The 56920-nt window shown below is 73.4% G+C and carries 49 protein-coding genes and 1 pseudogene (1 of these 50 cut by a window edge); 33 read left to right on the top strand and 17 right to left on the bottom strand.

Going from position 1 to position 56920, the window contains the following annotated elements:
- Nucleotides 1–282, bottom strand: the 5' portion of a protein-coding gene (locus tag ABUW04_RS30535; RefSeq protein ID WP_084714522.1) for an O-antigen ligase family protein. The gene continues 792 nt to the left of window position 1, outside the view; the window shows 282 of its 1074 coding nt (coding positions 1–282); its start codon is at nt 280–282; the stop codon falls past the left edge of the window.
- A gap of 124 nt (nt 283–406) precedes the next feature.
- Between ABUW04_RS30535 and ABUW04_RS30530 the strand changes: the two genes are divergently transcribed.
- Entirely contained in the window at nt 407–934 is a 528-nt protein-coding gene (locus ABUW04_RS30530; RefSeq protein WP_380567699.1) for an NUDIX hydrolase, read from the top strand.
- Here ABUW04_RS30530 and ABUW04_RS30525 read toward each other — a convergent pair.
- Entirely contained in the window at nt 913–1428 is a 516-nt protein-coding gene (locus tag ABUW04_RS30525) for a PTS sugar transporter subunit IIA domain-containing protein (protein ID WP_380567697.1), read from the bottom strand. The genes ABUW04_RS30530 and ABUW04_RS30525 overlap by 22 nt on opposite strands.
- 151 nt (nt 1429–1579) lie before the next feature.
- On the opposite strand from ABUW04_RS30525, the gene ABUW04_RS30520 reads away from it, so the two are divergent.
- Both ABUW04_RS30520 and ABUW04_RS30515 read left to right on the top strand, forming a co-directional pair.
- A complete protein-coding gene (locus ABUW04_RS30520) occupies nt 1580–2581 on the top strand; it encodes a ketopantoate reductase family protein (RefSeq protein WP_380567696.1) in 1002 nt (333 codons plus the stop codon).
- Between the two features lie 132 nt (nt 2582–2713).
- Nucleotides 2714–3892: an acyl-CoA dehydrogenase family protein gene (locus tag ABUW04_RS30515; protein ID WP_380567891.1), complete on the top strand. Its 1179-nt coding sequence runs from the start codon at nt 2714–2716 to the stop codon at nt 3890–3892.
- A 13-nt stretch (nt 3893–3905) separates the two neighbouring features.
- On the opposite strand, the gene ABUW04_RS30510 is transcribed toward ABUW04_RS30515, so the two are convergent.
- Both ABUW04_RS30510 and ABUW04_RS30505 read right to left on the bottom strand, forming a co-directional pair.
- Nucleotides 3906–6119, bottom strand: coding sequence for an MMPL family transporter (locus ABUW04_RS30510; RefSeq protein WP_380567693.1), 2214 nt, complete (start codon nt 6117–6119; stop codon nt 3906–3908).
- Nucleotides 6120–6167: 48 nt separating this feature from the next.
- Nucleotides 6168–6332: a hypothetical protein gene (locus ABUW04_RS30505; RefSeq protein WP_380567691.1), complete on the bottom strand. Its 165-nt coding sequence runs from the start codon at nt 6330–6332 to the stop codon at nt 6168–6170.
- Between ABUW04_RS30505 and ABUW04_RS30500 the strand changes: the two genes are divergently transcribed.
- Both ABUW04_RS30500 and ABUW04_RS30495 read left to right on the top strand, forming a co-directional pair.
- On the top strand, nt 6304–6867 hold the full coding sequence (locus tag ABUW04_RS30500; RefSeq protein WP_380567689.1) for a TetR/AcrR family transcriptional regulator: 564 nt from the start codon (nt 6304–6306) through the stop codon (nt 6865–6867). The two genes, ABUW04_RS30505 and ABUW04_RS30500, sit on opposite strands and share 29 nt — an antisense overlap.
- Nucleotides 6868–6880: 13 nt before the next feature.
- The gene (locus tag ABUW04_RS30495; RefSeq protein ID WP_380567687.1) at nt 6881–7684 is read left to right on the top strand and encodes an SDR family NAD(P)-dependent oxidoreductase; all 804 of its coding nucleotides are present in this window, start codon (nt 6881–6883) and stop codon (nt 7682–7684) included.
- 41 nt (nt 7685–7725) lie between these two features.
- On the opposite strand, the gene ABUW04_RS30490 is transcribed toward ABUW04_RS30495, so the two are convergent.
- Entirely contained in the window at nt 7726–9189 is a 1464-nt protein-coding gene (locus ABUW04_RS30490) for a PucR family transcriptional regulator (protein WP_030256192.1), read from the bottom strand.
- A 98-nt stretch (nt 9190–9287) separates the two neighbouring features.
- Between ABUW04_RS30490 and speB the strand changes: the two genes are divergently transcribed.
- The 6 genes from speB (at nt 9288) to ABUW04_RS30460 (ending at nt 16093) form a co-directional block, all read left to right on the top strand.
- Nucleotides 9288–10247 carry an agmatinase gene (gene speB, locus ABUW04_RS30485; RefSeq protein ID WP_030256193.1) on the top strand — a complete coding sequence of 320 codons (960 nt, stop codon included), beginning with the start codon at nt 9288–9290 and terminating at the stop codon, nt 10245–10247.
- Nucleotides 10244–10678 (top strand): nuclear transport factor 2 family protein, encoded by a 435-nt coding sequence (locus tag ABUW04_RS30480; RefSeq protein WP_380567685.1) that lies wholly within the window; start codon nt 10244–10246, stop codon nt 10676–10678. Before speB ends, ABUW04_RS30480 begins: the two co-directional genes overlap by 4 nt.
- A gap of 47 nt (nt 10679–10725) precedes the next feature.
- Nucleotides 10726–12195: a purine-cytosine permease family protein gene (locus tag ABUW04_RS30475; protein WP_380567684.1), complete on the top strand. Its 1470-nt coding sequence runs from the start codon at nt 10726–10728 to the stop codon at nt 12193–12195.
- Nucleotides 12196–12332: 137 nt separating this feature from the next.
- Entirely contained in the window at nt 12333–13346 is a 1014-nt protein-coding gene (locus ABUW04_RS30470; protein WP_063757535.1) for a serine/threonine-protein kinase, read from the top strand.
- A 54-nt stretch (nt 13347–13400) separates the two neighbouring features.
- Entirely contained in the window at nt 13401–14537 is a 1137-nt protein-coding gene (locus ABUW04_RS30465) for a nitronate monooxygenase (protein WP_380567683.1), read from the top strand.
- Nucleotides 14534–16093, top strand: a complete 1560-nt coding sequence (locus tag ABUW04_RS30460) for an acyl-CoA synthetase (RefSeq protein ID WP_380567682.1) — start codon at nt 14534–14536, stop codon at nt 16091–16093. Before ABUW04_RS30465 ends, ABUW04_RS30460 begins: the two co-directional genes overlap by 4 nt.
- A gap of 43 nt (nt 16094–16136) precedes the next feature.
- Here ABUW04_RS30460 and ABUW04_RS30455 read toward each other — a convergent pair whose 3' ends face one another.
- Entirely contained in the window at nt 16137–16676 is a 540-nt protein-coding gene (locus ABUW04_RS30455) for a DUF2087 domain-containing protein (protein ID WP_380567681.1), read from the bottom strand.
- Between the two features lie 189 nt (nt 16677–16865).
- On the opposite strand from ABUW04_RS30455, the gene ABUW04_RS30450 reads away from it, so the two are divergent.
- Nucleotides 16866–17342 carry a DUF3592 domain-containing protein gene (locus ABUW04_RS30450; RefSeq protein ID WP_380567680.1) on the top strand — a complete coding sequence of 159 codons (477 nt, stop codon included), beginning with the start codon at nt 16866–16868 and terminating at the stop codon, nt 17340–17342.
- 93 nt (nt 17343–17435) lie between these two features.
- Here the strand turns inward: ABUW04_RS30450 and ABUW04_RS30445 are convergent, their stop codons facing one another.
- On the bottom strand, nt 17436–19052 hold the full coding sequence (locus ABUW04_RS30445; protein ID WP_380567679.1) for an acyl-CoA synthetase: 1617 nt from the start codon (nt 19050–19052) through the stop codon (nt 17436–17438).
- Nucleotides 19053–19198: 146 nt separating this feature from the next.
- On the opposite strand from ABUW04_RS30445, the gene ABUW04_RS30440 reads away from it, so the two are divergent.
- From ABUW04_RS30440 to ABUW04_RS30405, 8 genes and pseudogenes are all read left to right on the top strand, one after another.
- Nucleotides 19199–20005 (top strand): crotonase/enoyl-CoA hydratase family protein, encoded by an 807-nt coding sequence (locus tag ABUW04_RS30440; RefSeq protein ID WP_380567678.1) that lies wholly within the window; start codon nt 19199–19201, stop codon nt 20003–20005.
- A 68-nt stretch (nt 20006–20073) separates the two neighbouring features.
- Nucleotides 20074–21092 (top strand): annotated as a pseudogene (locus ABUW04_RS30435) (Zn-ribbon domain-containing OB-fold protein).
- Complete coding sequence (locus tag ABUW04_RS30430) at nt 21092–22204, top strand: thiolase domain-containing protein (protein ID WP_380567677.1); 1113 nt, start codon at nt 21092–21094, stop codon at nt 22202–22204. The pseudogene ABUW04_RS30435 and the gene ABUW04_RS30430 overlap by 1 nt, the downstream one beginning before the upstream one ends.
- A complete protein-coding gene (locus tag ABUW04_RS30425; protein ID WP_380567676.1) occupies nt 22201–23379 on the top strand; it encodes a thiolase domain-containing protein in 1179 nt (392 codons plus the stop codon). The genes ABUW04_RS30430 and ABUW04_RS30425 overlap by 4 nt, the downstream gene beginning before the upstream one ends.
- A 165-nt stretch (nt 23380–23544) precedes the next feature.
- Entirely contained in the window at nt 23545–23787 is a 243-nt protein-coding gene (locus ABUW04_RS30420) for a DUF397 domain-containing protein (RefSeq protein ID WP_030256223.1), read from the top strand.
- Between the two features lie 480 nt (nt 23788–24267).
- Entirely contained in the window at nt 24268–24762 is a 495-nt protein-coding gene (locus ABUW04_RS30415) for a hypothetical protein (protein ID WP_030256225.1), read from the top strand.
- On the top strand, nt 24759–24839 hold the full coding sequence (locus ABUW04_RS30410; RefSeq protein WP_380523336.1) for a putative leader peptide: 81 nt from the start codon (nt 24759–24761) through the stop codon (nt 24837–24839). The genes ABUW04_RS30415 and ABUW04_RS30410 overlap by 4 nt, the downstream gene beginning before the upstream one ends.
- 86 nt (nt 24840–24925) lie before the next feature.
- On the top strand, nt 24926–26152 hold the full coding sequence (locus tag ABUW04_RS30405; protein WP_380567675.1) for an acyl-CoA dehydrogenase family protein: 1227 nt from the start codon (nt 24926–24928) through the stop codon (nt 26150–26152).
- Nucleotides 26153–26210: 58 nt separating this feature from the next.
- Here the strand turns inward: ABUW04_RS30405 and ABUW04_RS30400 are convergent, their stop codons facing one another.
- Nucleotides 26211–27311, bottom strand: a complete 1101-nt coding sequence (locus ABUW04_RS30400) for an aminoglycoside phosphotransferase family protein (RefSeq protein ID WP_380567673.1) — start codon at nt 27309–27311, stop codon at nt 26211–26213.
- A gap of 429 nt (nt 27312–27740) precedes the next feature.
- Between ABUW04_RS30400 and ABUW04_RS30395 the strand changes: the two genes are divergently transcribed.
- From ABUW04_RS30395 to ABUW04_RS30375, 5 genes are all read left to right on the top strand, one after another.
- Nucleotides 27741–29240, top strand: a complete 1500-nt coding sequence (locus ABUW04_RS30395; RefSeq protein WP_030256234.1) for a DNA-binding protein NsdB — start codon at nt 27741–27743, stop codon at nt 29238–29240.
- A gap of 263 nt (nt 29241–29503) precedes the next feature.
- Nucleotides 29504–30928, top strand: coding sequence for a HEAT repeat domain-containing protein (locus ABUW04_RS30390; protein ID WP_380567671.1), 1425 nt, complete (start codon nt 29504–29506; stop codon nt 30926–30928).
- Between the two features lie 100 nt (nt 30929–31028).
- Nucleotides 31029–32246, top strand: coding sequence for a glycosyltransferase family 4 protein (locus tag ABUW04_RS30385; RefSeq protein ID WP_380567669.1), 1218 nt, complete (start codon nt 31029–31031; stop codon nt 32244–32246).
- Complete coding sequence (locus ABUW04_RS30380) at nt 32243–33385, top strand: glycosyltransferase (RefSeq protein ID WP_380567668.1); 1143 nt, start codon at nt 32243–32245, stop codon at nt 33383–33385. The genes ABUW04_RS30385 and ABUW04_RS30380 overlap by 4 nt, the downstream gene beginning before the upstream one ends.
- Nucleotides 33382–34263 (top strand): SGNH/GDSL hydrolase family protein, encoded by an 882-nt coding sequence (locus tag ABUW04_RS30375; RefSeq protein WP_380567666.1) that lies wholly within the window; start codon nt 33382–33384, stop codon nt 34261–34263. Before ABUW04_RS30380 ends, ABUW04_RS30375 begins: the two co-directional genes overlap by 4 nt.
- A gap of 65 nt (nt 34264–34328) precedes the next feature.
- On the opposite strand, the gene ABUW04_RS30370 is transcribed toward ABUW04_RS30375, so the two are convergent.
- The 4 genes from ABUW04_RS30370 to ABUW04_RS30355 all read right to left on the bottom strand — a co-directional run bounded on the left by ABUW04_RS30370 (nt 34329) and on the right by ABUW04_RS30355 (nt 37785).
- Entirely contained in the window at nt 34329–35423 is a 1095-nt protein-coding gene (locus ABUW04_RS30370) for a WD40/YVTN/BNR-like repeat-containing protein (RefSeq protein WP_380567664.1), read from the bottom strand.
- 114 nt (nt 35424–35537) lie between these two features.
- A complete protein-coding gene (locus ABUW04_RS30365) occupies nt 35538–36392 on the bottom strand; it encodes a 5-oxoprolinase subunit C family protein (protein ID WP_380567890.1) in 855 nt (284 codons plus the stop codon).
- A gap of 5 nt (nt 36393–36397) precedes the next feature.
- Nucleotides 36398–37018, bottom strand: coding sequence for a 5-oxoprolinase subunit PxpB (gene pxpB, locus ABUW04_RS30360; RefSeq protein WP_380567662.1), 621 nt, complete (start codon nt 37016–37018; stop codon nt 36398–36400).
- Nucleotides 37015–37785, bottom strand: coding sequence for a LamB/YcsF family protein (locus ABUW04_RS30355; protein ID WP_380567660.1), 771 nt, complete (start codon nt 37783–37785; stop codon nt 37015–37017). The genes pxpB and ABUW04_RS30355 overlap by 4 nt, the downstream gene beginning before the upstream one ends.
- 102 nt (nt 37786–37887) lie before the next feature.
- On the opposite strand from ABUW04_RS30355, the gene ABUW04_RS30350 reads away from it, so the two are divergent.
- Genes ABUW04_RS30350 through ABUW04_RS30340 form a run of 3 tightly spaced genes read left to right on the top strand, consistent with a single transcriptional unit; the run spans nt 37888 to nt 45025 of the window.
- Nucleotides 37888–39459 (top strand): hypothetical protein, encoded by a 1572-nt coding sequence (locus tag ABUW04_RS30350; RefSeq protein ID WP_380567658.1) that lies wholly within the window; start codon nt 37888–37890, stop codon nt 39457–39459.
- Complete coding sequence (locus tag ABUW04_RS30345) at nt 39456–40328, top strand: hypothetical protein (RefSeq protein WP_030256258.1); 873 nt, start codon at nt 39456–39458, stop codon at nt 40326–40328. Before ABUW04_RS30350 ends, ABUW04_RS30345 begins: the two co-directional genes overlap by 4 nt.
- A gap of 44 nt (nt 40329–40372) precedes the next feature.
- Nucleotides 40373–45025, top strand: coding sequence for a hypothetical protein (locus tag ABUW04_RS30340; RefSeq protein WP_380567656.1), 4653 nt, complete (start codon nt 40373–40375; stop codon nt 45023–45025).
- A 29-nt stretch (nt 45026–45054) separates the two neighbouring features.
- Here the strand turns inward: ABUW04_RS30340 and ABUW04_RS30335 are convergent, their stop codons facing one another.
- The 3 genes from ABUW04_RS30335 to ABUW04_RS30325 form a co-directional block, all read right to left on the bottom strand.
- Nucleotides 45055–45285, bottom strand: a complete 231-nt coding sequence (locus ABUW04_RS30335; RefSeq protein ID WP_380567654.1) for a hypothetical protein — start codon at nt 45283–45285, stop codon at nt 45055–45057.
- A gap of 95 nt (nt 45286–45380) precedes the next feature.
- The gene (gene glpK / locus ABUW04_RS30330) at nt 45381–46958 is read right to left on the bottom strand and encodes a glycerol kinase GlpK (protein ID WP_380567653.1); all 1578 of its coding nucleotides are present in this window, start codon (nt 46956–46958) and stop codon (nt 45381–45383) included.
- A gap of 65 nt (nt 46959–47023) precedes the next feature.
- A complete protein-coding gene (locus ABUW04_RS30325; RefSeq protein WP_380567651.1) occupies nt 47024–47737 on the bottom strand; it encodes an SDR family oxidoreductase in 714 nt (237 codons plus the stop codon).
- A gap of 93 nt (nt 47738–47830) precedes the next feature.
- Here ABUW04_RS30325 and ABUW04_RS30320 point away from each other — a divergent pair, with 93 nt between their 5' ends.
- The 5 genes from ABUW04_RS30320 (at nt 47831) to ABUW04_RS30300 (ending at nt 53965) form a co-directional block, all read left to right on the top strand.
- Nucleotides 47831–48403 carry a TetR/AcrR family transcriptional regulator gene (locus tag ABUW04_RS30320; RefSeq protein WP_380567649.1) on the top strand — a complete coding sequence of 191 codons (573 nt, stop codon included), beginning with the start codon at nt 47831–47833 and terminating at the stop codon, nt 48401–48403.
- A 117-nt stretch (nt 48404–48520) separates the two neighbouring features.
- Nucleotides 48521–49366 (top strand): NUDIX hydrolase, encoded by an 846-nt coding sequence (locus ABUW04_RS30315; RefSeq protein WP_051725505.1) that lies wholly within the window; start codon nt 48521–48523, stop codon nt 49364–49366.
- A 107-nt stretch (nt 49367–49473) separates the two neighbouring features.
- Nucleotides 49474–50475 (top strand): hypothetical protein, encoded by a 1002-nt coding sequence (locus ABUW04_RS30310; protein WP_380567647.1) that lies wholly within the window; start codon nt 49474–49476, stop codon nt 50473–50475.
- Nucleotides 50472–51875 carry an adenylosuccinate synthetase gene (locus ABUW04_RS30305; RefSeq protein WP_380567646.1) on the top strand — a complete coding sequence of 468 codons (1404 nt, stop codon included), beginning with the start codon at nt 50472–50474 and terminating at the stop codon, nt 51873–51875. The genes ABUW04_RS30310 and ABUW04_RS30305 overlap by 4 nt, the downstream gene beginning before the upstream one ends.
- Nucleotides 51876–51934: 59 nt before the next feature.
- On the top strand, nt 51935–53965 hold the full coding sequence (locus tag ABUW04_RS30300) for an acetoacetate--CoA ligase (protein WP_380567644.1): 2031 nt from the start codon (nt 51935–51937) through the stop codon (nt 53963–53965).
- A gap of 34 nt (nt 53966–53999) precedes the next feature.
- Here ABUW04_RS30300 and ptsP read toward each other — a convergent pair whose 3' ends face one another.
- Together ptsP and ABUW04_RS30290 are read right to left on the bottom strand one after the other, a co-directional pair.
- Nucleotides 54000–55670 (bottom strand): phosphoenolpyruvate--protein phosphotransferase, encoded by a 1671-nt coding sequence (gene ptsP / locus ABUW04_RS30295; protein ID WP_380567642.1) that lies wholly within the window; start codon nt 55668–55670, stop codon nt 54000–54002.
- A gap of 78 nt (nt 55671–55748) precedes the next feature.
- The gene (locus ABUW04_RS30290) at nt 55749–56198 is read right to left on the bottom strand and encodes a PTS sugar transporter subunit IIA (RefSeq protein WP_030256286.1); all 450 of its coding nucleotides are present in this window, start codon (nt 56196–56198) and stop codon (nt 55749–55751) included.
- Between the last annotated feature and the right edge of the window lie 722 nt (nt 56199–56920).

Below are 56920 nucleotides of genomic sequence, written 5' to 3'. Positions count from 1 at the left end.
GATCAGCGCCAGGACGCCCACCGCCAGCGCGATCACCGCGGGCGAGCCGACCGGCGCGACGGCTCCGGCGATGCGTCCGGCCGCGTAGCCGGCGGCGACGGCGAGCAGTCCCAGCAGGACTCCCTCGGGATGGGCGTCGCGTCCGCTGGAGGTGTAGAGCGACCAGCTGGCGCAGCCGGCCAGCAGCAGCGCGCCGATCACGTCCACGGCCGTGTCCGAGGCGGCTCCTGAGGGACCGTCGAGGTCGGGGGAGCCGATCGTCGATGTTCGCGCAGCCCCCATGCCGGCCCCCGTTTCCCGTCGGTCCACGGTAGACCGGAGCTGGCCGAATGACGCCCCTTCGCACAAATATTCGCTGGTCATGACAAGGGTGGGTGATGATCGGGCGGCCGGATAGGGTCGGGCCATGGCTATTCCAGAGTTCGTGCGCGAGCTGCGCAGCAAGGTCGGACAGCAGCCGCTGTGGATGTCCGGGGTCACCGCCGTGGTCCTGGACGGGCAGGGCAGGGTGCTGCTGGGCCGCCGTTCGGACACCGGCCGCTGGGCGCTGATCACCGGCATCATGGACCCGGGCGAGCAGCCCGCCGACGCGGTGGCGCGCGAGTGCCTGGAGGAGACCGGCGTGCACGCCGTGCCCGAGCGCCTGACCAGCGTGACGGTCTCGCCGCTGATCGTCCACGACAACGGCGACCAGGCGCAGTACCTGGAGCTGACCTTCCTCTGCCGCGCAGTGGGCGGCGAGGCCAGGGTGAATGACGACGAGTCACTGGAGGTCGGCTGGTTCGAGCCGGACGCCCTGCCGGAGGGGTTCGACGAGCGGGCGCGGAAGCGGCTGCGGATCGCCCTGAGCGGGGCGGCGGAGGCGTACTTCAGCTTCGACCCGACGGCGGCCGGTGACCCGACGGCGGCCGGTCAGAGCTTGCGCACCACGTAGCAGTCCTCGGCCGCCTCGATCACCGCGGACAGGTCGCCGCCCGCCGAGGCGGTGGCCACCGCGGCGACCGCGCCCTCCACGAACGGGGCGTCAGCGAGCCGCACCGGGAAGGGCAGTCCGTGCGCCTCCGCCGCCGCGAGCACCCCCCGGACGGTGCCGACGGATCCGTCCAGGTCGACGATCACGGCGACGCCCATGCCCTGGTCGACCTCCCTGGCCGCGGCCGCCACCAGGGCCGGGCCGGTGCCCAGGCCGTCCTCGGGCACGCTGCCGGCGGTGGCCACCGGCGCCGGGTCGCCGGTGCCCAGCAGGTCGGCCGCCATCGCCGCAACGGCCTCGGCCACCGCCCGGCTGTGGGACACCAGCACCACCCCGACCCGGTCCAGCCCGGCCAGCGGCAGCACCCGCAGCGGTCTCGGCACGGTCTCCAGCACGGCCGTGTCCTCCGGCTCGTCCTCCGGCCGCAGCGTCACTACCTGTGCCTCGCCACCCATGTCGCCGCTCCTCGGCTTGTGCTGATCCCGCCAGGCTAGGACGTCCGGGCCGCCGAACCGGTACGGCGCGCGGCGCTACGGCGGCCCGGGATGCGGGGGCGGCGACCATGCGGCCTTGATCGCCGCAGGGTTGAGCTGAAAGGGTCGGCCCATGCGCTACATCATCATCGGAGCGGGTGCGGTCGGCGGAGCCATCGGTGGACGGCTGTTCGAGGGCGGGCGCGAGGTCGTACTGGTCGCGCGGGGCGCGCACCACCGCGCCCTCGCCGAGAAGGGGCTGACCCTGCTGACCCCGGACGGCACCGCGGTGCTGCCGGTCCCGGCGGCCGACGGCCCCGACGGAGTCGACCTGCAGCCGGACGACGTGCTGCTGCTGGCCGTCAAGAGCCAGGACACCCGGGCCGCGCTGGACGCCTGGGCGGACCGCCCGGTGGCCGGCAGCGGGACGGCAGCGGAACTGCTGCCGCTGGTCTGCGCCCAGAACGCGGTCGAGAACGAGCGGGAGGCGCTGCGCCGCTTCCGCCGGGTCTACGGGATGTGCGTCTGGCTGCCGGCCACCCACCTGGAGCCCGGCGTGATCGGTGCCGAGGGCTCCCCGCTCACCGGCATCCTGCACATCGGCCGCTACCCGCACGGCGCCGACGACACGGCCCGCCGGATCGCCGCCGACCTGGAGGCCTGCAAGCTGCTGGCGCCGGTCTCCGAGGACGTGATGCGCTGGAAGTACGGAAAGCTGATCACCAATCTGTCCAACGCCCTGGAGGCGCTCACCGGACCGATCGAGAGCGCCCAGGCACTGGAACTGCACCAGGCCGCCATGGCCGAGGGCACCCGGGTGCTGGACGCCGCCGGGATCGGCTACGCCACCGACCAGGAGCGGGCCGAGGTGGCCGGCGACCGGATGCGCTACCGTCCGGTCCCCGGGGTGAACCGCGGCGGCGGCTCCTCCTGGCAGAGCCTGGCCCGGGGCACCGGCAGCATCGAGGCCGACTACCTCAACGGCGAGATCGTGCTGCTCGGACGGGTGCACGGACTGGCCACGCCGGTGAACGGGGTGCTGCAGCGGCTGGCCGACCGGGCCGCCCGCGCCGGGCGGGGCCCCGGCTCGACCACCCCGGCCGAGCTGGCCGCGCTGATCGCCAAGGAGAGCTGACGGGTCGTCAATCCAGGTCGGCGGCACGCCTTCCCTTCTTCTAGAACGTGTTCTAGCGTGGCGCCCGGCGGGCGCGACCGCCGCTTCCACGGCGCTGCCGCCGTGCCGACCCGAGCACCCGAGGGGATCGCCATGCACCTCGCCCACACCCCGGAGCAGCAGCGGCTGCGCACCGAACTGCGCGCTTACTTCGCCGAGTTGATGCCGCCGGAGGCGCACGGGAGGCTGAACGACCCGAAGGCGCAGAAGCGCTTCTACCGCGAGGTCAACCGCCGTCTGGGCGCGGACCGCTGGCTCGGTGTCGGCTGGCCGGTGGAGTACGGCGGGCGCGGGATGAGCCCGGTGGACCAGTTCGTCTTCTTCGACGAGGCGGCCCAGGCGGGCATCCCGCTGCCGATCATGGCGCTGAACACGGTCGGACCCTCGATCATGAAGTTCGGCACCGACGCGCAGAAGGAGTACTTCCTGCCGCGCATCCTGGCCGGCGAACTGGACATCGCCATCGGCTACTCCGAGCCGGACGCGGGCACCGACCTGGCCGCGCTGAAGACCCGGGCGGTGCGCGACGGCGACCACTACGTCGTCAACGGCCAGAAGATCTGGACCACCAACGGCGACACCGCCGACTGGGTCTGGCTGGCCGTCCGCACCGACCCGGACGCCCCGGCGCACCAGGGCATCAGCATCCTGCTGGTCGACACCACCGACCCCGGCTACTCCACCACCGTCATCCGCACCCTGGCCGGCCACGACACCACCGCCAGCTACTACCAGGACATCAGGGTCCCGGTCGGCAACCGGGTCGGCGCCGAGAACCAGGGCTGGCGGCTGATCACCAATCAGCTCAACCACGAGCGGGTCACCCTTGCGGCCCACGCCACCATGGCCAACCGCGCCCTGGCCGAGGTCCAGCAGTGGGCCATGGAGACCGAGCTCGACCAGGGCAAGCGGGTCATCGACCTCCCCTGGGTGCGCCAGCGGCTGGCCCGCACGCACACCCGCCTGGACGCCGTGAAGCTGCTCAACTGGCAGATGGTGGACGCCCTCCAGCGCAACGCACTGACCCCGCAGGACGCCTCGGCGGTCAAGGTCTACGGCAGCGAGGCCCGCCGCGACGCCTACTCCTGGCTGATGGAGGTGGTCGGCGCGGCCGGCCCGCTGAAGGAGGGCTCGGCCGGCTCGGTCCTCCAGGGCAACCTGGAGCGCGGCTACCGCAGCGCCGTCATCTTCACCTTCGGCGGCGGCAACAACGAGATCCAGCGCGAGATCATCTCCTGGATCGGCCTGGGCATGCCCCGCGTCCGCCGCTGAGCCGGCCCGCCGGTCAGGTCCGTTCGGTGGTCAGCGCGTGGGCGGTGCTGCCTGCGCCGGCGTCGGTGAGCCGGTGCTCCAGCCGCTGTCCCTCGATGTCCGGGTCGGGGACGTGGCGGGCGAACCACCGCGGGTGGTACCAGACCCTCGATCCGACGATCGCCATCACCGCGGGGACCAGGGTGAGCCGCACCACGAAGGCGTCCAGGAAGACGCCGACGGCGAAGCTGAAGCCGACCGCCTTGATGGTGGGGTCCTTGGTGGCCATGAAGGCGACGAAGATGGAGAACATGATCAGCGCCGCCGCGGTGACGACCCGTGCGGAGAGCGCCGTGCCGCGCTGGACCGCGCGGCGGGCGTCGCCGTGCCTGCTGAACTCCTCCTTGATCCGCGACACGACGAACACCTCGTAGTCGCTGGACAGTCCGAAGACGATCGCCAGCATGATGATCGGCAGGAAGCTGATCGTCTCGGACGGGGTGATGCCGAACAGCTGCCTGCCCCAGCCCCACTGGAACGTGGCGACCTGTGCGCCGAGCGCCGCGGCCATGGAGAGCAGGAAGCCGAGGATCGACTTGAGCGGCACCAGCACGGTGCGGAACGCGAAGGTCAGCAGGACGAAGGCCAGGCCCACCACCACGACCAGGAAGATCGGCAGGGCGCCGGAGAGTTTTGACGAGACGTCGATGTTGGAGGCGGTGGTGCCGCCGACCAGGATGTGCGTGCCGGTGCTGCCCTCGATGGCGGCCCGGTCGTCGCGCAGGGTGTGCACCAGGTGCGCGGTGGCCGCGTCGTTCGGGCCGGACCCGGGCACCAGCCGGATCAGCGAGGTGCGGTTCTGCGCCGCCAGCGGGGTCACCTGGGCGACGTCGGGCATCCTGGCGAGCGTGGCCGCGATCTGCTGGGTGTCCGCGGGGCTGTCGACGTCCTGGGCCACCACCAGCAGCGCGCCGTTGAAGCCGGCCCCGAAGCCCTCGGTGGTCAGGTCGTAGGCCTTGCGCTGGGTGCTGTCGGCCGCCTGCGAGGCGCCGCTGGGCAGGCCCAGCTGGATCTTGGCCGCGGGGAGCGCGAGGACTCCGAGCAGGGCGACCCCGCCGACGACCACCAGCACCCGGTGTCTGACCACGAAACGCGCCCAGCCGGCGCCGGCCGTGGTGTCCGGGTCGGCGGCGGCGCGGCGGGCCACCCGGGCGGCGCGGGCGCCGAACCGCGGGATCCGGGTGAATCTGGCGACCCTGGTCCCGGCGAAGCCCAGCACCGCGGGCAGCAGGGTCAGCGCGATCAGCAGCGCGATGGCCACCGACGCGGCGGCGGACAGGCCCATCGCGGTCAGGAACGGGATGCCGACCACGCTCAGCCCGCTCAGCGCGATGATCACGGTGAGGCCGGCGAAGACCACGGAACTGCCGGCGGTGCCCATGGCCAGCGGCACCGACTCCTCCGGTGTCATGCCGTTGAGCAGGTTGGCCCGGTGCCTGGAGAGGATGAACAGGCCGTAGTCGATACCGCAGGACAGGCCGAGCATCAGCGCCACCGTGGTCGACGCCGAGGCGATGGTGATGACCGAGGCGACGGCGGTGATGCCCATCAGGGTGGTGATGACGCCGATGATCGCGCCCAGGATGGGCATGCCCGCGGCCGCGAAGGATCCGAAGGTGATCATCAGGATGAAGAAGGCGATGACCAGGCCGACCAGTTCGGGCGTCTCGGAGACCTTCTGCTGCCAGCCGGGATAGACGCTGCCGTTGTACTCGACCTGGATGCCGTCGGCCTGCACCGGCCGCATCGCCGCCTTGACGGCGTCGAGGTTGGCGTCCTTGACGTCGGTGGCCTGCGCGGACCACTGCACCTGTCCGAGCGCCACCCTGCCGTCGGCCGAGACCAGGTGCCCCAGGTAGGGGTCGACGGCGTTGGAGACCTGCGGCACGGCCTTGAGCTTCGTCATCGCCGTCTCGACCGTGGCCTTCTCGGCCGGGTCGGTGAGCCTGCCGTCGGCGGTCGCGAACACGATGGTGCTCTGGCCGCCGCTGAACGCCGGCAGCTTGGCGGACAGCACATTGGAGGCGTTCTGCGCCTCGGTGCCCGGGATGGTGAAGGCGTCGTTGGTCTTTCCGCCGCTGGCCTGGGCGATCACGATCGCCGCGATCGCGGCCGCCAGCCACACCCCCAGCACCAGCCATCGGCGCCGGAAGGAGAAATGGGCGAGGCGGTGCAAATAGGTCGACATGGTCGGGTCTCCACTGCTCGGTGCGGGTCTCGCAGTCCGCCGCTGACGCTACGCCGCTCGCTTGACGACCGTCAAGCGAATGACTTGACGGCCGTCAGGTGATTGACTAGCCCAATGGCTAGCCGGGTTTCGGCGCTGTCTTGATAAGATGCGAGGTGGTCCGCAGACGACGAGGAGCACATCGATGGCGACGCCCATCAGGGGAATGTCCAACCGGGCGCTGCAGGCCGAGCGGACCCGGCAGCAGATCCTGGAGACCGCACAGCGGCTGTTCGCCGAGCACGGCTACGACGCCACCTCGATCCAGATGATCGCCGACGAGATGGGGCTGACGAAGGCCGCGGTCTACTACCACTTCCGGGCCAAGAGCGACATGCTGCTCGCGGTCATGAAGCCCGGGGTCCAGCGCATCGCCACCCTGCTGGACGAGGCGGACACGATGCGGGGGCGGCGCGCCCGGATCGAGCACGTGGTGACCGGTGTCGTCGACTTCCTGGTGCAGAACCGCCGCTACGCGGTGATGGCGTCCAGCGACCCGGCCGCCAAGCGGCACGACAAGGACGAGCAGACCACGCTGCTGGCCCGGCGCGCCCTCACCCTGATCTACGGCGAACAGCCCACCCCCGCCGAGCGGATCTCCTTCGCCGCGGCCTTCGCCATCGCCGAACACCTGCCGGACCTGGTCGACCTGACCGACGAACAGCTGCGCGAAGCCCTGCGCACCACCATGCTCCGCATCCTGCGCTAGGAAGGCCGTCCTCATGGATCTGCAACTCGCCGGGAAGCGCGCCGTGGTGACCGGCGCGAGCCGGGGCATCGGGTTCGCCGTGGCCCGGGCGCTGGCCGCCGAGGGTGCGGACGTGGTGCTGGCCGCCAGGGGCAAGGACGCGCTGGACCAAGCGGTCGAACGGCTCGCGTCGGCGGGCGGCGGCCGGGTGCTGCCGGTGGTCACCGACACCACCGACGACGCATCGGTACGGGAGCTGGTGCGCCGGACGCAGCAGGCGTTCGGCGGGGTGGACATCCTGGTCAACGCGGCGGCGACGCCGGCCAGTGCGGCGGGCGCCCCGCCGGCGCTGGCGGACCTGGAGGACGAGGGTCTGCGCCGGGAGGTGGAGACCAAGGTGCTGGGCTATCTGCGCTGCGCGCGGGCCGCGGCGCCGCTGATGGTGGCGCAGGGGTGGGGCCGCATCGTCAATGTCAGCGGGCTCAACGCGCGGCAGGCCGGGAACCTGGTCGGCTCGGTCCGCAATGTCGCGGTGGCGGCCATGACCAAGAACCTGGCCGACGAACTGGGCCCGCACGGCGTCAATGTGACGGTGGTTCACCCCGGTACGACGATCACCGAGGCCAGTCCGGCGAAGTTCGCCGCGATGGCCGCGGCGGCCGGCGTCGAGCAGGCGGAGATCGTCCGGCGCCTGGAGTCGTCGGTGAGCATCGGCCGCCTGGTCACCGCTGCCGAGGTGGCCGACACCGTCGCCTTCCTGTGCTCGCCGCTGAGCGTGGCGATCAACGGGGACGCCATCGCGGTGGGCGGCGGCACCAGGGGAGCCATCCACTACTGAACCCCGCAGCTCCTGCGACGGTTCGTCAGTCCGTCAGTCCGTCAGTCCGTCAGCCCCAGCTGGCCGGCGGCTCTGATGGCCAGCCAGACCTCGGCGAAGGCCTCGGTGGAGCCCAGGTCACGTCCGGTCAGGGCGCCGAAGCGGCGCAGCCGGTAGGCCAGTGTGTTGGGGTGGACGTGCAGGGCCTCGGCCGCGGCGTCGGTGCGCCGGTCGCGCTCCATCCAGGTGCGCACCGAGATCAGCAGTTGGCCCGCGTGCGCGGCGTCGTAGCGCAGCACCTCGCCCAGGACGTGCTCGACCAGGGCGTTCAGCACCGCCGGGTCGTCCGGCAGCCAGCGTCCGGTGGTGTCGTTGCCGTAGCGGACCAGCGGGCGGCCCGACTCGACGGCCTTGGACACCGCCCACAGTGCCTCCCGCTCGGCCACCCGCAGCGACTCCCCGGGCGGGAAGGGCCGGCTCATGCCCGCGGAGACGCCCGGGATCCCGGCCACCGCCGCCCCCAGCGCGGCGGAGCCCAGCAGATAGCGCTCCTCGCCCCGGTTGAGCAGCAGGTACGGCAGCTCGTCCAGGGCCCGCAGCAGGTCGTCCTCGCGGACCGAGTCGGCCGAACGGACCACCAGCAGGACGGTGTCCTCGCCGTCCAGCGACAGCCGCTGCAGCCGTCGTCGGGCCGAGGCCGGGTCCAGCACGTCCTGGAGCAGTTCGGCCAGTGTCTCGGCGCCCTCGCGGCGCAGCGTCTCCCGTTCCTGACGGACCATCGCCAGCTGCAGGGCGGCCACCGTGGCGATGTGCTGGACCACGGCGAGGCCGGCCGGGCGGGCCCCCTTGCGCTCGAAGGCGACCAGGAAGCCCGCCGTGCCGCCGGGTGCGAGCACCGGCAGCGCGAAGCCGCCCGGGATGGTCGGCGGGGCGTCCACCGAGTCGGGCAGCACCTCGGGGTCGGGCACCGGCACGCCGGGCAGCAGCGGACGGCCCTGCGGGGTGCAGAGGAACACCTGGTAGCCGGAGAGCTGCTCCAGCCGGCGGAACAGCTCGGCCGTCTCCAGGCGCTCGGTCGCCAGCCAGCGCAGCGCCCCGAACACCTGCAGCTGCGCCCCCAGCCGCTGCCCGGCGCCCTCCTGCACGGCGGCGGCGACCTCCTGCGCCACGGCGATGAAGGGGACCGCGAGCGGCACCTCCAGCACCGGGAAGCCGCGCTCCTCCGCCGCGTCGAGGAAGGCCCGGTGCAGCGGCGGTACGTGCAGCTGCGCGGAGAGCGCCAGCGCGGACACCCCGGCGTCGTCCAGGCGCTCCAGATAGGCCCGCTGACGTGCGGCGGGCCGCGGGACGGCCAGTCCGGTGGTCATGATCACCTCGGCCCCCAGCAGCCAGGGCGTGGGGTCCTCGATGTCGCTCACATGGGCCCAGGAGACCGACCGCCGCAGCCCGGCCGCGCCGGCCAGTACCCGCAGCTGCAGTGCGGGGAAGGAGAGCAGGTCCTCGACGGTCAGTTTGTGGTCAGCCACAAGGACGACCCTACTACTTCATGCCAGCGCCAATTGCTCGTCGCATTCCGGCCACCACACACTGAGGGCCACCCCGAACCGGAACGGAGGCCGGCCCCATGACCGACCACCCCCTCCACCCCCTTGGACCCGTCGACGCCTCGCGCGTCCCGCGCTTCGCCGGTCCCGCCACCTTCGCCCGGCTGCCGCGGCTCGACCAGGTCGACCACTGCGACGTCGCGGTGGTGGGGGTGCCGTTCGACAGCGGGGTCTCCTACCGGCCCGGCGCCCGTTTCGGCCCCAGCGCGGTCCGGGAGGGCAGCCGGCTGCTTCGTCCCTACCACCCGGGTCTGGACGTGTCGCCGTTCGCCAGCCAGCAGGTGGCCGACGCCGGCGACATCGCCTGCAACCCGTTCAGCATCGGCGAGGCCGTCGAGACCATCGAGCACGCCGCCGGGGAGCTGCAGGACGCCGGCTCCCGGCTGGTCACCATCGGCGGCGACCACACCATCGCGCTGCCGCTGCTGCGCAGCGCGGCCCGTCGGCACGGCCCGGTGGCGCTGCTGCACTTCGACGCGCACCTGGACACCTGGGACACCTACTTCGGCGCCGAGTACACCCACGGCACGCCGTTCCGCCGCGCGGTGGAGGAGGGGATCCTGGACACCGAGGCGCTCAGCCACGTCGGCACCCGGGGCCCGCTCTACGGCAAGCGCGACCTGGAGGACGACCGCCGCCTCGGCTTCGGCATCGTCACCTCGGCGGACGTGATGCGCCGTGGCGTGGACGAGACCGTGGACGCGCTGCGGCAGCGGATCGGCGACCGGCCGCTCTACGTCTCCGTCGACATCGACGTGCTGGACCCGGCCCACGCCCCGGGCACCGGCACCCCCGAGGCCGGCGGGATGACCAGCCGCGAGCTGCTGGAGATCCTGCGCGGCCTGGCCGGCACCAACCTGGTCGGCGCGGACGTGGTCGAGGTCGCCCCGGCCTACGACCACGCCGAGATCACCTCGGTGGCGGCGGCCCACGTCGCCTACGACCTGGTGAGCCTGATGGCCCTGGGCGGCAAGGCATGACCGCGGAGCCGCGGGCCGCCGCCGAGGTACAAGCCGTCGCCGAGGTGAAGGCCGCCGCCGAGGTTCAGGCCGCGGCCGACGCCCTGGTGGCCGCCTTCGCCGGGAACCGCCTCGACGACTACTTCGACTCCTTCACCCCCGGAGCCACCTTCCTCTTCCCCACCACGCCGCAGCGGCTGACCTCGGTCGCCGAGTACCGCGAACTGTGGCGCAGCTGGGTCGAGCAGGACGGCTTCCACGTACTGGCCTGCGCCTCCACCCGGCCGCTGGTCCAGGTCCTCGGCGACACGGCGGTTTTCAGCCACCACGTCGAGACCCTCATCGCCACCCACGCGGGCGAGGAACGCGTGCACGAGCGGGAGACCATCGTCTTCCACCTCCGGGCCGGCCGCTGGCTCGCCGTGCACGAGCACCTCTCCGCAGCGGCCTGAGGCCGTACGCAGCACATCCCCGTGTTGACCTACAGGAGGCGCCGACCATGGCGGAAGCAGCAACGAGCACACTGACCGAGCCGGGGAGCAGACCCGGCGCCGCACTCGGCGTCGAGGTCCGGTCCATCGACTGGGTCCCGGACGCCGAGCGGCACGGCCGGGTCTGGCACCAGGCCCCGCTCTGGTTCCTGGGCAACTTCCAGTACTTCACCATCGCCCTGGGCTTCATCGGCCCCTCGCTGGGGCTGCCGCTCGGGCAGACCATCCTGGCCGGGGTGCTCGGCGTCGCCGTGGGCACGCTGTTCATGGCCTTCCACGCCTCGCAGGGACCGGCCCTGGGGCTGCCGCAGATGATCCAGTCGCGGGCCCAGTTCGGCTACCGCGGCGTCGTCCTGGTGCTGGTCGGCACCCTCTTCACCTACCTGGGCTTCAACGTCGCCGACCAGGTGCTGCTCTCGCAGGGGCTGGACGGCGTCTTCGGCTGGAGCCCCGGCTGGGTGGCCGCGGCCACCGCGGTGCTGGCGATCCTGCTCGCGGTCTACGGCCACGACTGGGTGCACCTGGCCTTCCGCTGGCTGCTGTACCTCTCGCTGCCGCTGATGCTGCTGGTCACGGCGGGGGTGCTGACCGGGCACGCCGGCGGCCACGCGCCCAGCGCCCACCTGGCCTTCACCTGGGCCGCCTTCTTCGCCCAGTTCTCCGCGGCGGCCGCCTACAACATCACCTACGCGCCCTACGTCTCGGACTACTCCCGCTACCTGCCGCGGACCACCTCCGCCCGCTCGCTGATCCTGTCCGTCTTCTTCGGCGCCTCGGGCTCCGCGGTCTGGCTGATCGCGCTGGGCGCCTGGCTGGCCATCAGGCTCGGGGCCAGCGACGGGCTGGTCGGGCTCCGCGAGGCCGGGGACCACTTCATCCCGGGACTGGGCGCGGCCGCCGCGGTGCTCTCCGCGCTGAGCCTGATCGCCACCATGGGGATGAACGCCTACGGCGGCATGCTGACCGTGCTGACCGGGATCGACTCCTTCCGTCCGATCAAGCCGACCCGCAAGGCCCGGGTGGTCACCATCCTCGGCCTGGCCGCGGCCTGGTACCTGGTCGGCACGCTCATCTCGGCGAACGCGGTGTCCACGGTCTTCACCGCGCTGACCCTGATGCTCTATCTGCTGGTGCCGTGGACGGCGACCAACCTGGTGGACTTCTTCGTGGTCCGCCGCGGCCACTACGCCATCGCCGACCTGTTCAACCCGGCCGGCATCTACGGCGCCTGGGCCTGGCGCGGGCTGACCGCCTACGCGATCGGCTTCGCCGCCGAGATCCCCTTCATGGTCCTCCCCGACCTCGGCGGCTGGCACTACACCGGACCGGTCGCCGAGCACCTGGCCGGGACCGACATCGCCTGGGTGGTCGGACTCGCCGTGTCCGCCCTGGCCTACCTGGTGCTGGCCCGCTCGCTGGACCGGGACGGGGAGAGCGCGGCGATGGTGCTGAGCGAGGAGGAACTCGCCAACAGCTGAGGCCCGGCGCCGAACCTGCCGTCGTACCCGTGCACCGCCCGACCGCGGCGGGGGTCCCGTCCCGGACCCCCGCCGCGGTTCTGTCATCCCCTGGGTCCATACTGCCTGCGGAGTTAGGGTGTGGACTGCGTGGACTGATGGACGTCGAGGGCGGGAGCGCGGTGAAGGAAGGAACCCTGATCCAGGGCCGCTACCGCCTCATCGGCCTGCTCGGGCGCGGAGGGATGGGTGAGGTCTGGCGCGGCGAGGACGAGGCGCTGGGCCGCAACGTCGCGATCAAGTGCCTGCGCGCCGAGGAACCGCACCGCAATCCGCGCCAGGCCGAGCTGCTGCAGGAGCGCTTCCGCAGGGAGGCGCGGCTCGCCGCCGGGCTGCAGCACCCCGGGATCACCGTGGTGCACGACTTCGGGCAGGACGAGGGCGTGCCCTACCTGGTGATGGAGCTGCTGGACGGCAGCGACCTGGGCGCGGTGCTGGACGAGGCGCCGGGGCGGCAGCTGCCGATCGACGAGGTGGTGTCGATCGCCCGGCAGATCTCCGCGGCCCTCGCCTACACCCACGCCCGCGACGTGATCCACCGCGACCTCAAGCCCGGCAACCTGGTCCGCTGCGCCGACGGCACCGTGAAGATCTGCGACTTCGGCATCGCCCGGCTGGGCTCCGGACAGGCCGGGCTGACCGCCAGGCTCGGCGGCGGAGCCTTCCCGGTCGGCACGCCGTACTACATGTCGCCCGAGCAGATCGAGGGATCCGATGTCGACCACCGCAGCGACCTCTACTCCTTCGGCTGCGTGCTCTACGAACTGCTGGTCGGCGCACCGCCGTTCGCGGTCGGCGATCCGCTGGTGATCCTGCTCGACCACCGCGACACCCCGCCCAGGCCGCCGCGCGAGCTGCGTCACGAGATCCCGGAGAGCCTGCAGGCGGTGGTCCTGGACCTGCTCGCCAAGGATCCGGAGCAGCGGCCCGCGGACGCGGACGAGGTGCTGCGCCGGCTGGCCCCCTCGCTGGCCCGGCGGCCGGTGATGCCCTGGTGGGCGGAGGAGATGGGGCCCATCCCGGTCTCGCTGGCCCGGGTGGTCCGCGAGCACCCCGCCGTGGTGGAGCTGACCCGGCGCTGGGACGATCCGCGGAGCTCCCGGATTAACTGACAGAGCGTCAGATAATCTCTTCCAGTCTGCGAACCGCTGCGCCATGCTGCCCCCATGAGGACGGAACTCAGCGAACGGCTCGGAATCGAGCACGCCATCTTCGGCTTCACGCCCTTCCCCGCGGTCGCGGCGGCCATCACCAGGGCCGGGGGCCTCGGCGTCCTCGGCGCGGTCCGCTACGGCGAGGCGGAGGAACTGGCCAAGGACCTCGACTGGATGGACGCCCACGTCGGCGGACTGCCGTACGGCGTGGACGTGGTCATGCCGGCGAAGAAGGTCGAGAACGTCACCGTCGCCGACGTCGAGGCGATGATCCCCGAGGGGCACCGCGCCTTCGTCCGGGAGACCCTGGCCCGCTACGGCGTCCCCGAGCTCGCGGAGGGGGAGCGGGCCGGCTGGCGGATCACCGGCTGGATGGAGGAGGTCGCCCGCTCCCACGTCGACGTGGCCCTGGAGCACCCGATCAAGCTGCTCGCCAGCGCGCTCGGCCATCCTCCGGAGGACGTCATCGCCCAGGCCCATGCGGCGGGCGTGCTGGTCGCGGCACTCGCCGGCAGCGCCCGGCACGCCCGGCACCACGCCGAGGCGGGGATCGACATCGTCGTCGCCCAGGGACACGAGGCCGGCGGGCACACCGGTGAGATCGGCACCATGGTGCTGGTCCCGGAGATCGCCGCGGCCGTCGCCCCGCTGCCGGTGCTCGCCGCCGGCGGCATCGGCACCGGCGCGCAGGCGGCCGCCGGGCTCGCCCTGGGCGCGCAGGGAGTCTGGCTCGGCTCGGTCTGGCTCACCGTCGCCGAGTCCGAGCTGCGCTCGCCGGTGCTGCGGGCCAAGCTGCTGGCGGCCGGCTCCGGCGACACCGTCCGCTCCCGCTCGCTGACCGGCAAGCCGGCCCGCCAGCTGCGCACCGAGTGGACCGAGGCCTGGGACAGTCCGGACAGTCCGGGGACGCTGCCGATGCCGCTGCAGGGACTGCTGGTCGCCGATGCGCTCAGCCGGATCCAGGGATACGAGACGCCGGAGCTCATCGGCACGCCGGTGGGCCAGATCGTGGGCCAGATGACCGAGGAGCGGCCGGTGGCGGCAGTGATGGACGAACTCACCCGCGGCTTCGAGCAGGCCGTGGCCAGGCTGGACCGCATCGCGGGGAACACCGCGGGGAACGCGCCGAGCGGGGAGGCGGGAGCATGAGCACTCCCACATCGTCCCCCGTGGGCTTCTGGGCCCAGGCCGCCGCCGACCCGGACCGGGTGGTGATGGTCGCCCCCGACGGCGAGGACTGGACCGCGGGACGGCTGCTCGCCGCCGCCAACCGGCTGGTCCACGGACTGCGCGAGGCCGGCCTCGGCGCCGGCGACGCCTTCGCGGTGGTGCTGCCCAACGGCATCGAGCTGTTCACCGCCCACCTCGCCGCCACCCAGGCCGGCTTCTATCTGGTCCCGGTCAACCACCACCTGGTCGGCCCGGAGATCGCCTGGATCGTCTCGGACAGCGGCGCCAAGGTGTTGATCGCCCACGAGCGCTTCGCCGAGGCCGCCACGGCCGCCGCCGACGAGGCCGGGCTGCCCAAGGAGCGCCGCTACGCGGTGGGCGAGCTGCCCGGCTTCCGCCCGTACCCGGACCTGCTGGAGGGGCAGTCGGCGGACGAGCCGGAGGACCGGACCGCGGGCTGGGTGATGAACTACACCTCGGGCACGACCGGACGCCCGCGCGGCATCCGCCGCCCGCTGCCGGGACGCCCGCCGGAGCAGACCGCGCTCGGCGGCTTCCTCGGCATCTTCGGCATCCGTCCGGGCGGCGGGAACGTGCACCTGGTCTGCTCGCCGCTCTACCACACGGCCGTGCTCCAGTTCGCCGCCGCGTCGCTGCACATCGGCCACACGGTGGTGCTGATGGACCGTTGGACGCCCGAGGAGATGCTGCGGCTGATCGACCGTCACCGGGTCACCCACACCCATATGGTGCCCACCCAGTTCCACCGGCTGCTGGCCCTGCCCGCGGAGACCCGGGCCCGCTACGACGTCTCCTCCATGCGCCACGCCATACACGGCGCGGCCCCCTGCCCGGACCACGTCAAGCGGGCCATGATCGAGTGGTGGGGCGAGAGCGTCGAGGAGTACTACGCCGCCAGCGAGGGCGGCGGCACCTTCGCCACCGCCCGGGACTGGCTGGAACGGCCCGGGACGGTCGGCAAGCCCTGGCCGATCAGCGAGGTCGTGGTCCTGGACGACGACGGCAAGCCGGTGCCGGCGGGGGAGCTGGGCACCGTCTACATGAAGATGAGCACCGGCGGCTTCAGCTACCACAAGGACGAGGGCAAGACCCGGAAGAACCGGGTCGGCGACTTCTTCACCGTCGGGGACCTGGGACTGCTGGACGCCGACGGCTACCTCTATCTGCGCGACCGCAAGATCGACATGATCATCTCGGGCGGGGTCAACATCTACCCCGCCGAGATCGAGTCGGCCCTGCTCGCCCACCCGGCCGTCGCGGACGCCGCCGCCTTCGGCATCCCCCACGACGACTGGGGCGAGGAGGTCAAGGCCGTCATCGAACCCGCCCACGGCTTCACGGCCGGCCCCGACCTGGCCGCGGACATCCTCGCCCACTGCGAACGCCAACTCGCCGCCTACAAGCGGCCCAAGTCGGTGGACTTCGTGGTGGAGCTGCCCCGCGACCCCAACGGCAAGCTCTACAAGCGCCGGCTGCGGGACCCGTACTGGGAGGGGAGGACCCGGCAGGTGTGAGCGGACGGCCACCGCGCGGCGGTCGGGCTCCGGCGCTCGGCGGTCAGGCCGCGGCGGAGTCCGCCGCCACGCGGTAGCTGCGGCCGTCGGTGCTGCGGGTGAGCAGCCCGGCGTCGACGAGGTAGCGGCGGAGCGCGGAGGGGTCGTCCCAGTACTGCCGGAGGGCGATGTTCACCTCGGGCTCGCCGTAGCCGACGCCGGGTTCGAAGGCGCGGCGGGTGAGGTACTCCAGCAGCGCCTGACGTCGGGCCGGGCGGGTCGGCATGGTCGTGAGCCGTCCGTCCTTGAACAGCTGCGCCGTCGCCTCGTCGGCATCGTCGGCGGCCGTGGCCGCAGGTGCCGGGCGCAGCGCTTCGCCGAAGGCGTCCGCGCGGGCCACGGCCCTGGTCCCGTCCTCGCTCAGCTCAGCCAGCCCGGCCTGCAGCAGGCGCCCGAGCTGCTTGGCCGTCGCCGGGTCCTCGGCGCGCAGCGCCTCGGGGTCCAGCCCGGCCGAACCGGCCAGGACCAGCCGGGCGTGCAGCCGCAGCCGGGCGGGATCCGACAGGGCGGAGGCGAGCGGGGCGAGAGCGGCGAGCTGGGTCATGGAATCGTCCTTAAACAAGTGGTGACCTGCTCACGCTAGGCGGGTCGGTCGCCGGGAGGCCAGCGAATTTCCCGAGGCGTCCGAGCGGGGGCGATCCGGGGCCGATGTGGAACCGCCGGGAGCGGTAGGACATCCTTCTGCTCACAGATCGGCCGCCGACAGGCGGTGGGAGTGGAAACGGGGGACGTCATGGGCGATGGAGTGGGAGCCTTCGGGCTTGCGTTCGGATTCTTCGGGCTGTTGTTCGCGCTGGTCGGGATCGCGCTGGGGGTGAGCCTCGTCAGGCGAGCGGTCACGCAGCAGCGGGCTCTCACCTACGGGATACCCGCCGAGGCCCGCTGCCTGGACACCTATCTCACCAGGGACTCGGAGGGCAGCAGCACCCGGCATGTGATCCTGGGCTTCACCACCCGGGAGGGACAGGCGGTCCGGTTCGAGCCGATGGGTGCGCCGCGGATGATGGTGGCCGGGGACTTCGTCACGGTTCGCTACCTCCCGGAGAACCCGGAGAAGGCCGCTGTCGTCGGCTCGGGTGGTGCCGGTGCCATGGTCGGTCTGGTGATCGGGCTGGTCGTCAGCACCATCTTCACGGTGGCCGGGCTGGCCTTCGCGGCCGGCGGATTCGGGTTCGGCTTCTTCGCCATGAACGTGACCGCGGGGCCGTGACCGAGCGCACCGACTGACCCGCTGCGCGGAGGTTGCACCTGGCCAGGGGCGCGGGGAACTGCGCGACAAGCCGCCCGCGGTCCGCGGATGACGTCAGGGCGCCACCAGGCCCTGCGCCCAGCGCATGTCCGGCTTGCCGGTCGGGGTGCGCTGCACCTCGGGGACCAGGTGCAGCCTGCGCGGGACCTTGTAGCCGGCCAGATGGGCCCGGCAGTGGTCCTGGAGCTGCTGGAGCGTCAGTTCCTCGGTTCCCGGCCTGGGTTGGACCAGGGCGACCACGGTCTCGCCCCAGCGCTCGTCCGCGGCGCCGACCACCACGGTGTCGTACACGGCGGGGTGGCCCTTGATCACCGACTCGACCTCCTCCGGGAAGATCTTCTCCCCGCCCGAGTTGATGCAGGACGAGCCGCGTCCCAGCAGGGTGATCCGGCCGTCCTCCTCGCGCACCGCCCAGTCTCCGGGGACGGCGTAGCGGGTCCCGTCGGCCGCGGTGCGGAACACCTCGGCGCTCTTCACCGGGTCGCCGAGGTAGCGGAGCGGGACGTTGCCGCGGCGGGCCAGCCGGCCGACCACCCCGGCCGGCAGCGGGTTCAGGTCGTCGTCCAGCACCTCGGAGTCGCGGATCGCGGTGGTGGTGACACCGGCCTGGTCGCCGGAGCCGCCCCGGTACTGGCTGATGCCTCCGGCGCCGCCCTCCGAGGAGCCGATGGCGTCGCTCAGATAGAGGTTGGGGAAGCGGTCCAGGAAGCGCTGCTTCACCGGGGCGGAGAACAGGGCCGCGCTGCTGACCAGGCCGAACATGGAGCCGAGGTCGTAGCCGGCGTCCGCCGCGTCCAGGGTCTCGATCAGCGGGCGACCCATCGCGTCGCCGGTGATCATGACGAGGTTGATCTTCTCCGACTCGGTCAGCTGCCAGACCCGGGCCGGGTCGAAACGGTCCAGCAGGACCGCCCGGTTGCCGCGGAACAGCTGCTGCATCAGGCCCCACTGGGTGGCGCCGTGCATCAGCGGGGCGATCGGGAAGAAGGTGAGCTGGTTGTCGTAGGCGGTGGTGACGATCTCCTCCGGCGTCGCCATCCGGTGGCCGTTGGTGACGTCGATGCCGCCGCCCAGGGCGAAGAAGACGTCCTCCTGGCGCCAGACCACGCCCTTGGGCAGGCCGGTGGTCCCGCCCGTGAACAGCAGGTAGTGGTCGTCGCCGGAGCGCGGGGCGAAGTCGCGCTCGGGGGAGCCTGAGGCCATCGCCTTCTCGAACGGGACCGTCGGCAGCGCCTCGGCTCGGCCGTCCCCGTCCCCGTCGTCGATCAGCAGCAGATGGCGCAGGCTCGGCAGACCCGGGAGCACCGCGGCCACCTGGGGTGCGAACCGCTCGTGGAAGATCATCGCCACCGGCTCGGCCATGGCCAGCAGATAGCTCAGCTCGTCGGCGACGTAGCGGTAGTTGACGTTGACGCAGACGGCACGGATCTTGCAGATCGCGAGCAGCGACTCCACCCACTCGGCCCGGTTCAGCGCATAGACGCCGACCCGGTCGCCGGGGCCGACCCCCGACTCCTGGAGGTGGTGGGCCAGGCGGTTGGCGCGCTCGTCGAGTTCGGCGAAGGTGCGCCGCTGCACCCCCGGCCCGTCGGCGCGGGCGCAGGTGATCGCCTCGCGCCCGGGGAAGTGGTCAACCGCTTGCTCGAACAGATCGGCCAGGTTGAATTCCATGCGCGGAGAGTAGGAGCCGCAGGTGGAGAACTCCAGAGCGGTGACGCCCTTGCCCGTACCTCTTGCGGCCCCTGGACATAGACTGCAACCTGTTCTAGATCTGACGGTGTGTCAAAAGTGATGCATCACAAGCGGAGGGCACCGGCATGACCGGCACTGAACACCTCAGCACGGAGCGGCACGGGGCCACTCTGGTGCTCACCCTGAACCGGCCCGAGGCCAAGAACGCGCTCTCGATCCCGATGCTGGTCGGACTGCACGACGCCTGGCTGGAGGCCGACGCCGACGACGGGATCCGCTCGGTCGTGCTGACCGGCGCGGGGGGCGCGTTCTGCGCGGGCATGGACCTCAAGGCCCTGGCACGCGGCGGGTTCGGCGATGACGACGATCCGTACCGGGCTCGCCTCAAGGCCGACCCTGACCTGCACTGGAAGGCGATGCTGCGGCACTACCGCCCGCGCAAGCCGGTGATCGCTGCCGTCGAGGGCGTCTGCGTGGCCGGCGGGACCGAGATCCTGCAGGCCACCGACATCCGGGTGGCTGCCGAGTCGGCGACCTTCGGCCTGTTCGAGGTGCGCCGCGGCCTGTTCCCGATCGGCGGTTCCACGGTCCGGCTGCAGCACCAGATTCCGCGCACCCATGCGCTGGAGATGCTGCTCACCGGCCGCCGCTATACCGCGGCCGAGGCCCGTGACATCGGGCTGATCGGCAGCGTCGTCCCGGACGGCACCGCGCTCAAGCGCGCCCTGGAGCTGGCCGAGGCCGTCAACGAGGCGGCGCCGCTGGCCGTCGAGGCCGTCAAGCGCTCGGTCTACGAGACCGCGGACCTCGGCGAGGAGGCCGGACTGGCCCGGGAACTGGAGATCGGCTGGCCGATCTTCGCCACCGAGGACGCCAAGGAGGGCCCCCGGGCCTTCGCCGAGCACCGCGCCCCCGTCTACCGCCGCCACTGAGGAGAGGCACCGCCATGTCCGACGTGCAGAAGTCCGACGTGCAGATATCCGACGTGCAGATATCCGACGTGAAGCAGGCGGACGTGCTCAGCGCTCCGCTGGTCGTCGAGTTCCCCTTCACCCGTTCCACCGGCCCGGTCATCGGGGCCTTCCTCACCGGGCTGCGCGAACGCGTGGTCCTGGGCATCCGCGGCTCCGACGGCCGGGTGCTGTGCCCGCCCGCCGAGTACGACCCGGTCACCGCCGAGGAGTTGGACCAGCTGGTGGCCCTCGACGGCACCGGCACGGTGACCACCTGGGCCTGGAACCACAACCCCCGCCCGTACCAGCCGCTGGACCGTCCCTTCGCCTGGGCGCTGGTGCGGCTGGACGGCGCCGACACCGCACTGCTGCACGCCCTGGACGCGCCGCCGCCGGACAGCGGCGACCCGCGCGCCGTCCGCACCGGGCTGCGGGTGACCGTCCGCTGGGCCGAGCAGCGGACCGGGGCGATCACCGACATCGCCTGCTTCGAGCCGCTTCCCACAACGACCGCAGAGGAGGGCCAGGCATGAACGCGGCAGAGCTGCTCGCCACCGTCCCCGCGCTGGCCGGGGCGGAACCCGTCACCAGGGTCACCATCCCGGCCAGGCTCGACTACACCTACAGCCCGGGCTCCGCCCAGACCCGCTTCCTGAAGGCGCTCACCGAGCAGCGACTGCTCGGCGAACGCTGCCCCTCCTGCACCCGTGTCTACATTCCGGCCCGTGGCGTCTGCCCCACCTGCGGCATCGTCACCAACGAGCAGATCGAGCTGCCGCATATCGGCACCGTCACCACCTTCTGCATCGTCAACATCGCAGCCAAGGGGCTGGATGTCGAAGTCCCGTACTGCTACGCCTATGTCCTGCTGGACGGCGCGCATGTCGGACTGCACGCCAGGATCGGCGGCATTCCGCACGACCAGGTGCACGTCGGCCAGCGGGTCGAACCCGTCTGGCGCGAACCCGCGGCCCGCTCGGACCAGCCCAGCCTCGCCGCCATCAGCCATTTCCGCCCCACCGGCGACCCCGACGCCGACCCCGAGAGCTACCGGAGGTGGATGTAGTGACGAGCATTCAGGGCGCTGAGGCCGGCGCTGAGGCGGGTCAGGGCAGCCGGCGCGACGTGGCCGTCGTCGCCTTCGCCCAGACCGTGCACCGGCGCAGCCCCGACCGGCTCTCCGAGGTCGAGCTGGTGCTCCCGGTCCTCCAGGACGTACTCAAGCAGACGGGACTGACAACCGACCGGATCGGCTTCACCTGCTCCGGCAGCAGCGACTACCTGGCCGGCCGGGCCTTCTCCTTCACCATGGCGCTGGACGGGGTGGGCGCCTGGCCGCCGATCTCCGAGTCCCACGTGGAGATGGACGGCGCCTGGGCGCTGTACGAGGCCTGGGTGAAGCTGCGCACCGGGCAGGCCGACACCGCCCTGGTCTACTCCTACGGCAAGTCCTCGCCGGGCAGCGTCCGCGATGTGCTCACCCGTCAGCTCGACCCCTACACCCTGGCCCCGCTGTGGCCGGACGCCATCGCGCTGGCCGCGCTGCAGACCCAGGCCGCGATCGACGCCGGGCTCACCGACGAGCGGGCGCTGGCCGCCACCGCGGTCCGCTCCCGGCGCGCCGCCGAGGCCAATCCGCACGCGCAGCTGCGGGGCAGCGCCGACGTCGGGGAACTGCTGGAGCAGCCCTACGAGGTGCGGCCGCTGCGGCGCCACGACTGCCCGCCGGTCAGCGACGGGGCGGTCGCGGTGATCCTGGCGGTCGGCGACACCGCCAGGGCGCTGCATCCGCGTCCGGCCTGGATCCGCGGCATCGACCACCGGATCGAGGCGCACCAGCCCGGGGTGCGCGACCTCACCGAGTCGCCGTCCACCCGGCTCGCCGCCGCGCGGGCCGGGGCCTTCGACGCCCCGGTCGACACCGCCGAGCTGCATGCGCCGTTCAGCGTCCAGGAGCTGATCCTGCGTCGGGCACTGGACCTGTCCGACGCCACCGAGGTCAATCCGTCCGGCGGCGCGCTGGCCGCCAACCCGGTGATGGCCGCCGGATTGATCCGGATCGGTGAGGCCGCCGCCCGGATCCACCGCGGCGAGTCCCGCCGGGCCCTGGCCCACGCCACCTCGGGGCCCTGCCTGCAGCAGAACCTGGTGGCCGTACTGGAGGGGGAGCAGTCATGAGCAGGGCAACCGGTCAGGAGCCCGTCGCCGTCGTCGGCATCGGCCAGACCAAGCACGTGGCGGCCCGCCAGGACGTGTCCATCGCCGGACTGGTCCGCGAGGCCGCCGTGCGCGCCCTCGAGGACGCCGAGCTGACCTGGGCGGACATCGACGCCGTGGTCATCGGCAAGGCCCCGGACTTCTTCGAGGGCGTGATGATGCCCGAGCTGTACCTCGCCGACGCGCTGGGCGCGGTCGGCAAGCCGATGCTGCGGGTACACACTGCGGGCTCGGTCGGCGGCTCGACCGCGCTGGTGGCCGCGAACCTGGTCGCGGCCAGGGTGCACGGCACCGTGCTCACGGTGGCGTTCGAGAAGCAGTCCGAGTCCAACGCGATGTGGGGGCTGTCCCTGCCGGTCCCGTTCCAGGCCCCGCTGACCGCGGGCGCCGGCGGCTTCTTCGCCCCCCATGTCCGCGCCTACATGCGCCGGACCGGGGCCCCGGACCACATCGGCTCGCTGGTCGCCTTCAAGGACCGGCGCAACGCCCTGAAGAACCCCTACGCCCACCTGCACGAGAAGGACCTGACGCTGGAGAAGGTCCGTTCGGCGCCCATGCTCTGGGACCCGATCCGCTACTCGGAGACCTGCCCCTCCTCGGACGGCGCCTGCGCCATGGTGCTCACCGGCGTGCAGGGTGCGGCCCGCGCCCCCCGGCGCCCGGCCTGGATGCACGGCGGGGCGATGCGCAGCGAGCCCACCATCTTCGCCGGCAAGGACTACGTCAGCCCGCAGGCCGGCCGGGACTGCGCCGCGGACACCTACCACCAGGCCGGGGTGGTCGACCCGCGCCGGCAGATCGACGTGGTGGAGATGTACGTCCCGTTCTCCTGGTACGAGCCGATGTGGCTGGAGAACCTGGGCTTCGCCGACCAGGGCGAGGGCTGGAAGCTGGTGGAGGCGGAGGTCACCGAGATGGACGGCGACCTGCCGGTCAACCCGTCCGGCGGGGTGCTCTCCAGCAACCCGATCGGCGCCTCCGGCATGATCCGCTTCGCCGAGGCCGCACTCCAGGTGCGCGGCGCGGCCGGCGAGCACCAGATCGACGGCGCCAGGCTGGCGCTCGGTCATGCCTACGGCGGCGGCGCCCAGTTCTTCTCCATGTGGCTGGTCGGGAGCGAGCGTCCGGACAGCTGATCGAATCCCTTGCCGCACGCCGCCGGGAAAGGGACCAATCCGCACGAGTGGATCGCGTCAAAGGCCTCCTCCCGGCCCGTCGCCGGAAGTTACAGTGGCATCACGAGACGGGAGGATCACGACGTGGCAAGCGACTCATTCTTTGGTGACAGTGCGGGTGCGGGCATCCTCACCCAGCGCAGTCCGCTCGATGAGGGATCCGACGGGAAGAAGCCGCAGCTCGACCTGGGCGAGGCCGAGTGGATGTCCGGCAGCAACGGGGTCGGCGATGTCCAGATCGCTTTTGTGGAGGGCTACATCGCCATGCGGGACGGGCGGAGCCCGGACGGCCCCGCGTTGATCTTCACCCCGGCCGAGTGGCGGGCCTTCGTCCTGGGCGCACGCGACGGTGAGTTCGACCTGACCTGAAGCAGTGACCCTGACATCAGTGACCCTGAGGCAGTGACCCCGAGTCAGTGACAGGGATGCGCCGCGCCGACCACCCCCACGGGGCCGACGCGGCGCATCCTTTTGGTCCGTGCCTCGCACACCCCCACGCGGCGAAGCGGACGGACCCGTCCACGGAACCACCGCCGTCTCGGCATGTGGTCAGGACCCGCGGACGTGCTCGGTGGGAACCGGATCGGCCCGGTACCGCCGAATCACCGGTGGTACCAGGCGAATGCCACACGCTGCAGGTCGACACCGTCCCGGTGGACACGTCGTACTGCTCTCCCCATGTCGCCGACCGTAATCGGAACGTGATGGGCTCGTCAACTGCCGCCCGAGAACACGGGATGAACGGAACGTTGCCCGCCGTCACAGCCTGCAACCCGGGTCCGGAGGGCATCGGTCGGGTGCGGACGGGTGACCGTCGGCACAGGTCCGGAGGCCACGTACGATATCCCCATGGCTTTCCTCCGCCGCCGTTCCGGCACACCGGCAGGTCCGGACTTCGACGTTCTCGCGATGGACCCGGGCGACTGGCCCGGTGACTTCGGGGCGGCCCTGCTCGCCGACCCGGAGGACGGCAGCTGCCAGGGGATCTTCCTCCGCTACGACCTGCTCGGCGGCCGGGGCCCGTCCATGCTGATCGGCAATCTGTGCGAGGGCTCGCCGGCCCGGGAGCCCGAGGACGGCGTTCCCTTCGAGGTCCGCCAGCTGTTCGCGGCCATCGGCAACGACGAGCCGGTCGGCGTGGTCGAGATCGAGGACTTCCCGGTGATGCTCGGGGACGACCTGCTGATCGTGAAGAAGGTCAAGCTCTCGGAGAGCCGCTGCTCCTGCGTGCAGTTCGGGCGCAGCGACGGCATCCAGGTGACCGTGGCGACCTGGGACCGCCCGATCACCGACGATCTGTACAAGCTGCTCAAGCCACTCCCCGCGGCGATGTTCCAGGCATGACCGTGCCCCGGCGGCCGATGCTGACCCGGCGCAGGTACCTCGACCTGCTCCGGCTCGCCGGCGCCGTCTGTCGCTGAACCGACCGTCCCGGCCCCGCCGGTACGTCGCGTTCGTTCCGGAAGTCCAGTAACCGACAGGCAGCACTCGCCGCACGGAGGCCAGCGTGACCACCGCAGCCAGACAGTCGACCCCCGGCGGAATCCCCGCGCCGGCCGGACCCGTCGGCCCCGGCCGGGGGGACGCCGCGGCCGGGAACCCCGCGCTGGCCCAGGCCTTCGCCGGACTGCCGCGCGTGGTGGACCTGCTCGCCGCCCGCGCCGAGGAGCACGACCGCGACGCCGGCTTCCCCTACCAGGGCATCGAGGTGGTGCACGACGCCGGGCTGCTGATGCTGACCGTGGCCGAACGCCACGGCGGCCCCGGCGCCGGCCTCGCCGACACGGTGCGGGTGCTGACCGAGCTCGGCCGGGGCGACCCCGCAGTGGCCCTGGTCACCGCGTTCACCCTGCTGGTCCACGCCCGGCAGGCCCGTACCTCGCCCTGGCCCGAGCCGGTCTACGCCGACCTGCTCGCCGACTCGGTGCGCGGCCCCGCCCTGGTCGGGGTGCTCGGCCCGGGCGGGGTGCTCGGCCGCGGCGGCGCCGACGACGCCGCGCGCAGCGCCGGGACGGTCGGCGTGACCGCCCGCCGCGGCGAGGACGGCTGGCTGTTGACGGGCTGTGAGCCCGGGGTCGCCGGGGCCGAGGCCCTCGCCTGGATGGTGGTCACCGCACGCACCGAGGGCGAGCAGCCCGGCGAAGGCGTCTTCCTGGTCCAGGGCGACACCCCGGGCGTGCAGGTCGAGCCGACCTGGGACCAGCTCGGGCTGCGGGCGACCGCCAGCCACGACGTCGTCTTCGAGGCCGCGGAGGTCGGCGACGACGCGGTGGTGCGCCTCGGCGCCGGTGGCGCGGACGACGACCCGCTGGACCGCGCCTGGACCGACCTGGCCCTGCCCGCCGTCTACCTGGGGGTCGCCCGCGCGGCCCGCAGTTGGCTGGTCCGCGCGCTGCGCCCGGTGCTGGTCGACGGCGACGGCCAGCTGCAGGCCGCGGTCGGCTCCATCGAGGTCGAACTGACGGCCGCCGAGGAACTGCTGTTCGCCCTGGCGCGCGGGGTCGACGAGGGGGCGCCCGACGCGCCGCTGCGCACCGCCGCCGGCCGGATCGTCGCCACCCGCGCGGCGGTGTCCGTGGTCGAGCAGGCCGTGGCCCTCAGCGGCGGCGCCGGCCTGAGCCGGGCCCACCCGCTGGAGCGGCACTTCCGCGATGTGCTGCACGCCAGGGGCCACGGACGGCGCGAGCACGAGCTGCTGGCCGAGGCCGGCCGGCAGGCGCTGCGCGGCCGCTGACGCCGCCTCAGCGGGTCCCCGCTGGGCAGGTCGTCCCCGCTCGGCGGGCCGTCCGGGCTCAGCGGGTCCCCACCGCGGCCCGGACCGCGCGCCGCGCCAGCGCCGCGTCCTCGTGCAGTCGGCGGATCAGTATCCGCTGCTCCTCGCCGGCCCCGGGCACGTCGTGCATCCGCAGCTCCCGCATCAGCACCAGGATCAGGTTCACCAGGAAGGCGTCCCTGGGCAGCGTCCCGGAGGACTGCGCCACCTGGCTGATCTGCCGCCGCGCCGCGGTGTCCCCGGATAGCACGGTCCACAGCACCGCCAGGTCGTAGCCGGGCAGGTACCAGCCGGCCTGCTCCCAGTCGACCAGCACCGGGCCCGAGGGCGCCAGCAGCACGTTGGTGAGCAGCGCGTCCCCGTGGCAGAACTGCGGCGCGGTGTGCGCCAGTCCGTGCAGCAGGTGCTGCAGGTCGCCCGCGTCCCGGTCGGTCAGCAGGCCCAGGGCGTGGTAGCGGGCGATCTCGCGGGGGTAGTCCAGCGGCGCCTGGAAGGAGCCGGCCGGCGGCCGCCAGAGGTTGAGCGAGCGCACCGCGCCGAGGATCGCCCGGACCTCGCCCGGCGAGGGCGTGTTGCAGGGGTGCCGCTCGTAGGCGGCGGGCCGGCCCGGTACCCGTTCCATCAGCAGCACGCAGCGGTCCGAGTCGGCCGCGACCAGCTTGGGCAGCCGGGCCGGCGGGCGGTGCCGGACGAAGGTGCGGTAGGCGGCGACCTCGTGCCGCAGCAGTTCCGCGGCCTCCCGCCCGGACCTGGTGGCCTCGCGTCCGGCGGGGGTGGGGGTCAGGCACTTGGCGACCACCGGGGTGCGCCCGGCGGTGCCGACCACCAGGACGTGCTGTTCGTCCTCCCGCAGCAGCTGCCGGGGGACGAAGGCGGGGCATATCCGCGTGATGCCGGCCAGCGCGGCGCGCAGCGCCGGTGACTGCTCGGCCGGGTTGTCCAGCCTCGGCGCTCCACCGGCGGCCGGACGGGGTGCCACCATGCGGCGCGGCCCGACGGGTGCCAGGGCGCGGTCACGGGTGCGTGGATCGGAGCCGATGGCCGGACGGTGGCGCGGCGGCTGGGTGACCCGGGTGGTGGTGGGCCCTACGGGGGCGGGGGAGATCGAGGGTGAGTACATGGGTGGTTCCGGGTCCCTTCCTGGCGGGCTGCCGCCGGCGGGCCGGACGGCCCACCGCGATCACTTCTGGTACCGGGACGTTGCGGGCGTTCCGGCACTGCGGGGCTGCTGCGGAGGAGCGGGGCGGCACGGGCGTCGGGCCCCGGACCGGGACCGCCGTGGACCGCGCACCCTGGGGAGTGCGTGGTCCCGATACGGTCCCTGCGCGGTGCACTTCCGTCCGCGCCACCCCTTGCGCCACTCCCTTGCTCCGCGGTCACCGGGGCAACTTCTGCCCGGTGGTCGCGGGGTTGGGGTGGCGCATGTCTACATGACACCCGCCGCCTCATGGCGCATCAGGTTGCGCACCCTGGCGAACCCTGGCGAATGCTCGCCTGGCACATGACGCCCGGATAGCCTCGAAAGTGCCGAGGAACCTGGGGGCTTGACGTGAGCAGAGGCACCAACACCCGATTCGCAGACCTGTTCGCCCTGACCGGATGGTCGAAGGGGGAACTGGCGCGACTGGTCAACCGGCGCGGCGCGGCGGCCGGACAGCAGCAGCTGTCCACCGACACCTCGCGGGTCCGGCGCTGGATCGAACGCGGGGAGATCCCGCGCGACCCGGTGCCGAGGGTGCTGGCGGCGCTGTTCACCGAGCGGCTCGGACGTGTTGTCACCACTGAGGACCTCGGGTTCCAGCGACAGCGGCACACAGGTTCGGGCGGCGCGGCGCAGGCCGCGTCGGACGTCCCCTCCCCGTACCCGCAGCCGGAGCGCACAGCCGAGGACCTCACCGAGTTCACGGGAATGGACCTCATGCTCAACCGACGCGGAATGATGAGCGCGAGCACCGCGCTCCTGGCGGGAGCCGCCATCGCGGGCCCGCTCCACGACTGGATGGCCGGATCCGACTCGGCCGTGGCCGCCGACGGCCCCACCTCGGGCGCGATACTGCGCAGCCCGATGGCCGCGGCCCTGCCGGCCAGCGACTTCTACGAGGCGGGCCCGGTCGGCCTGGACGAGGTGGAGGCGCTGGAGTCCTCCGTCACGGTGTTCCGGGCCTGGGACGCCTCGCGCGGCGGCGGACTGCAGCGCAAGGCCGTGGTCGGCCAGCTCAACGAGGTCGGCGGGATGCTGACCTTCCATCACCCCGAGCCGCTGGCACGGCGGTTGTGGGCGGTGGCGGCCAACCTCTCGGTGCTGGCCGGCTGGATGTCGCACGATGTCGGCCTGGAGCCGACCGCGCAGCGCTACTTCGTGATGGCCGCCCGCTCGGCCCGGGAGGCCGGCGACAAGCCCAGGGCCGGCGAGGCGCTGTCCCGGGCCGCCCGGCAGATGGTGCACCTGAACCGCCCCGGCGACGCGCTGGACCTGATGCGGGTCGCCGAGACCGGCAGCGGCGAGCGCAACCTGCCCAGGACCAGGGCCATGCTGCGGACCGTGGAGGCCTGGGCGCACGCCTCGATGGGCCACTCGCAGGCCACCAGGCGCACCCTCGGCGAGGCCGAGGACCTCTTCGCCCAGGACCAGAACGACCCCGGCCCCAGCTGGCTGCAGTTCTTCGACCGCGCCGACCTGCACGGCATGGAGGCGCTGAGTTACCGCACCCTGGCCGCCCACGACCCCAGCGCCGCCCAACTGGCGCAGTACCACGCCAAGCAGGCGCTGGAACTGCGCGGCGAGGGCCGGGACCGCTCCAAACTGTTCGACTACCTCTCGATGGCCTCGGCCTGCTACATCGCCGACCGTCCCGAGGAGGCCACCTTCTACGCCAAGGAGGCGCTCGCCTCCACCCGGGAGATGTCCTCGCTGCGCACCTGGGACCGGCTGAAGGGGATGTACGAGCTGACCGGGCGCTACGAGCAGATCGACGACGTCAAGCAGCTGCGCGCGGAGATCCGCAAGGCCGTACCGGTGTCCGAGCGGAGCCGTCCGCAGTCGATCTAGCCGGGCCGGTGGCCCGGACGGTCGTCGAAAGCCCCATGTCAGCGTCGGTGTCAGCGTTCTCCCAGGTGCGTCCGGGCCTGGGAAAGGTGCAGAGGAAGGCACTCGAACGGTACGATTTCGTGCCTCCTGCGGGCGGGAACCGAGCATTCCCCGCCCCGCAGGGGACACGGCTGCTCCCCATAGCAGACCCGTACCGCTCAGTGCCAGACCCCCATTCACGAAATTCCTTTGCCACCAGGACCGCCGCACCGGATGCTGACCTCATGTTCGAGCCCGCGATAGCGCCCAGCGCCTCCCTTCTCGGCCTGCTTCAGCGGGGCCGGGGGGACGGCACCCTGCACGCTCTGGCGGCCGAGCGTTCCGACGCTCTCGCCGCCCTTGAGGAGTGCGTCACCAGCGACCCCCGCCGCGACTGGCAGGTCGAGAACCGCTCCCTCTACTACGCACGCCTGTTCATGGAGCTGGAGGCCCCGCTGCAGGGCCTCGAGGATCACCTCTTCTGCGCCGAGGACCTGCTAGACGACGAGGAGTCACGCACCGGGCTCACCCTCGCCGTGCTGGGCCGGCTGGCCGGCTACGGCCGGCACGAGGCCCTGCTGCTGCTGCGCCGCTACGCCGCCGCGGGCAGCAACTGGGCCTGGGCCCTGGACGAGCTGGCGGTACGGGAGGACGACGCCGCGCTGGCGGCCCTGGCCGAACCCGTACTGGCCCGCTTCCCCGAGGGCCCCGAGGGCGACGCCGCGCTGCGGGCCACCGTCCGCGACGCCTACGAGCCCCGGCCCTGGCACCTGTGGGCGCAGACCCACCCCAGAGTGGCCGCCGCCACCGAACAGGCCCCCTTCGACCTCTGGCAACGCCAGCTGGACCGGCCCGGCAACGCCCCCGCCTGGAGCACCCCGGCGGTACTGGCCTGGGCCGACGCCGCCTCCACCACCGGCCGGGGCGCCTCCCCCGAGCAGTTCGAACGCCGGGTGGGCGCCGCCGTCCGCTGCCTGGCCGCCGTGGCCGGGCCCGAGGACCGGCCGCTGCTCCGGCGGACCGCCCGCGAGGGCCAGGACGGCGCCCGCTGCGCGGCCCTGCGGCATCTGGCCGACCACGACGACGAGTCGGCGCCCGACCTGCTGGAACTGGCCGCCGCCGACCTCTCCCGGCAGACCGCCGACTACGCCCTCGGCACCCTGTGCCGGGTGCGCACCCCGCGCTTCCTGGCCCGGGCCCGGATCTGGGCCGCCGATCCGGAGGGCGGACCGCTGGCCGACGCCTCGGCCCGGCTGCTGGCCTGCGCCGGCGTGGCAGCCGACGCCCCGGCCGTGGTGGCCGCGCTGCACCGCTGGATCTACCGGCAGGGCGCCGACGGCGACGGACTGGCCGTCCTGGTGGAGGGCGTCGGGCGGCTGGCGGCCGCCACCGGGGTCACCGCCCTGCGCCATGTCTACGCCGAGACCAGCTGCTCGCAACTGCGCGGCAGCGCCGCGCGCAGTCTCGCCGCCGTCGATCCCTGCTTCCCGACCGGGGCCGCGGTCGAGTGCCTCTGGGACTGCGAGGAGACCACCCGCGAACTCGCCGCCCGCCATGTGTTCACCAAGGGTGACGGCCGGGTGCTGGACCGGCTGCGCCGGATGGCCGCCGATCCGGGCGAGGAGGCCGAGGTCCACGCCGCGGTGCGGGGCAGGCTCAGCGGCGGTTGACAGCGCCGCGGAGGGCCGGAGGGTGAGCGTTCGGTAGTCGTTCGTTCACTCGACAGATGGACGTGGCCGTGCGCACGCGTGGCGTCGGGATAACGCAGACATGCGTGTCGCCATCGTCACAGAATCCTTCCCGCCGGACATCAACGGCGTCGCCCACTCCGTCCTGCGCACCGCCGAGCACCTGCTCCGGCGCGGCCACCAGCCCCTGGTGATCGCGCCCGCCCCGGCCGTGCCGCTGTCCGCCCCCGACCCCTGCCCGGTGGTGCGCGTCCCCGCGCTCTCGCTGCCCGGCTACCCGCAGGTGCGGCTGGCCCTGCCCAGCCGCCGACTGGAGCAGCTGATAGCCGGGCACCGCCCCGACATCGTCCACCTGGCCAGCCCCTTCGTCCTCGGCGCCCGGGGCATGGCCGCCGCCGATCGGCTCGGCATCCCGGCCGTCGCCGTCTACCAGACCGACCTGGCCGGGTACGCCCGCGCCTACCGGGCCGGCAGCGGTCTCGGCGAGGCCGCCGCCTGGCGCCGGATCCGCGCCGTCCACTGCGCCGCCGCCCGCACCCTCGCCCCGTCCACCCCGGCCGCCCAGGACCTCACCGCCCACGGCGTGCCCCGGGTGCGGCTCTGGCCGCGCGGCGTGGACTCGGTGCGGTTCCACCCCCGCCACCGCGACCAGGCCCTGCACAGCGCCCTCGCCCCGAACGGCGAGGTGCTGGTCGGCTATGTCGGCCGGCTGGCCCCGGAGAAGCGGGTGGACCTGCTCAGCGGGGTCTGCGCGCTTCCGGGGGTCCGGCTGGTGGTGGTCGGGGAGGGGCCGAGCGAGCCGGCACTGCGCCAGGCGCTGCCCGGCGCCCTGTTCCTGGGGCGCCGCGAGGGCGACGAGCTGGCCGCCGTCTTCGCCTCGCTGGACGTGTTCGTCCACACCGGTCCGATGGAGACCTTCTGCCAGACCATCCAGGAGGCCATGGCCAGCGGCGTCGCCGTGGTCGGGCCCGCCGTCGGCGGACCGCTGGACCTGGTGGCGCACCGCCGCACCGGCCTGCTGGTGCAGCCCAGGGACGTGCGCGCGGTCACCGAGGCCGTCGCCGCACTGGCCGCCGACCCGGAGCTGCGCGAGCGCTACGGCGCCCAGGCGCGCCGCGAGGTGGCCGGACGCACCTGGGAGTCGGTCGGCGACCAGCTGCTCGACCACTACCAGCAGGTGCTGACCCCGGCAGCCGCCGCCGTACCGGTCGCAGCCGCCGCGGCAGCCGCGGCAGCCACGACGGCCGCAGCTCCCGCCGTGCTCGGCACGGTCCCGGACCGGGGCGGGGTGGCGGCATGAGCCTGCGGATCGTACGCCTCGCCAACTTCGTCACCCCGGTCTCCGGCGGCCTGCGCACCGCGCTGCACCACCTGGGCGCGGGCTACCTCGCCGCCGGGCACCGTCCGGTGCTGGTGGTCCCCGGCCCCGCGCACCGGGACGAGGAGACCGACCAGGGCCGGGTGATCACCCTGCCCGGGCGCCGGGTCCCGGGCATGGGCGGCTACCGGGTGCTGCTCGACCGGCCCGCCCTGGCCGACCTGCTGTCGGTGCTCCGCCCGGACCGGCTGGAGGTCTCCGACCGCACCACGCTGCGCTGGACCGGCGGCTGGGCCGGCCGGCACGGCGTGCCGGCCGCGATGGTCTCCCACGAGAGCCTGGACGGGGTGCTGCGGGCCTGGGGCCTGGGGGAGTCCGCGGCCCGCCGCACCGCCGACCGGCTGAACCGGGGGACCGCCCGCGACTACAGCGCCGTCATCTGCACCACCGCCTGGGCCGCCGCCGAGTTCCACCGCATCGGCGCCCGCAACGTGGTCCGCGCCCCCCTGGGCGTCGACCTGGAACGCTGCCACCCCCGGCAGCGCAACGCGGCCGCGCGCAACCACTACGCCCGCCCCGGCGAGGTGCTGCTGGTGCTGTGCTCGCGGCTCTCCACCGAGAAGCGGCCGGAACGGGCCCTGGACGCCGTCGCCGAACTGCGCCGCCGCGGGGTGCCCGCGGTGCTGGTGGTGGCGGGGGAGGGCCCGTTGCGGGCGCGGATGGAGGCACGGGTCAGGGCCGAACGGCTGCCGGTGCGGCTGGTCGGCCACATCGGCTCCGCGGACGCCCTGGCGGCCCTGCTGGCCAGCGCCGACGCGGTGCTGGCACCGGGACCGATCGAGACCTTCGGGCTGGCCGCCCTGGAGGCCCTGGCCTGCGGCACCCCGGTGGTGGTCAGCGCCTCCTCCGCGCTGCCGCAGATCGTCGGCGACGCCGGCCAGACCGCGGCCGACACCGGCCCCGGTTTCGCCGACGCCGTGCAGCGGCTGCTGGCCGGTACCGAGTCCGACCGGCGCCAGCGGGCCCGGGCCCGGGCCGAGCAGTACGGCTGGGACCGGGCCGTGGCCGGGTTCCTCGCCGCCCACCGGATACCCCAGCACGTCCAAGGAGTCATGGCATGACGCTGCTCAGGGTCGCCGCGCTCGGCGACTCACTCACCGAAGGCCTCGGCGACCCCGCCCCCGGCGGCGGCTGGCGCGGCTGGGCCGCCCTGCTCGCGGCCGGCCTGGCCCCGCTGGCCGAGGCCGTGGACCTGCACAACCTCGCCGTGAGCGGGGCCAGGGCCGCGGACGTGGCCCGGACCCAGCTTCCCACCGCCCTGGCGCACCGACCGCACCTCGCCTCCGTCCTGGTCGGTGCCAACGACACCCTGCGCGCCAGCTACGACATCGACTCGGTCACCACCGACCTGGACGCCGTCATGGCCGAACTCAGCGCCGGCGGCACCGTGCTGCTCACCGCCTGCCTGCCCGATCCCGGCCGACTGCTGCGCCTCCCCGGCCCGCTCGCCCGTCCACTGGCGCGCCGGATGCACAGCGTGAACGAGGTGGTGCACGCCCTGAGCGAGCGCTATGCCGCCGTCCACGTCCACGCGGCCGAGGCCGACTGGATCGACGACCCCCGGATGTGGAGCGTGGACCGACTGCACCCCAGCGAGCGCGGCCACCGCGCGCTGGCCCGCGAGTTCCACACCGTGCTGGCGGCGAACGGTACGGCGGCCGGCCCCGCCCCGACGCCGGAGCCCGAGTGCGCCGCGCCGAGCCGGGCCGCCCAGACCTGGTGGATGGCCACCAAGGGCACCCGCTGGGTCGCCGAACGCTGCACCGACCTGCTCCCGGACCTGCTCCGGCTGGCCGCGGCCGAGGCCAGGCAGCGCGACCCCCGGGCCCTGGACCTGGCCGCCGCCCGGCACACCGCCGCAGCCCTGGCCGCCGTCTGCGGCTCCGGCTCCGGCCCGGTCTCCGGTTTCGAACGGGAGGCCCTGCGCGCCGTCAGCTGATCACTCCGTCCGATCACCCCGTCCGATCACCCCGTCCGATCACCCCGTCCGATCACCCAGTTCGATCACCCGGTCTCGGCCGCCCGTACGCACAGCACGGCGGGCAGATGCTGCGTCAGCAGCCGCCAGCTGTCGCCCTCGTCGGCACTTCCGTAGACCTCGCCGTTGCGGTTGCCGAAGTACACGCCCACGGGCTCGGCGTCGTCCAGGCACAGCGCGTCGCGCAACACCACCCCGTAGTGCGGTTCCCGGGGGAGTCCCTCGGACAGCGGTTCCCAGCTCTCGCCCGCGTCCCGGCTGCGGTACACCCGGCAGCGGTGCTCAGGGGGCAGCCGCTCGTAGTCGGCCACCAGCGGGAACACATAGACGGTGCCCGCCCGTCGCGGGTGCGCCGCGATGGCGAAACCGAAGTCGGCCGGCAGGTCGGCGTCGATCGGGATCCAGCTCCCGCCGGAGTCGTCGCTGCGGTAGACCCCGCCGTGGTTCTGCAGGTACAGCCGGGCAGGATCGCCGGCGTCCACGGCGATCTTGTGCACGCACTGGCCGAACTCCGGATTGCGGTCCGGCTGGAACCGCGCCTCCACCCCGGTGTTCGAGGGAGCCCAACTGTCACCGCCGTCCGCGGACCGGTAGACGCCGCCGGTGGACACCGCGACGGTGAGCTGTCGGGGGTCCTCCCGGTCGACCAGCACCGTGTGCATCCCCTGGCCGCCGAAGCCGGCCCCCCAGTCCTTGCGCTGCGGATGTTTCCACAGGCTCTCCACCAGGGAGAACGACTCGCCCCTGTCCTCGGACCGGAACAGCGCGGCAGGCTCGGTCCCCGCGTAGACGACGGTCGGCTGGTCGGCGCCGGCCGGCTGGAGCTGCCAGACCCGCTCCAGCGAGGTCCCGGTGGACTCCGGGAAGCGCACGGCGGGCTGTTTGGGCTCCTGCCAGGTCGCGCCCAGGTCGTCGGAGTGGAACACCGAGGGACCCCAGTGGCTGCTGTCCGCGCCGGCCAGGATCCTCGGCACCCCGCCGCCCCGGCGGTCGATGGCCACCGAGTACACCCCCTGCATCGGGAAGTGCGGCTGCTCGTTCCACTCCCAGTTCCTGCGGTCCCGGCTGCGTCCCAGGAACAGCCCCTTGGCGGTACCGACCGCCAGTACTACCTCGCCCATGGCGGACTCCTCTGTCCTCGCTTCTGTCCTCGCCGGTGGTTCTCCTCGCCGGTTCGTCCGATGGGCAGCAGTCTTCTCGGATCGCGGACGGTTGTCGTGTTTTCGGGCGTGTGTTCACTGCATTGAGCGAGTGAATCGAACGGGCGTTCCCGGTACCGCCTGCGCGGCCGAGGCGAGATCCCCCGCCGGGACCACGCCCAGGACCGGATAGCCCCCGGTGGTGGGGTGGTCGGCCAGGAACACCACCGGCAGTCCGTCCGGCGGCACCTGCACCGCCCCGAGCACCATCCCCTCGCTCGGCAGTTCACCGCGGTCCGGCAGTCGTTCGAGCAGCGGTCCGGTCAGCCGCAGCCCGACCCGGTTGGACGCGGTGGAGACCGTCCAGCGCCCGGAGTCCAGCGTGCGCAGCGCACTGGGGCCGAACCAGTCGGCGCGCGGTCCGAGGTCCAGCCGCAGCAGCAGTTCGCGCGGGGGAGCCGGCAGCGGCAGCGGGTCGATCCAGCAGGGCGGACCGGTCGGCGGCCCCACCGGCAGCAGCTGCCCGGCCACCAGCGGCGCCGGCCCGAGCCCGGCCAGCAGATCGGTGGACCGGCTGCCCAGCACCGGTGGCACCGCGAAGCCGCCGGCCACCGACAGGTAGCAGCGCAGCCCGCTGGTCGGCGCACCCACCGCCAGCACCGCCCCGGCCGGTACCCGTACCGGGGCGCCCCAGGCGACCGCCCTGCCGTCCACAAGCACCGGTGCGGGGGCGCCGAGGACCGCGACCAGCACCGGCTCCAGGGCCCGCAGCGCGACCCCGCCGAGGGTGGCCTCCAGTACTGCCGCGTCCGGGACGTTGCCGACCAGCCGATTGACCAGCCGGAGCGCGCCCGGATCCAGCGCCCCGGCGCGCGGCACCCCGAGCGCGGCGACGCCGACGCGTCCGCCGTCCTGGACCGTGGTCAGCGGTCCTGGCCGGACCACCTCCATCGCCCTCACGGCTGCTCCACGAAGCGCACCCGGGCGCCCGGCTGCAGCAGCGCCGCCGGGTCGCGGCCCAGGTCCCAGACCGGCAGCGAGGTGCGCCCGAGCAGCTGCCAGCCGCCGGGCGAGGCGCCGGGGTAGACCCCGGTGTAGCCGCCGGCCAGCGCCACCGAGCCGGCCGGCACCCGGGTGCGCGGGGTGGCCCGGCGCGGCACGGCGTACCGCTCGGGCAGCCCGGTCAGATAGGCGAAGCCGGGCGCGAAGCCGCAGAAGGCGACCCGGTACTCGGCCCCGGTGTGAATCCGCACCGCCTCGGCGGCGGACACCCCCCACAGCGCCGCGACCTCGGCCAGGTCCTCGCCGTCGTAGCGGGTCGGTACGGTGACCACCGGGCCCTCCGGCGGCGCCGAGGTCTGCGGCCGCCACCCCTCGAACTGGGCGGCGACCAGCTCCGGCCGGGCCAGTCCGTCCAGCAGCACCGTCCGCGCGGCCGGGACGATCTCGACGGTCCCCGGCAGCCGCCCGTCCGCCTGACGAGCAATCAATTCATGGTGCAGCGAGGCGACTTCCGCGTCGCTGTCGACCTCCAGCAGCAGCGCCGAGCGCCCCGCGGCCATGATCCGCACGCTCATCCGAACGCCTCCACGCCCACCCCGGCGGCGGTCAGCGCCTCCCGGACCCGCAGCGCCAGCGCGGCGGCGCCCGGGGTGTCCCCGTGCACGCACAGCGAACCGGCCCGCACCGGGACCAGGCTGCCGTCCGCGGCGACCACCTCCCCGTCCCTGGCCATCCGCACCGCCCGGGCCACCACCTGGTCCGGATCGTGCAGCACCGCCCCCGGCTCGGTCCGCGGCACCAGCGTCCCCTGCGCGGTGTAGGCCCGGTCCGCGAAGGCCTCGGCGACCACCGGGAGGCCGGCCGCCAGCGCCGCCGCGAGCAGCGCCGATCCGGGCAGCCCCAGCACCGGCAGGCCGCGCCCGTCCGCCCGCCGGTAGGCCAGCAGCGCGTCCACCACGGCGCCCGCCTGCTCCTGGTCGTGCACCACCCGGTTGTAGAGCGCCCCGTGCGGCTTCAGATAGGCCACCGCCGTCCCGGCCGCCCGGGCGAACAGGTCCAGGGCGCCCAACTGGTAGGCGATCTCGTCGGCCAGCTCCCGGCGCGGCACCTCCATCGGGCGCCGCCCGAAGCCGGCCAGGTCCCGGTAGGAGACCTGGGCCCCGATCCGCACCCCGCGCTCGGCCGCCAGTTCGCACACCCGGCGGATCGTCGAGGGGTCGCCGGCATGGAAACCGCAGGCGACGTTCGCACTGGTGACCACCGCCAGCAGGGCCTCGTCGTCGGTCAGCGTCCAGCGTCCGAAGCCCTCGCCCAGGTCCGCGTTGAGATCGATGGTCACCATGGCACAGATCCTAGGGGCGGGCCGCGTGTGCAAGGTCACACAATTGCCCGCATTCCGTGGCGTTTCGGAGCCTGTCAGTGCCACCCCCTAATCTTGTCGATCGTGACCACATCCGCCGACCCCAGCACCCGCGTCTCGCTGGGCCCAGCCGCCGACGAGGGGCTGGCCCGGCGGCTCCGTGCGCTCGCGTGCACCGCGCCGCTGCACGACCTGGACAGCCGCAAGGCCAACCTGGCCGGCGAGTACGCCGTCTACGGCATGGCCGAGGTGGCGCTGTCGGCGATCGACCTGGTCACCCTGCAGATGGACTTCGACACCGGCGCCGACCGGGACCAGGTGCTGGCCCGGCTGCAGCCCCGGGTCGCCGCCCAGGCCCCGCAGCGCCCCTGGACCGAGCACGAGCGGGTCGCCCGCTGGGTGCTGGAGTCGCTGATCAACGTGGGCAGCGTGGACCGCGGCTTCCGCGCCGTCTACGGCACCTTCGCCACCGACGGCTCCTATGTCCGCCGTGACTACGACTTCAAGCTGATCGAGGAGGTGCCCGGGCCCGACGGCGGGGTCTACCTGCGCACCACCGACGAGGCCGTCAACGTCCTGGTCGGCGCGCTGGACACGGACGTCACCAGCGCCCAGATCGCCGCCGAGGTCAAGCTGGAGGTGCTGATCAACCGGGGCAGGCTGGCGGACGCCCAACTCGCCGCCGAACAGGCCCGCTACCGCACCGTCCAGTTCGCCGAGACGCTGCGCCGGGCCCTGGAGGCCACCCGCCGCAACGTCCGCGCGGTGGACTGGATGGAGACCGTCCCCGACCTGATCCACGAGGCGCTGGAGCACATCGCCGACCGCTACCGGCACGAGAACGCGATCCTCACCAACATCCGCCGCGCCCGGGACGAGTCCGAGGACCCGGAACACAAGCGGCGCGCCGCCGAGCTGGTCGACATCGTCAAGGACTGCATCCGCCGGCACACCCAGCTGCAGACCCGGCTGCTGGAGGCCGGCCCGCTGTTCCGCGCCGAGCAGGACCGCCAGGCCTTCGCCGCCCCCACCGCCCGCTCCGGCCTGGACCTCTACGGGCAGCTGCTGGCCCCGCTGCTGCGGCTGCCGCTGGAGCACGGCCTGCGGGTCACCGACGCCTTTTTCAGCAGTGCCATAGGGCTGCGCACCCCGGTCTCGGTCCGGGTCACCGACCTGGTCGAGGTACTGCTCACCCCGCCGGTCGAGCGCGAGCACCTGGGCGCCGAACTGCCCGAGCCCGATCTGCTGGACACCCCCGACGACAGCCGCTTCTCCGAGGCCCAGCTGGAGGCCGCCCAGGTCCTGCTGGACCTCCCCCCGGACGCACCGCGGCGGCTGTCCGGCCTGCTCGCCGAGGCCCGCCGAAGCGACCCCGAACTCCCGTACCTGGTCGCCCTGCTGGCTGTGCACGCGGCCAGCCCCTCGGTCGGCACGGCCTACCGGCAGGGCGAGGAGCGGCTGCTGTTCGCCGTCGACGACGGCGCCCGGCTGGACGACCCGGAGTTCGGCGGCGCCGACCTGATCGTCGGCAGCGCCCTGCTCGACGCCGCCGGCATGGCCGCGGAGCGTGCCGAGGCGTCCGCACCGACCGACCCCCCGGCCAGGGCCCTCGTCCCGGCCGGACGGAAGCCGCACCACCTGGAGTCCCGCCCATGACCAGCTACGACGAGCATCCCACGACCGGGGACGGTGCCGGCGCCCCGCCCGCGATCACCCCCGGCGACGTCGCCGACGCCTCCCGGCTGGTCTCCTTCGGGCTGCAGCCGAAACTGCTGCCCGCACGCGACGCCGAGTACGGCGAGCTGGTCCGCCGCTACCGCGACGACCCCGGTTTCGCCCGGCTGGCCGACGCCGTCGCCACCGGTCTGGGACTGATCGTGCTGGAGGTCTCGCCCCGGGCCGGGATGGCGGTCGCCGCCTCCGAGGACTCGGTCTTCGCGGTCCGGCTCGGCGAGTACTCCCGCCGCGCCGCCTCCGAGTCCACCGACCGCTTCCTGCACGGCCTGGCGCACCTGGCCGTGGCCGCGCTGGCCTTCCCCCGCCCGGAGGACCTGGCCGACGACGGCTACCTCGGCCGGATCACCGTCAACGGCGTGGACACCTTCGTCCGCCAGGTCTGCCGCCGGCTGGAGGAGCAGGCCGAGGCCGAGGGCGCCAACACCGACCCGGTCAGCGACGCCCCCGGCCTGGAGGCCGCCTGGCGGGTGTACGCGCGGCGCAGCGCCACCGGCGCCACCAAGGACGCCCGCCGACTCTCCGGCTCCACCATCGGCATCGTCGGCAAGGCGATGTCCTTCATGGTCGACACCGGCTTCCTGCAGAAGACCTCGGACGACTCCGGCGGCACCTTCCGCACCACCGCCCGCTACCAGCTCCAGGTCCGCGACCTGGCCGGCAGCGCCGCGATGGCCGAACTGCTCGCCCTGGGCGTGGTCCCGATCAGCGACGGCAGCGCCAGCCTGCTGCCACCCGACCCCACCGAGGAACTGGTCGCCGACGCCGGCCTCCCGTTCCACTCCTCCTGACGCGCCTTTCCTGACAACCCACCAGCACGGAGACCTGACACCCCATGTACGAGCTGAACCGGGTCCGCCTGTACTCCATCGGCCCCGCCGGTGCGCGGTACGCCGACACCGTGCTCGACCTGAGCGGTGTCGGCGATCCGGTGCCCGAGCCGGCCCCCTCCCAGCCCGGCTTCTTCGACGAGGAGGAGAGCGGCCCGCCGCGCCGCCCGGCCCCGGCCGGTGTGCTGTTCCTGGAGAACGGCGGCGGCAAGTCGGTGCTGCTGAAGCTGATCTTCTCGGTGATGCTGCCGGGCCACCGCAACACCCTGGGCGGCGCCAGCTCCGGCGTGCTGCGCAAGTTCCTGCTCGCCGACGACTGCGGCCACGTCGCGCTGGAGTGGCAGCACACCCTCACCGGCGAGACCGTGGTGGTCGGCAAGGTCAGCGAGTGGCGCGGCCGCCAGGTCTCCACCGACCCGCGCAAGTTCGCCGAGGCCTGGTACTCCTTCCGCCCCGGCCCCGGCCTCAGCCTGGACGGCCTGCCGGTCGCCGAACGCACCACCTTCCTCCCGGCCCCCGGTCAGGAGGCGCCCAAGGTGAGCCCCAAGGGCCGCCGCCGGACCATGAAGGGCTTCCGCGACGCCCTCACCGAGGCGGGCAAGGCCGAGCCCGCCCTGGACCTGGTCTGGGAGGAGGGCCACGACCGCTGGATCGAGCATCTGGGCAGCCTCGGTCTTGACCCCGAACTCTTCCGCTACCAGCGCGAGATGAACGCCGACGAGGGCGAGGCGGCCGGCCTGTTCGCGGTGAAGAACGACGCCGACTTCACCGACCTGCTGCTGCGCGCGGTCACCGACACCCGCGACACCGACGGCCTGGCCGACCTGGTGCACGGCTTCGCCAACAAGCTCGGCCGCCGCGCCGAGCTGACCGCCGAACGCGACTTCACCGCGGGCTCGCTGGACCTGCTGCGCCGGATCGCCGAGGCGGCCACCGCCCGCGAGTCGGTCCGTGAGACGCACCGTTCCGCCGAGCGCCGCACCCGCCGGCTGGCCCGCACCCTGGCCGCCCGCGCCGCCGCGGAGCGGGACCAGGTCCGTGAGCTGGCCGAGCAGGTCGCCGAGGCGGCCGCCGCCGTCGCCGACGCCGAGGACGGCCGCACCCGGCAGTCGCTGATCACCGCCGAGCTGACCCACCGTCATGCCAGCCTCGCCCTGGCCGCCGCCACCGGTACCGCGGCGGGCCTGCGCAAGGAGCTGCTGGACGCCAGGACCCTGCACTCCGCCTGGCAGGCAACGGAACTGGTGCTCCGTCACCGCGCCGCCGCGGACCGCTCGGCCCGGATGTCGGCCGCGATCCGCGAGGCCGAACGCGACGCCGCCCCCGCCCTGGCCGCCCGCACCCGCGCGGCCCGTGCCCTGGTCGGCGCGCTGGAGACGGCCGCCGCGGCGGCCGAGGCCCAGGCGGACAGCGAGGAGCAGCGCGCCGGTGCGCTGCAGGCCGAGGGCGAGACCGCCCGTCGCGACGCCACCGCCGCCGCCACCGCCGCGCAGAAGGGCCGCAGCGAGAGCGAGCACCTGCGCCAGCGCCTGGCCGAGGTCGAGCAGGAGACCCAGGCCGCGGTCCGTTCCGGCTGGATCGACTCCACCAACGCCGCCCCGGACGCCGAGGCAGTGGACCCGGCCCGGGCCGCCCTGGAGGCGTCCGACGCCGAGCAGCAGGCCACCGCCGCCTGGGAGCAGGCCCGTACCGTCGCCGACCAGGCCGCCGCCCGGGCCCGCGAGGCCGCGGCCCGGGGGGCCAGGGCGGAACTGGCCGCCGCCCGCGCCAGCGACGCGCTGGCCGCCGCCGAGACTGCGCTGGCCGCCGAGCAGGACGCCGCCGCCGAGCTCGCCGCCCACCCCCGCGCCACCGAGCTGCTCGGGGTCCAGGTCGGCGAGCTGTCGCCGGAGGCGCTGGACCGCTCCGCCGACAGCCTGCGCGAGCTGCTGGACGACTCGGTCACCGCCGCCGAGCGCACCCTGTTCGAGCTCAGGACGGCCGCCGCCGCAGACTCCCGGGTGCTGGCCGCGCTCGGCGACGGCGGGCTGCTCCCGCCCGGTCCGGACGTGCTGGCCACCGTCGAGTACCTGGGCGAGCACGGCGTCCCCGCCCTCCCCGGCTGGCGCTACCTGGCCCAGTCGGTGGACCCGGCCGACCACGACCGGATCCTCGACGCCCGCCCGCAGCTGGTCGACGGCGTCATCGTGACCGACCCGGCCGCGCTGGAACGGGCCCGGGAGGCCCTGTCCGCGGCCGCCCTGCTGCCCCGCTCCGCCGTCGCCGTCGGCACCGCGGCCGCCCTGCTCGCCCCGGTCCTCGACGGCGCCGGCACGGCGGCCTCCTCCGGAGTGTTCCTGGTCCCGCCGAACCCGGCCATGCACGACGAGAACGCCGCCGACGAGGAGCGCAGCCAGCTCCGTGACCGGGCCACCGCCAGGGACGAGCAGATCCGCGCGCTGGCCGCCCGGCTCGGTGCGGACCGCCTGCTCAGCGGCCGGCTGGCGTCCTGGCGCACCCGTTGCCCCGACGGCCACCTGGACGCGCTGGCCGGCACCGCCGAGGCGGCCCGCAGCGCACTGGACCTGGCCGGCGCCGAGCTGGCCTCGGCCCGCGCCGAGCACCAGGACGCCGACGCCGACCAGCAGCAGGCCTCCCGGCTGCGGGACGAACGCGGCGAGGCCGCCCAGCAGGCCCGCCGTCGCGCCGACGCCCTGGCCGGACTCGCCTTCCGGCTGCGCGAGCGCACCGGCTGGACCGGCCGGCTGCGCGAACTGATCGACGAGACCGCCCAGGCCGAGCAGCGGCAGCAGCTCTGCACCGAGCGGGCCCAGGCCGCCGACGAGGACCGCCGCGCCGCCCAGCGCGCCGCCGACGACGCCCGCCGTACCGTCCGCGCCCTGCGCGCCGAACGCGCCGAACTGCCCACCGCCGAGGACACCGGGGCTGACTCCGAGTCAGCTGAGCCCGAGTCGACCCGGGGGTCGGCCGACGGTTCCGCCGCCTCCCTCCCCGCGCTGCGCGAGGCCCACCGCGCCGCCTCGCAGCTCTACGACCAGGTCGGCGTCGGCGCCGACCTGCGCGCCGAGCAGGCCCGTGCCGAGAGCGACGAGTCCGCCGCCCGCACCGAGCTGGACCGCCTGACCAACAAGGTCCGCTCCCGCGCCGAGGAACTGCTCACCACACCCGACGGCGCCGACGCGCCGGGCCGGCAGGCCGCCGCCGCCCGTGCCGAGGACCTCGTCCAGACCATCGAGGGCCGCGCCTCCGCCGCCAGCGAGCAGCTGGGCCGGCTGCGCGGCGAGGCCGAGCGCAGCGCCCCGGTCACCGGGGACGCCCACACCGAGCTGCCCGACGAGCTGGTCCCCACCGACACCGGGCACGCCCAGACGCTGCTCCGTGCCGCCACCGCCGAGCTGGCCGGGCGCACCGACCTGCTCAGCGCCGCCCGTTCGGCCCACAACGAGCTGCAGCGCTCGCTGGAGGCCACCCAGCACGCCTCCGCCGAGTTCGACGAGTCCGCCGCCCAACTCCGGGACGGCCTGCGGGAACCGGCCGCGGCCACCCCCGAGGGCGAGGACGAGGCGCCGCCGCCGTTCCCCGGCCCCCTGGCCGAGGCCCGCCAGTCCGCCGCCGACAGCCGCCGCTCACTGCGCGCCGCCGTGGCCGACCTGGCCGCCGCCGACCTGGCCGTCCGCGACGCCTCCGACGCCCTGGTCCGGCACGCCAACTCCACCCGCTACGAGGCCGTCCGCACCCCGGCCCGGCAGCAGATCCGCGAGCTCCCGGCGGCCGCCCTGCCGGAGCACGCCGCCGCCTGGGCGATCGCCTTCGCCCCCCGGCTGCGGGTCCTCAGCGACGAGTTGGAGCAGTTGGAGCGCAACCGCGACAGCATCGTCGACCGGCTGCGCGGCCTGGTCGAGACCTCGCTGGCCACCCTGCGCGCCGCCCAGCGGCTGTCCCGGCTGCCCGAGGGCCTGGGGGAGTGGTCCGGCCAGGAGTTCCTCCGGATCCGCTTCGAGGACCCCGACCACGCCGTGCTCACCGAGCGCCTCGGCGAGGTCATCGACGAGGCCACCCGCGCCGCCGTCCGCCGCACCGGGGCGGCCAGCGGCACCAGCGACTGGGGCCGCAGGGACGGGATGTCGCTGCTGCTGCGCGGCGTCCACGCGGCCGTCGAGCCCAAGGGCATCGCCGTGGAGATCCTCAAGCCGGACGCGGTGCTGCGCGCCGAGCGGGTCTCGGTCAGCCAGATGTCGGACGTGTTCTCCGGCGGCCAGCTGCTCACCGCGGCCATCGCGCTCTACTGCACCATGGCCGCGCTGCGCGCCAACGACCGCGGCCAGGCCCGGCTGGCCCACGCCGGAACCCTGTTCCTGGACAACCCGATCGGCCGGGCCAACGCCACCTACCTGATCGAGCTCCAGCGCGCCGTGGCCTCGGCCCTCGGGGTGCAGCTGATCTACACCACCGGCCTTCTGGACGCCAATGCGCTGGCGGAGTTCCCGCTGATCATCCGGCTGCGCAACGACGCCGACCTGCGGGCCGGGCTGAAGTACATCTCGGTGGAGGAGCACCTGCGCCCCGGCCTGCCCGAGATCGACCCGGAGGAGGCCGACATCCACGGCGCGGTCACCGCCACCCGGATGTTCCGCAGGCCGGTGGAGGCCACCGTCTGAGCGTCCGTCAACTCACGGGACAGCTCCGGTCAGAGCTGCCTCCGCGCCGCCCTGCGCCGCTGCACGTCGGCCTGCAGCGCGATGCCGGCGTCCAGCAGGAACCAGGTCGTCGCGAAGATGCCCACGGCGGTGACCCCGAGCGCCAGCGGGGTGAAGTCGGCATGCGCGATCGAGCCGACGATCGTGAAGAGCAGGGCGTTCAGGGTCATCCCGGCGGCGACCAGCAGCCGCGCCCGCGCCTTGCGGGACCTGTCCGACACCCGACCAGCCACTCCAGCCCCCCGGCCTCACCCGACGCAGAACACTGACCACCGACACCGACCACCAACAGGAGTCCTGCCCAGCAGGGAGGGGCTCATGCCCCGCCCGGGACCGAGTCCTCGTCGATCCACCCCTTGGTCCGCTCCACCGCCTTCAGCCAGTTGCGCTGCTCCCGGGCCCGCTCCTGCGCGCCCATCCGCGGGGTCCACTCCGCGCCGCGGTGCCAGTTGGCCCGCAGCGTGTCCAGGTCCGGCCAGAAGCCGACGGCCAGGCCGGCCGCGTAGGCGGCGCCCAGCGCGGTGGTCTCGGCCACCAGCGGCCGTTCCACCGGCGCGTCCAGGACGTCCGAGATGATCTGCATCAGCAGGTCGTTGGCGGTCATCCCGCCGTCCACCTTGAGCGAGCTGAGGGTCACCCCGGAGTCCTTGGCCATGGCGTCGACGACCTCGTGGGTCTGCCAGGCGGTGGCCTCCAGCACCGCGCGGGCCAGATGACCCTTGTTCACATAGCCGGTCAGCCCGGTGATCACGCCCCGCGCGTCGGAGCGCCAGTAGGGCGCGAACAGTCCGGAGAACGCCGGCACGATGTAGGCGCCGCCGTTGTCCTGCACGGTCGACGCCAGCTCCTCGATCTCGGCGGCCGTGGAGATCAGCCCCAGCTGGTCGCGCAGCCACTGCACCAGCGAACCGGTGACCGCGATGGAGCCCTCCAGTGCGTAGACCGGCTTCCGGTCGCCGATCCGGTAGCCGACCGTGGTCAGCAGTCCGTGGTACGAGTTCACGGCCTTCTCACCGGTGTTGAGCAGCAGGAAGGTGCCGGTGCCGTAGGTGCTCTTGGCCTCGCCCTCGTCGAAGCAGGTCTGCCCGAACAGCGCGGCCTGCTGGTCGCCCAGGGCCGAGGCCACCGGCACGCCCGCCAGTTCGCCCACCGCGTGCCCGTAGACCTCGGCGGAGGAGCGGATCTCCGGCAGCAGCGAGGCCGGGACGGCGAAGGACTCCAGCAGCCGCTCGTCCCACTCCAGCGTGTGCAGGTTCATCAGCATGGTGCGCGAGGCGTTGGTGACGTCGGTGACGTGGACGCCGCCGTCCACGCCGCCGGTGAGGTTCCAGATCAGCCAGCTGTCCATGGTGCCGAACATCAGCTCGCCGGCCTCGGCGCGCCCGCGCAGCCCGTCCACGTTGTCCAGCAGCCAGCGGATCTTGGGCCCGGCGAAGTAGCTGGCCAGCGGCAGCCCGGTCTCGCGGCGGAAGCGGTCCTTGCCGACGTTGCGGCCCAGCTCCCGGCAGAGCGCCTCGGTCCTGGTGTCCTGCCAGACGATGGCGTTGTGCACCGGCTCCCCGGTGCTGCGGTCCCACAGCAGGGTGGTCTCCCGCTGGTTGGTGATCCCGATCGCGCTCAGCTCCGCCGGGCCGATCCCGGCCCGGCGCATCGCCTGGGTGACCACCGACCGCACCCGGGTCCAGATCTCGCCGGCGTCGTGCTCGACCCAGCCGGGCTGGGGGAAGATCTGCCGGTGCTCCTGCTGCTCGACGGCGACGATCGCACCGTCCGCGTCGAAGACGATGCAGCGGCTCGAGGTGGTCCCCTGGTCGATCGCGGCGACGTAGCGGCCCTGCGGCCGTCCCCCGGCGGCGGGTACTGCGGTGATGGTGGGGCGCGGCAGTGGAGGCATGGACGAGAGTCTGCCAGTCACCCCCGTCCTGCCTCCACCGCCGCAGCTCCAACGCGGCGCCTGGGTCAGGAAGCCAGCCGCCCACCGCCGTCAACCGGCAGCACAATCCCCGTGGTGTACGCGTTCTCCACCAGGAAGGCGATGGCATGCGCCACCTCCTCCGGCCGCCCGGGCCGCCCCAACGGTGTGTTCGTGCAGGCCCCGTTCACCACAGCGCCCCGGTTCTCCTCGGGCAGCCAGTCCCACCACGGGGTGTCGATCACGCCCGGCGAGAGGGCGTTGACCCGGCGCGGCGCGAGTTCGACCGCGAGAATCCTGGCGGCCGTCTCCAGAGCCGCGTTCGACGAACCCAGCACGGTCAACCCGGGGGCGCTCATCTGGGAGCTCGCGGCACCGAGCAGGGTGACCGAGCCGTCGGCCCGCAGCGTCTCCAACGCGGCCTTGACCGTCAGCAGCTGCGGAATGAGTTTCCCCTCGCTGTGCCTCCGCAGCTCTGCTGCGGTCAGCTCCAGCAACGGGGTGATCCCGCCCCTGGGCGAGACTGTCACCACCAGGTGGTCGAACGGACCCACCTCGGCGAAGAACTCGGCCAGCTGTCCCTCGTCGGAGGCGTCCAGGGTCCGCCCCTCGACCCCGTCGCCGAGCACCTTCAGCGCCGCCTCCGAGCGGTCGGCGCTCCGTCCGGCGACGACGACCCGGTTGCCCCGGTCCCGCAGCAGTTCGGCGGTGGCCAGGCCGATCCCGGAGGTACCGCCGACGATCACAACACGTTCAGACATGGCGTCCGCTTCCTCTATCCCTCCCGGTGACCCACTTTCGAGTCACTGTGCCTCGATTATATATCGAGACACGGTGCCTTGTAAAGTCGGGCCATGAACAAGACCACCCCCGCTCCCCAGGGGCGCCCCCGCAGCGAGAGCGCCCACCGGGCGATCCTGGACGCGGCCGTAGGCCTGGCCGTCCGCGACGGCTACACCGCCGTCACCATCAAGGGCATCGCCGAGGCCGCCGGTGTCGGCCGGCAGACCGTCTACCGCTGGTGGCCGACCAGGGGGGCGGTGCTGCTGGAGGCGCTCGGCGAGATCGGCGCGGCCCATGTGCTGCCCGAGCCCTCCGGGGACCCGCGCGCGGACCTGCGGCGCTTCCTGGACCAGACCTTCGAGCTGGCCGCCAAGGCGCCGGTCGCCAACGTCCTGCTGGGCATCACCGCCGACGCCGTGAGCGACCCCGGGCTGGCGGCGGACCGGCGCGGCTACATCTCCGGCCGCCGCGATCTGCTGCGCCAGGCGCTGGAGCGCTGCGGCGACACCTGGGCGGTGCCGGTGGACACCCTGGTGGACCTGGCCTTCGGTGCCATGTGGTACCGGCTGATGAACGAACACGCAGCGGTGGGACCGCAGTTGACGGAGGAACTGATGGTGGTGGTGGACGCGCTGGCCCGCTAGGGGGTGGCCTCCGAACCGCTTCGGCGCTATGTTGTTCTCATTACGAGAAGGACTCTGAGTGAGAATGACTCGGAGTGAGAACAACCTGTACCGAGAGCGACCCGAGCGGAGCGCCCGATGCCGACCCAGGACCAGCCGTCGCAGGCCGACCAGTCGCAGTCCGAGCAGGACTGGCTGGCGGCCTACGACCCGCGGGCCTTCACCCCGGTCGCGGTGACCGTGGACGTGGTCGCTCTGACGCTGCGTCAGGACCGGCTGCACGTACTGCTGGTCCGCCGCGCGGGCCCGCCGTTCCAGGGCTGCTGGGCGCTGCCCGGCGGCTTCGTCCGAGCCGGGAAGGAGGACCTCGACCAGGCCGCGGCCCGCGAGCTCGCCGAGGAGACCGGGGTGGACACCGCCGCGCTGCGACGGGTCCACCTGGAACAGCTCGGCTCCTACGGCGCCCCCGCCCGCGATCCGCGGATGCACGTGATCTCCGTGGCCTACCTCGCCTTCGCTCCCGACCTGCCCGATCCGCAGGCGGGCACCGATGCGGCCGCAGCCGCCTGGGTGCCGCTCGGCGGGACCGCCCCGGCTGCCGGACCCCACAGGGGAGGGCCCAGCAGCCGGAGCGGTCCCGCCGGGCACCCACTCGCCTTCGACCATGCGGTGATCCTCGCCGAGGCGCTGGACCGGGCCCGTTCCAAACTCGAGTACACCCCGCTGGCCACCGCCTTCCTCGGCCCCGAGTTCACCATCTCCGAACTGCGCTCGGTCTACGAGGAGATCTGGGGGGAGAAGCTGCACGCCGGCAACTTCCACCGCAAGGTGCTCTCCGTCCCCGGCTTCGTCGAGAGCACCGGCGCGACCGCGACCAAAGCCGGCAGCAAGGGCGGGCCACGGGCCCGGCTCTACCGCACCGGCGACGCCCGACTGCTGCACCCCGCACTGCTGCGACCCGACCGCGAGGAGTCCGTCCGCTGACCCCCGTGACCCCCACGTAGCCATCCGGCCCCACCGCCCGTACGGCACCGGACCTCTGACAGCGCGCCACCCCTCCTGCTCCGTCCCGTCCCGCAGAAGGAGATCCCATGGGAAGCGGACGCTGGTCCACCAACGTCTACGACGCCGCCGCCGAGTACCGCGCCGCCACCGGCGCGGACCCCTTCGACTACAGCAGCCGGGCCCGGGCCGGCCACCGCAGCGGCTGGAAGGCCCACCGCTCGCTCGACCCCAGGGGCCTCACCGTCCGTGAGAGCCGGGACTCGGCCGAGCACCCCGAATCCCTGGCCATCGCCGTGCTGTTCGACGTCACCGGATCCATGCAGTCCGTGCCCCGGGTGCTGCAGACCAAGCTCCCCGAACTCTTCGGCCTGCTGCTGCGCAAGGGCTACACCCAGCACCCGCAGATCCTCTTCGGCGCGGTGGGCGACGCCACCTGCGACCGGGTCCCGCTGCAACTAGGCCAGTTCGAGTCCGACAACCGGATGGACGACCACCTCGGCAACATCTTCCTGGAGGGCGGCGGAGGCGGTCAGATGACGGAGTCCTACGAACTCGCCATGTACGCCATGGCCCGGCACACCTCGCTGGACTGCCACGAGAAGCGCGGGCGCCGCGGCTACCTCTTCCTCATCGGCGACGAACTGCCGTACGGCAAGGTGAAGGCCCGCGAGGTGCGCGCCGTCCTCGGCGAACGCATCCAGGGCGACATCCCGCTCACCGCCCTGCTCCCGGAACTCCAGCAGCGCTACGACGTCTACTACCTCCTCCCGGCCGGCACCGCCTACTCCGGCAACCGCAAGGTCCTCGCCACCTGGCGCAGGCTGCTGGGCCAGAACGTCATCGAACTCGACGACCTGGACGCGGTCTGCGAGACCATCGCGCTCACCGTCGGCCTCGGCGAGGAGGCCATCGACCTCCAGGAGGGGCTGGAGGACCTGGCCGACATCGGCTCGACCTCCCTGGAGACCGTCGGCAAGGCCCTGGCCGCGGTCGCCCGCCGCCGGACCGGCCTGGCGGTCCGGGACGCCTCCCGGTTCCACGCGTCGCCCCTGGACCGGGGCGCGCCCGGCGGAACGGACCGGCTGTGACCGGCGACCGGCCCCGGCACACCGTCGTGGTCGACCTCGGCTACGGCGACGCGGGCAAGGGCGCGGTGGTCGACCGGCTCTGCCGCAGCGACGCCGTCGACACCGTGGTCCGCTTCAACGGCGGGGCCCAGGCCGGCCACAACGTGGTCACCAGGGACGGTCGGCAGCACACCTTCGCCCAGTTCGGCTCCGGCACCTTCGTGCCCGGCGTGCGCACCCACCTGTCCCGCTTCATGCTGGTCGACCCGCTGGCCCTGGCCGCCGAGGCCGCCCATCTACGCACCCTGGGCGTCCGCGACGCCTTCGCCCGGCTCACCGTGGACCGTCGCGCCCTGCTCACCACCCCCTACCACGCCGCCGCCAACCGGCACCGGGAGGCCGCCCGCGGCACCGCCCGGCACGGCTCCTGCGGCCTCGGCGTGGGGGAGACCGCCCGCTACGCCCTGGCCCACCCGCGGTCCGCGCCCACCGCCGGCGACTGCGCCGCACCCGCCCGACTCCTCACCGTGCTCACCAGGCTGCGCGAGCGCCTCACCGACGAACTCGGCCTCGGCGCACCCCTCGGCCCGCCCCCGGAGGACTGCGCCACCGCCTTCCGGGCCTTCGCCGAGCAGGTCGCCCTCGCCGACGAGAACCATCTGGCGGCAGCCCTGCGCCGCGGCCCGGTGGTCCTCGAAGGAGCCCAGGGCGTCCTGCTGGACGAATGGCACGGCTTCCACCCCTACACCACCTGGTCCACCACCACCTTCGGCAACGCCGGGACCCTGCTCGCGGAGGCCGGCGCCGCACCGGGATCGGCCCTGCGCCTGGGCGTGCTGCGGACCTATACCGTCCGGCACGGCCCCGGCCCGCTGGTCACCGAGAACCCGGCGCTCGACCGCGCCCTCCCGGAACCCCACAACGGCCACGGCCGCTGGCAGGGGGCGTTCCGCCGCGGCGACTTCGACGCCGTCGCGCACCGCTACGCCCTCGCCGTCTGCGCCCGCTCCGCCTTCGGCGCGGTGCAGGCCCTGGCACTCACCCATCTGGACGCCCCGGCCCGCCACCCGTACCTCTCCATCTGCGAGACCTACGACCTGGACGGCGACGAGATCCACGACCTGCCGACCGGACCGCCCGGCGACCTCCGCCGCCAGGCAGCCCTGACCACCCGTCTGCTGCGCGCCCGCCCCGGACGGACCCACACCCCCGGGCCCGACCCGCACAGTTGGGCCGAGGCCGTCGCCGACACCCTGGACACCCCGGTGCTGCTCCGCAGCCACGGACCGCGCGCCGTCGACCGCCTGCCGCAGGACGGACCCGGCACCCGCCACGTCCGTGGCATCGCCGGCGTCAACGGCGTCCATCGCATCAGCGGCGTCCGTGACATACGCGACAGCCCCATGAGTCTCTTGGCCTGACCGCCCCAGCCATGGCAGATTCGGTCCCGGCAACGAGGCCGACCGCCGGAGGCATCCGCATGACCAGCGCAGAGCAGCAGCCGACCCCGCTCTGGACACCCGACCCCGAGCGCGCCGCCGCCTCCAACATCGCCCGCTTCCAGCGCTGGGCCACCGAGCACCACGGCGCTCCGCCCGGCGACTACGCCGCGCTGCACCGCTGGTCGACCGAGGACCTGGACCGCTTCTGGACCGCCGTCGCCGAATGGTTCGACGTCCGCTTCTCCACCCCGGCGAGCAGCGCCCTGGCCGACCCCGCCATGCCCGGCGCCGTCTGGTTCCCCGGCGCCCGCCTCAACTACGCCGAACACGCCCTGCGCTTCGGTGAGGACCCGGCACACGCCGACCGCCCCGCGATCCTGCACCTGGACGAGACCGGTGCCGAGCCGACCACCCTCACCTGGGCCGAGCTCCGCCGCCAGGTGGGCTCGCTGGCCGCCCGGCTGCGCGCACTCGGCCTGCGCCCCGGCGACCGCGTCGGCGGCTACGTCCCCAACGTCCCGCAGGCCGCCGTCGCCCTGCTGGCCACCGCCGCCGTCGGCGCCGTCTGGACCTCCTGCGCCCCCGACTTCGGCGCCCGCAGTGTGCTGGACCGCTTCAGCCAGCTCGAACCCGTCCTGCTCTTCGCCGTCGACGGCTACCGCTACGGCGGCAAGGCCCACGACCGCACCGGAATCGTCGCCGAGCTGCGCCGCGAACTGCCCTCGCTGCGCCATGTCGTGCACATCCCGCTGCTCGGCACTCCCGCCCCCGAGTCGGCCCTGACCTGGGACGAGCTGATCGGCGGCGGCGGCGGCGACGGCCCGGCCGGCGAGGCGGTCGAACCGGTCTTCGAGCAGGTCCCGTTCGACCACCCGCTCTGGGTGCTCTACTCCTCCGGCACCACCGGACTGCCCAAGGCCATCGTCCAGGGCCACGGCGGCATCGTGGTCGAGCACCTCAAGCAGGCCGGTCTGCACACAGACCTCGGTCCCGACGACCGCTTCTTCTGGTACACCTCCACCGGCTGGATGATGTGGAACTTCCTGCTGGCGGGCCTGCTCGTCGGCGCCACCGTCGTCAGCTACGACGGCAGTCCCGGCTACCCCGCCGTCGACGCCCAGTGGCGGGTCGCCGAACGCTCCGGGGCGACCGTCTTCGGGACCTCCGCTGCCTACATCACCGCCTGCGCCAAGGGCGGCGTCCATCCGGGCCGCGACCTCGACCTCTCCCGGCTGCGCGCCATCGGCACCACCGGATCCCCGCTCCCGCCGGACGGCTTCCGCTGGATCTACCAGGAGATCAGCCCCGACATCTGGCTGGCCAGCGTCAGCGGCGGCACCGACCTGTGCAGCTGCTTCGTCGGCGGCGTGCCCACCCTGCCGGTGTACCTCGGCGAGATCCAGGCCCCCAGCCTGGGCGCCGCGGTCGAGTCCTGGGACGTCCACGGCAAGCCGCTGCACGGCGAGGTCGGAGAGCTCGTCTGCACCAAGCCGATCCCCTCGATGCCGCTCTACTTCTGGAACGACCCGGACGGGACCCGCTTCCACGACAGCTACTTCGACGTCTACCCGGGCGTCTGGCGGCACGGCGACTGGATCACGGTCACCGAGCGCGGCACCGTCGTCATCCACGGCCGCTCCGACTCCACGCTCAACCGACAGGGCGTCAGGATGGGCTCCGCGGACATCTACGAGGTCGTCGAGCGCCTCCCGCAGATCCGCGAGTCGCTGGTCATCGGCCTGGAACAGCCCGACGGCGGCTACTGGATGCCGCTGTTCGTGGTCCTCGCGGAGGGAGCCGCCCTGGACGACGACCTCCGCACGGCGGTCCGCACCGCGCTGCGGGAGCAGCTCTCGCCCCGGCACGTCCCCGACGAGATCATCGCCGTACCCGCCCTGCCGCACACCCTCACCGGCAAGCGGCTGGAGGTGCCGGTGAAGCGGATCCTCTCGGGCACCCCGCTCGCCCAGGCCGTCAACCCCGGCTCGCTCGACAACCCCGAGGCGCTCACCCCGTTCCTGGACCTCGCCAGGACCGAAGGGGCCACCCGCCGCGGCACGGGCGGGTGACCCCTTCGACCTGCACTTGCACCTGCTCTTCGGGCTACTCCCCGGACAGCACCTGGTTGGCGGCCGCCCGCGCCTCGTCCGCCGTGTCGGTGGCCCGCGCGGCCGCTGCGGCCCGCTGACACTGCGCCAGCGTGTACTTGGCCAGCGTGGCCCGGACGTAGGGGATCGACGCCGCGCCCATCGACAGGCTGGTCACCCCCAGCCCGGTCAGCACGCAGGCCAGCACCGGATCGGCGGCGGCCTCGCCGCAGACCCCGCAGCTCTTGCCGGTCGCCCCGGCCGCCTCGGCGGACAGGGCGATCAGGTCGAGCAGCGCCGGCTGCCACGGATCCTGCAGCCGCGCCACCGCGCCGACCTGGCGGTCGGCGGCGAAGGTGTACTGGGCCAGGTCGTTGGTGCCCAACGAGAGGAACTCGACCTCCTTGAGGATCGATCGGGCCCGCAGCGCGGCGGACGGGATCTCCACCATCGCCCCGAACTTGGCCGACAGCCCGGCCTCCCGGCAGGCGTCCGCGAAGGCCTTGGCATCGGTACGGTCGGCCACCATCGGTGCCATGACCTCCAGGTACACCGGCAGTCCGGTGGCGGCCCTGGCCAGCGCCCGCAGCTGGGACTGCAGTACCTCGGGGTGCTCCAGCAGGCTGCGCAGCCCGCGGACGCCCAGGGCCGGGTTCGGCTCGTCGCCCGGGGTCAGGAAGTCCAACGGCTTGTCGGCGCCGGCGTCCAGCACCCGCACCACCACCCGCCCCTCGGGGAAGGCCTCCAGCACCTTGCGATAGGCCTCGACCTGCGCCTCCTCGGTCGGAGCCTGCTTGGAGTCGTCCAGAAAGAGGAACTCGGTGCGAAACAGCCCGATCCCCTCGGCGCCCATCTCGACCGCGGCCGGGACGTCGGCCGGCCCGCCGATGTTGGCGAGCAGCGGCACCTTGTGCCCGTCCGAGGTCTGCCCGGGACCGGTGGACGCGGACAGCGCCGCCTTGCGCTCGGCGGCGATCCGCCGCAGCTCGGCCTGCTGCTCCTCGGACGGCTCGACCAGCACCTCCCCGGTGCTGCCGTCCACGGCGACCACCACGCCCTCGGCCATGTCGGTGGCACCGGCCATGGCGACCACGGCGGGAACGCCCAGCGCACGGGCGAGGATCGCACTGTGGCTGGTCGGCCCGCCCTCCTCGGTGACGAAGCCGAGCACCAGGGTGGGGTCCAGCAGCGCGGTGTCGGCCGGCGCCAGGTCCCGCGCGAACAGCACATAGGGCTCGTCGCTGTCCGGCACCCCCGGCATCGGGACGCCCATCAGCCGCGCCACGATCCGGTTCCGCACGTCGTCCAGGTCGGCGACCCGCCCGGCCAGGTACTCGCCGGCGTTCGCCAGCAGCGCCCGGTAGGCGGCGAAGGCGTCGTAGACGGCGCGCTCGGCGGTGCTGCCCACGGCCACCCGCCGCTCGACGTCGGCCATCAGCTCCGGGTCCAGCGCCATCAGCGCCTGCGCCTCCAGCACGGCCTGCGCCTCGCCGCCGGCCAGATTGCCGCGGGCCTGCAGGTCGGCGGCAACGGCTTCGACCGCCTGCCGCGCCCGCGCCTGCTCGCGCGGTGCCTCCTCGGTCGGCGTCTGCTGCGCCGGGGGCTCCAGCACCGCCGTGCCCATGTGCCGAACCTGTCCGATCGCGACCCCGTGGCTCACGCCCACGCCGCGCAGCGTCTCTGTCATCTCACCGGTCTCCCCTTGGGGTGCGGCCGTCGCAGGCCGCGCTCATTGCCATCGTCTCTGCCTGCTCGGCCCTGCTCGCTACTGCCAGGTGAAGAGGTTGTCCCCGGGGGCCACCTCGCCGGACTCCTGGACATCACCCAACTGGTCGGCGACCGCTTCGAGCGCCACGATCGGGCAGATCGGGGACTTGCCCGCGGCTTCGACCGCCGACGGATCCCAACGGATCACCGGCTGCCCGCGCTTCACGGTGTCACCCTTGTTGACGAGGAGTTCGAAGCCCTCGCCGTTGAGCTGAACGGTGTCGATCCCCAGATGGGTGAGGACTCCGTGCCCGTGCTCGTCGATGACGACGAAGGCGTGCGGATGCATGGACACGATCGTCCCGTCGACCGGTGCGACAGCATCCCCGGCCTCACGGACAGGGTCGATCGCCGTACCCGGCCCGACCATCGCACCGGCGAACACGGGGTCGGGCACAGCGGCCAGGCCGATGGCCTGCCCGGCGAGAGGGGACGTCACCGTCGTCATGCTTCAAGCCTCCATCACTGCATCAACATCTAGTGGAAGTGGCCGGCACCAGCAGGACTCAGCCTAAATCACCACAACTTAGGACACTCTGCTGGTCTGCCGTTGACTGCACCCGTCGGTGGGGGTGCGATCGCCGCCGACTGCGCGGCCGTTGCGACCCACGGCGCGACCCAGGCCACGACCCGTCAAGTGGACTAGACCACTCGGACGCGAGGGAACTCTACGTCATACGGGTGATGCCCCTGCTCCACCCGTGTCCGCACACGGATTTGCTCCGCCCTGCGTGCCGCTGTACGTTGGAGATCTGCCGCCGCGACCGACGAGGTTGCGGCGCGTTGGCGAGATCATCCGAACCTCTCATCGCAATAACATTGCGGACGGGGTCCGGCCTTGCCTGCGACCGGCAGCCGGAATTCGAACCGGAACGGACCACTGAAATGGTCTGCTAAGCTCGAAACACGAAAGAAACGAAGCGCCCGGAGGGCCGGTGTGAAAGCCGCTCGAAGGAAGCGTCCGTACCTTGAGAACTCAACAGCGTGCCAAAAGTCAACGCCAAATGATGATACCCCGTCCGTTCATCGGACGTGGTTCCTTTGGGAAAACAGTTTTACATTTATAGCGAGGACGCAGTGCACGGGACCGCCTATTCCGGTGGTTGCTGTGCCGCTCTTGCGTGAGACATTCACGGAGAGTTTGATCCTGGCTCAGGACGAACGCTGGCG

The sequence above is a fragment of the Streptacidiphilus jeojiensis genome (assembly GCF_042510965.1).
Lineage (GTDB): Bacteria > Actinomycetota > Actinomycetes > Streptomycetales > Streptomycetaceae > Streptacidiphilus > Streptacidiphilus jeojiensis.
This window is presented reverse-complemented; position numbering and strand designations above follow the sequence as displayed.

Coding starts and splice junctions, on each gene's coding strand:
- ABUW04_RS30380 (WP_380567668.1), top strand. CDS start 32,243: ATGAGCCTGCGGATCGTACGCCTCGCCAACTTCGTCACCCCGGTCTCC.
- ABUW04_RS30340 (WP_380567656.1), top strand. CDS start 40,373: ATGTACGAGCTGAACCGGGTCCGCCTGTACTCCATCGGCCCCGCCGGT.
- ABUW04_RS30375 (WP_380567666.1), top strand. CDS start 33,382: ATGACGCTGCTCAGGGTCGCCGCGCTCGGCGACTCACTCACCGAAGGC.
- ABUW04_RS30445 (WP_380567679.1), bottom strand. CDS start 19,052: ATGGAATTCAACCTGGCCGATCTGTTCGAGCAAGCGGTTGACCACTTC.
- ABUW04_RS30460 (WP_380567682.1), top strand. CDS start 14,534: ATGAGCACTCCCACATCGTCCCCCGTGGGCTTCTGGGCCCAGGCCGCC.
- ABUW04_RS30525 (WP_380567697.1), bottom strand. CDS start 1,428: ATGGGTGGCGAGGCACAGGTAGTGACGCTGCGGCCGGAGGACGAGCCG.
- ABUW04_RS30455 (WP_380567681.1), bottom strand. CDS start 16,676: ATGACCCAGCTCGCCGCTCTCGCCCCGCTCGCCTCCGCCCTGTCGGAT.
- ABUW04_RS30315 (WP_051725505.1), top strand. CDS start 48,521: ATGCCGACCCAGGACCAGCCGTCGCAGGCCGACCAGTCGCAGTCCGAG.
- ABUW04_RS30325 (WP_380567651.1), bottom strand. CDS start 47,737: ATGTCTGAACGTGTTGTGATCGTCGGCGGTACCTCCGGGATCGGCCTG.
- ABUW04_RS30370 (WP_380567664.1), bottom strand. CDS start 35,423: ATGGGCGAGGTAGTACTGGCGGTCGGTACCGCCAAGGGGCTGTTCCTG.
- ABUW04_RS30530 (WP_380567699.1), top strand. CDS start 407: ATGGCTATTCCAGAGTTCGTGCGCGAGCTGCGCAGCAAGGTCGGACAG.
- ABUW04_RS30385 (WP_380567669.1), top strand. CDS start 31,029: ATGCGTGTCGCCATCGTCACAGAATCCTTCCCGCCGGACATCAACGGC.
- ABUW04_RS30500 (WP_380567689.1), top strand. CDS start 6,304: ATGGCGACGCCCATCAGGGGAATGTCCAACCGGGCGCTGCAGGCCGAG.
- ABUW04_RS30415 (WP_030256225.1), top strand. CDS start 24,268: ATGGCTTTCCTCCGCCGCCGTTCCGGCACACCGGCAGGTCCGGACTTC.
- ABUW04_RS30320 (WP_380567649.1), top strand. CDS start 47,831: ATGAACAAGACCACCCCCGCTCCCCAGGGGCGCCCCCGCAGCGAGAGC.
- ABUW04_RS30475 (WP_380567684.1), top strand. CDS start 10,726: ATGGCGGAAGCAGCAACGAGCACACTGACCGAGCCGGGGAGCAGACCC.
- ABUW04_RS30355 (WP_380567660.1), bottom strand. CDS start 37,785: ATGGTGACCATCGATCTCAACGCGGACCTGGGCGAGGGCTTCGGACGC.
- ABUW04_RS30345 (WP_030256258.1), top strand. CDS start 39,456: ATGACCAGCTACGACGAGCATCCCACGACCGGGGACGGTGCCGGCGCC.
- ABUW04_RS30290 (WP_030256286.1), bottom strand. CDS start 56,198: ATGACGACGGTGACGTCCCCTCTCGCCGGGCAGGCCATCGGCCTGGCC.
- ABUW04_RS30465 (WP_380567683.1), top strand. CDS start 13,401: ATGAGGACGGAACTCAGCGAACGGCTCGGAATCGAGCACGCCATCTTC.
- ABUW04_RS30440 (WP_380567678.1), top strand. CDS start 19,199: ATGACCGGCACTGAACACCTCAGCACGGAGCGGCACGGGGCCACTCTG.
- ABUW04_RS30510 (WP_380567693.1), bottom strand. CDS start 6,119: ATGTCGACCTATTTGCACCGCCTCGCCCATTTCTCCTTCCGGCGCCGA.
- ABUW04_RS30300 (WP_380567644.1), top strand. CDS start 51,935: ATGACCAGCGCAGAGCAGCAGCCGACCCCGCTCTGGACACCCGACCCC.
- ABUW04_RS30470 (WP_063757535.1), top strand. CDS start 12,333: ATGGACGTCGAGGGCGGGAGCGCGGTGAAGGAAGGAACCCTGATCCAG.
- ABUW04_RS30480 (WP_380567685.1), top strand. CDS start 10,244: ATGACCGCGGAGCCGCGGGCCGCCGCCGAGGTACAAGCCGTCGCCGAG.
- ABUW04_RS30425 (WP_380567676.1), top strand. CDS start 22,201: ATGAGCAGGGCAACCGGTCAGGAGCCCGTCGCCGTCGTCGGCATCGGC.
- ABUW04_RS30520 (WP_380567696.1), top strand. CDS start 1,580: ATGCGCTACATCATCATCGGAGCGGGTGCGGTCGGCGGAGCCATCGGT.
- ABUW04_RS30515 (WP_380567891.1), top strand. CDS start 2,714: ATGCACCTCGCCCACACCCCGGAGCAGCAGCGGCTGCGCACCGAACTG.
- pxpB (WP_380567662.1), bottom strand. CDS start 37,018: ATGAGCGTGCGGATCATGGCCGCGGGGCGCTCGGCGCTGCTGCTGGAG.
- ptsP (WP_380567642.1), bottom strand. CDS start 55,670: ATGACAGAGACGCTGCGCGGCGTGGGCGTGAGCCACGGGGTCGCGATC.
- ABUW04_RS30410 (WP_380523336.1), top strand. CDS start 24,759: ATGACCGTGCCCCGGCGGCCGATGCTGACCCGGCGCAGGTACCTCGAC.
- ABUW04_RS30310 (WP_380567647.1), top strand. CDS start 49,474: ATGGGAAGCGGACGCTGGTCCACCAACGTCTACGACGCCGCCGCCGAG.
- ABUW04_RS30495 (WP_380567687.1), top strand. CDS start 6,881: ATGGATCTGCAACTCGCCGGGAAGCGCGCCGTGGTGACCGGCGCGAGC.
- ABUW04_RS30400 (WP_380567673.1), bottom strand. CDS start 27,311: ATGTACTCACCCTCGATCTCCCCCGCCCCCGTAGGGCCCACCACCACC.
- glpK (WP_380567653.1), bottom strand. CDS start 46,958: ATGCCTCCACTGCCGCGCCCCACCATCACCGCAGTACCCGCCGCCGGG.
- ABUW04_RS30390 (WP_380567671.1), top strand. CDS start 29,504: ATGTTCGAGCCCGCGATAGCGCCCAGCGCCTCCCTTCTCGGCCTGCTT.
- speB (WP_030256193.1), top strand. CDS start 9,288: ATGACCGACCACCCCCTCCACCCCCTTGGACCCGTCGACGCCTCGCGC.
- ABUW04_RS30365 (WP_380567890.1), bottom strand. CDS start 36,392: ATGGAGGTGGTCCGGCCAGGACCGCTGACCACGGTCCAGGACGGCGGA.
- ABUW04_RS30450 (WP_380567680.1), top strand. CDS start 16,866: ATGGGCGATGGAGTGGGAGCCTTCGGGCTTGCGTTCGGATTCTTCGGG.